We start from the raw sequence: 56,927 nt of genomic DNA on the forward strand, positions 1-56,927 counted from the left end.
TCCGTCTGTCGCAAGAAGGAATGATCGACCAAGGGCTTCACTCATGATCAACAGGGGTCTCCACCGACCACTCAGACGTTAAAACTCAAGCTAGCCCTCGTGATTCGCCGCCGCTTCCTGCTGACCGGCCAGGAAGTGCGCGATGTCGGCGGTCGCCGGGTACAGCGCGCGGTAGCGGGCGTAGAACTCGTCGTACAGGTCGGCGCGGGCCGGGTCCGGGCGCACGACCTCGGCCACCGGGTTCCAGGCGCCGGCGTCCGGTGCCAGTCCGACGGCGACCGCGGCCAGCAGCGCGTCGCCGAACGCCGCGCCGATCGTCTCGGTCGGCACGTGCTGCTCGGCGCGCGTCACGTCGCTGACGATCTCCGTCCACACGCGACCTTGCGTGCCGCCGCCGACCGCGACGAGGCGGCGGCCTCCGGCCGGGCCCATCGTCTCGAGGTTGTGGCGCACGCCGTAAGCCGTGCCTTCGAGCGCCGCCCGGTAGAGGTCGGCCTTGCCGTGCGAGATCGTCAGCCCGGCGAGCACCCCGCGCGCGGCCGGGTCCGGCACGGGCGTGCGCTCGCCCGCGAAGTACGGCAGCATCAGCAGCCCGCGGCTCCCGGCCGGCACGTCGCGCGCCGCGGCCACGAGGTCGGCGAACTCGCCGCCGACGAGCTCGCGCAGCCAGTCGGTGATCGCGCCCGACGTCGCCATGCCCGCCGCCAGCGAGTACGTGCCCGGGAACGCGCCGTTGGTGGCCCACAGGCCCGGCACCGGCCGCGGGCGGTCCGCGGTCTGGATCAGGAACATCGTGGTGCCGTACATGAGCATCGTGTCGCCGGGCGCGCGCACGCCCGCGCTCGCGGCTTCGGCCCACGCGTCGACCGTGCCGCACGTGACGGGAAGCCCTTGCGGCAGCCCGGTTTCCGCGGCCGCGGCGGCGGTCACGGTGCCGGCGACCTCCGTCGGCCACGCGAGCCGAGGCAGCGTAATGCCCGGGGCGACGAGCTGTGCCCAATCCTGCGCCCACGTCCCGGCGCGCAGGTCGTACATCGGGTCGCACTGGCTCGCCGAGTGGTGGTCGAGCACGTACTCACCGGTCAGCCGCAGCACGAGGTACGAGCTCGCCATGAGGAACAGTTCGGCGCGCTCCGCGACCTCCGGTTCGTGGCGGGCCAACCAGCGCCACTTGGGCCCGACGGCCTGGCTGGACAGCGCGCTGCCGGATCGTTCCACAATGGACTCTTCGCCGAGTTCCGCGGTCAGCTCGGCGATTTCCGCGCTCGCGCGCGTGTCGACGCCGTAGAGGATCGCGGGCCGCAGGGGCCGGCCGTCGGCGTCGGCGGGCAGCAGCACGGGCCCGATGCCGCTCACGGCGAGCCCGGCGAGCGGCCGGTCGCCCGCCGCCGCGGTGAGCTCGCGGACCAGCGCGGTGAAGTCGGCCCACCACACGCGTTCGGCGTCGTGCTCGAACCAGCCGGGCCGCGGACGGGAGGTGGTGTGCGCGCGGCCGGCGCGCGCCAGTATCGTGCCGTCCGCACCGACGAGCACGCCCTTGGAACTCGAGGTGCCGATGTCGATGCCGACCAGCAGTCCCGGATGCACGAGTCTCCCCCGGTAAGCGGACGGTAAACGATTACTCGGGACGCTATTCTTCGGGTACGAAGGTGTCAAGCAAGCCTGGACGAGGAGGTCACGGTGGCCACCATCAGCGACGTCGCCGCGCGCGCCGGCGTCTCCACCGCGACGGTCTCCCGGGCCCTCAACGGCAAGTCCACTGTGGACCCGGAGCTCGCGGCGCGGGTGCTGGTGGCCGCCGAGGAGCTCGGCTACCACCCCAACGGCCTGGCCCGGAACCTGCGCCGCCAGGAAACGGCGGTGCTGGCCCTGATCATCTCCGACGTCGAGAACCCGTTCTTCACCGCGATCGCGCGCGGGGTCGAGGACCTCGCGCAGGTTTCGGGGTACTCGGTGGTGCTGTGCAACTCCGACGAGAACGAGGACAAGGAGCGCCGCTACATCGACGTCGCGCTCCAGGAACGCGTCGCCGGCGTGGTGCTCTCGCCCACGGGCCGCTCCACGAACGTCGACCGCCTGCGCCGCCAGGGCACGCCCGTCGTCGCGGTCGACCGGCCGCTCACCGGGCCGGACGGCGACCAGGTCCTCGTGGACACCCGCCGCGCCGCCCGCGGCGCGACCCGCCACCTCGTCGCCGGCGGCTACCGGCGCATCGGCTGCCTGTCCGGCCCCGCCGGCGTCCGCACCGCCGACGACCGGCTCGCGGGGTACCTCGACGCCGTCGGCCAGGAGAACGCCGTGTTCCGCCGCACCGAATACCGCGCCGAGGGGGCGCGCGTGGCCGCCACGGAACTGCTCGACCTGCCGGAACCGCCCGACGCGCTGCTGGTCGCCAACAGCACCATGACCATCGGCGTCCTCGAAGCCCTGTCATCCCGCCACCTGCGCCCCGGCCGCGACATCGGCATCGTCTCCTTCGACGACGCCCCCTGGACGACCCTGATCGACCCGCCCCTGACGGTCGTCGCGCAGCCCGCGTACGAAGTCGGCCGCGTCGCCGCGCAGCTGCTGCTCGCCCGCATCGCCGACAGCACGCGCCACCCCACGACGACGACCCTCGAAGCGCGGTTGATCGAACGGCAGAGTTCACGCCGGTAGCGGTCCCGCCGAATGGCACGGCGGGCGCTGCGAAACTGCGGCTGCCTGAATTCCGCCGCATCACCGGCGCGGAAAAACGTCCCGATAGGACGACGTGCCTGGTGGACCGGCAGTACCGGCCCACCAGGCACGTCCCACCCCCTGTCCCCCCAGCACCGGTGGCCCGGAGGCCGCCGGAGCCCGCGACAAGCCCGAGGCGGGAAATCGATTACCAAACCGAAAGTAAGGGGCGCAACGGGCAGGTGTCAAGGGCACGAAAGCCTGGACAACCCCGCCCCGAGCCGGGCACACTGTGGCGAAATCGCCTACGCATCGTGTCGGGTTCTGTGCGGTGCGTGTCGATCTCTGGTGAATTCACCCGCAGATGCGGTGACGAACCGCACGAACCCGCACACACGAGCTACTCTGAGCGCATGTCAGTCGCGCTGGAAAACGTCCTCGCCAAAGCGGGGCTCAAGGCCGACGCCACCGAGTTCCTCACCCTCGTCGAGGACGCGGCGCGCAGGCTGTCTCCGCCGAACCCGGACCCCTCGCACTACTTCTCGCCCGACCAGCAGGCGGCGCTCGGTGACGTGGGGCTCGACCTCACCCCGCGCGGGGAGGACGAGCCGGACTTCCGCGCGCGCACCGTCGCGGCCCACGCCGTGCTCGCGGATTCCGCGCTCACCGTCACGCAGGCCGCCAAGGCGCTGAACGTCGACGACAGCCGGATCCGCCACCGCCTCAAGGAAGGCCGGCTCACGGGCTGGAAGGACCAGGGCTGGCGGCTGCCGTCCTGGCAGTTCGCCGGGTCCGGTGTGCTGCCCGGTCTCGAAGTGGTGCTGCGCGCGGTCCCCGACGACCAGCCCGCGCTCGTCGTCGCGGCGTTCATGAACACCCAGCAGGACGATCTGCTGATCGGTGACCAGCCCGCGACCCCGCGCCAGTGGCTGCTCGCCGGCGGCGATCCGGACCACGTGGCGCGCCTCGTCGCCACGCTGGGCTCGCCGTTCTAAGCTGAGCGGCCCACGGAAGATCACCGACACAGGACGGACGACCCCCGACGCATGGCCCGGCTCCCCCTGCCGCCCGCGCGATCCGTGCTGGTCAACGAGCTCGACCGCGCCCACGACGTGGTGGCGGTGCAGCCCGAGACCAGACTGGTCCGCATCTTCACCGCGCACGGAAACCACCCGCAGCAGTGGAACTCGTTCCGCTACACGGGACCGTTGCCCCACGGGCGCTTCGACCAGCAGCCGCCCGGGCGCGGCGGCCAGCCGGTGACCGATCCGGCCAACGGCGTGCTCTACTTCGGGCTGACCGTGCGCACGAGCGTCGCCGAGGTCTTCCAGACCAGCTCCACCGTCGACCGCAAGACACGCGGGCCGCGACTCGTCGTCGTGCGCCCGATGCGCACGCTGCGGCTGCTGGACCTCACCGGCCTGTGGCCGACGCGGGTCGGCGCGTCGCAGGAGATCTCCAGCGGGCCGAAGAAGATCACGCAGGCGTGGGCGCGGGCCATCCGCACGGCCTTGCCCGACCTCGACGGCCTCTGGTACCGCTCGTCGATGGACTCCGGGTTTCCCGCCGTGTGCCTGTGGGACCCGCCGGCGGGCACCGCGCTGCCGATCGCCCCGGATGTCCTGCTTCCGCTGGATCACCCGGGGCTCGACGTCCCGCTCGGCCGGGTCTGCGAGGAGCTGAACTACACGCTCCTGAACTGACCCGCGTCAGGCCAGGTGCCGCGACCACCAGTCCAGCACGGCGTCGAAGCGCTGGACCCGGTGGCGCGGCCGGCCCGAGCGCGACAGTTCGTGGCCCTCGCCCGGGAACAGCAGGAACTCCGCGTCGGCACCGGCGCGGCGCAGCGCCACGAACATCCGCTGCGCCTGCTCCAGCGGGCACCGCCAGTCCTGTTCGGAGTGGACGACGGCGAACGGGATGGTGATGTCCGCGGCGTAGGTCAGCGGGCTGCGGTCGCGCAGCACCTCGGGGTCCGTGCCGATGTAGGCGTCCACGAAGAAGTAGCCGATGTCGGAGCTGCCGACCATCGAATCCCACGCGTTCACGGCCCGCTCGCTCCACGCAGCCTTGAACCGCTCCGGGTGGTGCGAAGCGACCCAGCTCGTCATGAAGCCGCCGTAGGAGCCACCCATGATGCCGACGCGCGACGAGTCGAGGTCGGGCCGCTCGAGCGCGTTGTCGAGCAGGGCGAGCACGTCGTCGACGTCGACCGTGCCGAAGCCGAACGTGATCGCGCGGCCGTGGCCCTGCCCGTACCCCGCCGACCCGCGCGGGTTGCCGAGCACCACGGCGTAGCCGGCCGCCGCGTACACCTGCGCTTCGTCGAACACCGCCCAGTCCTGCTGGGCGAACGGCCCGCCGTGCACCACCCGCAGCACCGGGTGCGGGCCCTCGCCCTCGGGCAGCACGAGCCAGCCGTGCACGGGGTAGCCGTCCGGCGCGGTCGTCGTGAGCTCCTCGACCGGCCGCAACCCCTTGTCGCGCAACGTCTTCGAGTAGTCGGTGAGCACGCGCGGGCCGCCCGCGCCGAACACCACCACGTCGCCGGCCGTCTCGGGCGTCGCGACCACCGCGACGACCGTGTCGCCGTCGGCGGCGAACCCGCGGACCACGACGTGGCCGTCGTGCAGCACCCGCAGGTCCGAGAGCGCGGCAGCGTCGGCCGCAGCCGGCACCGCGCGCAGCTCCACGGCGCCGCGGTTGCGGACGGCCACGAGCACCTCGCCGTCCACGGGCACGGCGCGGCCGGAGCCGCTCTCGACGTCGACGGTCTCGATGTCGGTGAGCCGGCGCGCCTTCACCGGGCCGCCGGCCTCGATCGTGGCGGCGTACAGGCCCGTGTTGCAGGCTTCGCGGTGTCCGTCCTCGTAGGACGAGCCGTAGAAGAACAGCGTGCCGTCCGGGCCGAACACGGGCTGCTCGGCGCTGCCGTGGCACACCACGAGCAGCTCGGGCTCACCACCGCCGGCCGGGAACGCCGCCAAGTCGTTGTAGTCGGTCTCCACGCGGTCCCAGTCCTGGGGCACGGTGACGACCACGCGCTCGCCGTCGGGTGTCCACACGGGATCGCCGACGTCGTACGCGTCCGGTGACAGGGGTTCGAGTTCGGGCAGCTCCGCCGCGTCGAGCGCGGCGACGGCGTCGAGGACGAACAGCCGCTTGTGCCGGTCGCGCAGGAAGCCGACGTCGTCGATGCGGTAGTCGAAGCGCGTGATCCGGCGCGGCGCCTCGGCCGCCGGCTCCGGCGTCTCGCCGTCGGCGTCCTCGGTGCCGTAGCGGCCGGCCTCGGGCACCCGCGCGGTGAACGCGAGCCGCCGCGAATCCGGTGCCCACACCGGCGCCGCGGCGCCCAGCTGCAGCTCCGTGAGCCGCTTCGCCTCGCCGCCCGCCGCGGCCATCACGTGGACCTGCGGTTTGCCGTCCGGTCCCTCGCCGTCTCCGGTCCGCAGGAACGCGACCCAGCGGCCGTCGGGCGAAATCGCCGGGGCCGCGTCGCGCGGGCCGTGCGTCCACGGCGTCCCGTCTCCCCCTCCCCCGAGCTCCACGCGGCGGATCGAACCGTGGTTGGCGTTGGCGCCGAGGTCGGGGTGGGTGACCGCGGTGAGCAGCAGATCGCCCCGGAGTGCGGGGTGACCGGGAACGACGAGGGCTTCGATGTCGGCAGGTCGCATGCCGACGACCGTACCGGATCATTAGCAACGCGAAAGACTTATTTCGCGGCCACTTCCGCGCGTTCGTCCCGCTTCGCCTTGACCAGGCTGGCGACGGTGGTGATCGCCAGGACCACGACGATCACGCCCAGGGACACCCAGTTGTTGATGTCCAGCCAGTCGGGCGCCACGTGGTACTCGTGCAGCGCGTGCACGAACAGCTTCGCCCCGATGAAGGCGAGGATCACCGCCAGGCCGTAGGACAGGTACACGAGCTTGTCCACCAGGCCACCCAGCAGGAAGTACAGTTGCCGCAGGCCCATCAGCGCGAACGCGTTGGCGGTGAACACGAGGAAGGCTTGCTGCGTGATGCCGAAGATCGCCGGGATGGAGTCGACGGCGAACAGCAGGTCGGCCGAGCCGATCGCGACGATGACGACCAGCATCGGCGTGATCATCCGCTTGCCGTTGACCTTCACCACGTACTTGTGGCCGTGGAAGTCGTCGGTGACCGGGGCGATCTTGCGGACCCAGCGGGTCACCGCGTTCTCGTGGTACTCCTCTTCCTCGTCCTTCTTGCGCAGCATGCTGATCGCGGTCCAGATCAGCACCGCGCCGAAGAGGAAGAACACCCACACGAACTGGGCGATGAGCGCGGCGCCGACGGCGATGAACACGCTGCGCATGGCGAGCGCGAGCAGGATTCCGACGAGCAGCACGCGGTGCTGGTGGATCGCCGGCACCTTGAACGACGCCATGATGATCATGAAGATGAACAGGTTGTCGACGCTCAGCGAGTACTCGGTGATGTAGCCGGTGAAAAATTGCACGCCCGGGTCGTGCCCGGCGAACACCCACACACCGATGCCGAACGCGATCGCGCAGGCGATGTAGAAGATCACCCAGCGCGCGGCTTCACCCGCTTTGATCGCGTGGGGCTTGTGGTCGACGATCACGAGGTCGAGGGCGATCAGCGCGAGCAGGCCGCCGACCGTGGCGATCCACAACCACAGGGGAACGGTCATCACAGCAGAACCTCCGGATAGTGCGCAGCAGCAACTAACCGGAGGTCTCTTCCGCCGGTTTCGCAACCGGCCGACGGTGCCGGGGGCCAGGCCACCGTGCTGACGACACCGCCGCGGAGGAATACTCCCCTCACAGCCCGTTCAGTGTGCCGGTTACGCGTCGCGAGCGCCAGCCGGGGTTGCCCGGATCACCGGACCGGCCGTGTTAACTGCGTCACCGCACGAGTCGATCACGCGGGTTCGCCTGAAAAAGATGTCTGATCCGTGTGAGCCGCGCGAGACGTTCTCAGGAAAGCTCCCATAACGTCAGCACGTGCCCCGCATCCCGTTCCCGCGCACGCGCGGTTCAAGGCTCACCGCGCTGGCCGCGGTCGTGGTGGTCGTCGCCGCGGTCGTGGCCGTCTGGACCACCCGCGGCTCGGACTCCGCGCCGGTCCGGACCCAGGACGCCTTCCTCGCCGTGCCGGCCGCGCCCGGGTCGGCCGACCAGGTCCGGATCGACACCACGACCTACTACCCCGAGAAGACGCCCGCCCCCGCGGTGCTGCTGGCCCACGGGTTCGGCGGCGACAAGTCCAGCGTGGACCCGCAGGCGCGGGAACTCGCCCAGCGCGGGTTCGTGGTGCTCACCTGGTCGGCACGCGGCTTCGGCCGCAGCGGCGGCAAGATCGGGCTCAACGACCCCGACGCCGAGGTCGCCGACGCGAGCCGGCTGATCGACCACCTGCTCGCGAGCCACGCCGTCGCCACGCGCGCCGACGGCGCCCCCGAGCTCGCCGTGACCGGCGCGTCCTACGGCGGCGCGCTTTCGCTGCTGCTCGCGGGCACCGACAAGCGCGTCGCCGCCGTCGCGCCGGTGATCACGTACAACGACCTGGCGCAGGGCCTGATCCCCAACGCCGCCGCGACCGCCCCACCCGCGGCGAAGACCCCGGCGGCGGGCGAGTTCGCACCCGACGGGGTGTTCAAGAAGAGCTGGGCGGGCATCTTCTTCTCCGCGGGTTCGGGTGCGTCCGCGGCCGGCTCGCCGTCGGCGGAGGCACCGGAGGCCGGGCAGGAAACCGGCGACAACGGCGCTTCGGTCGGCGGCACGGGCGCCGGCGCGGGCGGGGGCACCGAGACCCAGGCGACCGCGCCGCAGCAGCGCCCGGCGCAGCTGCCGGCGGCGGACCCGTGCGGCCGCTTCACGGCACAGGTCTGTCAGGCCTACACCGAGCTGGCCACCACCGGGAAGGTCAGCGCGCAGACCGTCGCGCTGCTGCACCGCGTCTCCCCCGCGTCGGTGACGAGCAAGATCACCGTGCCGACGCTGCTCGTGCAGGGCGAGAGCGACACGCTGTTCGGCCTCGACCAGTCCGACGCCACCGCGCGGCAGATCAGCGCGGCGGGCGGGAAGGTGCGCACGATCTGGTACACCGGCGGCCACGACGGCGGCACGCCGGGCCCGCAGCTGCGCACCAAGATCGGTGACTTCCTGTGGTCCGCGGTCACCGGCGACGGCGATCCGGGCACCGGCTTCAGCTACGACGTGCAGGGCACCCTGCGGGCCAACGGCGCCCCGTCCGTGCGCACGGTCAGCACCGACGCGTACCCGGGTCTTTCGGGCGCCGGGACCGAGCGGCGCGAGGTGGAGCTGCAGGGCCCGCCGCAGCCGGCGGTGCGGCCCGCGGGCGCCAACCCCGCGGCCGTGAGCGGCATCCCCGGGCTCAACGGGATCGCGGCCGGCTCGTCGCGGCTCGCGCCGCTGTTCAGCACCGACCCGCCGGGGCAGTCGGCGCAGTTCCGCACCGCGCCGTTCGACAGCCAGGTGCTGATCGCGGGCTCCAGCACCGTGCACCTGCAGGTCGCGGCCGATCCCGCGCACCCGCTGCCGGAGGCCGTGCTCTTCGCGAAGCTCTACGACGTGGGCCCCGACGGCACGCGTGTGCTGCCGGCCAACGCCGTCGCCCCGTTCCGCGTCGAAAACCTGCCGTCGAACGGCACGCCGGTCGACGTGACGGTGACGCTGCCGGGGATCGTGCGGCCGATCGAGGCGGGCCACTCGCTGCGGCTCGTCGTGGGCACCACGGACCAGTCCTTCTCGACGCCGACCGCGCCGGGCGTGTTCCGCATCGGCCTGGTGTCCGGTTCGGCGCTCGCCGTGCCGGTCGTGCCGGGGACGTCGGTCGGCACTCCGGCCCCGGTCGGCCAGCTGATCGGCATCGGCGTCACGTTGCTCGTCGGCCTCGCCGCGCTGGTCGTCGCTGCGATCCGCCGGCGCCGGGCGCACGACGTCGACCCCGAGCTGGCGGGCACCCCGCTCGTGATCAAGGGGCTGCGCAAGCAGTACTCGGGCGGGTTCGTCGCGGTGAAGGACCTGTCCTTCCGCGTGGAACCGGGCCAGGTGCTCGGCCTGCTCGGGCCCAACGGCGCGGGCAAGACGACCACGCTGCGCATGCTGATGGGCCTGATCACGCCGACCGCCGGCGAGATCCGCGTGTTCGGCCACCGGATCACGCCGGGCGCGCCCGTGCTGTCGCGCATCGGGTCGTTCGTCGAGGGGTCCGGGTTCCTGCCGCACCTGTCCGGCAAGGCGAACCTCGAGCTGTACTGGGCGTCCACCGGGCGGCCGGCCGAAAAGGCGCACTTCACGGAGGCGCTCGAGATCGCCGGGCTCGGCGACGCGGTGAACCGGCGCGTGAAGACCTACAGCCAGGGCATGCGCCAGCGGCTCGCCATCGCGCAGGCGATGCTCGGGCTGCCGGAGCTCATGGTGCTCGACGAACCGACCAACGGGCTCGACCCGCCCCAGATCCACCAGATGCGTGAGGTCCTGCAGCGCTACGCCGCCACCGGGCGCACCGTCGTCGTCTCGAGCCACCTGCTGGCCGAGGTCGAGCAGACCTGTTCGCACGTCGTGGTGATGCACCGCGGCACGCTCGTGGCCTCCGGTGAGGTCAGCGAGCTGGCGGCCTCGAGCGGCGAGGCCACGTTCCGCGTCGGCGACCCGGCGGCGGCCGCGGCGGCGCTCAAGGGCGTCGGCGGCGTCACCGACGTCGACGTGGAAGGCGACCTCGTGCACGCGAACCTCGACGGGCTGCCACGCGCCGAGGCGGTGGCGGCGCTCGTGCGCGCGGGCGTCTCGGTGGAGCAGGCCGGGCCGCGGCGCCGGCTCGAAGACGCGTTCCTGCAGCTGGTCGGAGAGGACTCATGAACGAGGCCAACGGTTCCGGCGGGGTCCACACCGACCCCGCGGCCCTGCGGGAGCTGAGCGAGCTGGCGACGGCCGAGCGAGCCGAGGTCGGCCCGGACGGTGCCGTCGCCGGCTACCGCGCCGAGCGCACGCTGCGCCTCGGCGTGGAGCTGAAGCGGCAGTTCAAGCGCCGCCGCACGCAGCTCGTGCTCGGGTTCGTGGCGATCCTGCCGTTCATCCTGGTGGTGGCGTTCGAGATCGGGCAGTCGAACCCCAACCGGCGCTCGGGCGGGTTCGTGGACCTGGCGACGGCGAGCGCGCCGAACTTCGTGGTGCTCGCGCTGTTCGTGTCCGGCACGTTCCTGCTGCCGATGATCGTGGCGCTGTTCTTCGGCGACACGATCGCCAGCGAATCGTCGTGGTCGAGCCTGAAGTACCTGCTGGCGATCCCGGTGCCGCGCCACCGGCTGCTGCGGCAGAAGGCGATCGTGTCGGGCCTGCTCTCGGCCGCGGCGCTGGTGCTGCTGCCGCTGGTGTCGCTGCTGGTGGGCGTGATCTGGTACGGCGCGGGCGACGCGATCAGCCCCACGGGTGACGCGGTTTCCTTCGGCAACAGCATGATCGCGCTCCTGCTGTCCACTGTGTACATCATCGTGCAGCTGGCGTGGGTGGCCGGGCTGGCGCTGCTGCTGAGCGTGTCGACCGACGCCCCGCTCGGCGCGGTCGGCGGCACGGTGTTGGTGGCGATCCTGTCGCAGATCCTCGACCAGATCACCGCGCTCGAAGGCCTGCGCAACTACCTGCCCACGCACTTCTCGTTCGCGTGGATCGACCTGATCTCCACCGACATCGACTGGGGGGACATGGCGAGCGGGGTGCTCTCGTCGCTCATCTACACCACGGTGTTCCTGCTGCTGGCCGGGCGCCGCTTCGCGACGAAGGACATCACGAGCTGACCCGCGCGTCCGGCCGTCCTCCCGCGAGGACGGCCGGACGGCGGTAACGTCTCGTCGCGTGACGACCCACCTCGCTTTCGACGGCGACGTCGCCGTGCTGACGCTCGAGCACGGCCGCGGCAACGCCCTCGACACCGCCACCTGCCGGGAGCTCGTGTACCAGCTCGAAGAGGCGGCCGACCGCGCGAAGGCCGCCGTGCTCACCGGCGCGGGCAGCTTGTTCTGCGCGGGCGTCGACCTGCTGAGCGTCGACGCCGGCGGCGCGGGTTACGTCAGCGAGTTCCTGCCCGCGCTGTCCGACGCGTTCCTCGCGCTCTTCGGCTTCCCCAAACCGCTCGTGGCCGCGGTCAACGGGCACGCGATCGCGGGCGGGCTGGTGCTCGCCGCGGCGTGCGACCACCGCGTCGCGGCCGCGGGCGGTGGCCGGATCGGCGTGCCGGAGCTGCTCGTCGGTGTCCCGTTCCCGCTGGCGGCGCTGGAGATCCTGCGCTGCGCGTACGGCACGACGCCGTTGCCCGCGCTGATCTACAGCGGCGCCACGCTGACCGTCGACGACGCGCTGGCCCGCGGGCTCGTCGACGAGGTGGCCGCGCCCGAGGAGGTGCTCGGGCGGGCCCGCGAGCTCACCGCGCGCCTCGGCGAACTGCCGGCGGAGGCGTTCGCGCACACGAAGGCGCAGCTGCGCCAGCCCTACCACGAGCGGATCGCGGAGAACCGCGCTTCCGACGACGGCCACGTCGAGCGGATGTGGCGCTCGGACGCGACGCTGGCCGCGGTCAAGTCCTATGTGGACCGGGTGCTGAAGTCCTGAGCCCTACGGAAGTCGGCGCCCGACCGGATGGTGCGCCTTGCCGAGCCCGGCCGGGTCTGTGAAGATCCGGAAGTTGATCTCGGGCCGTCGAGGGGAACCACGTGCGCAGGCTGCTCACCGTCTTGTCCGCTGCTGTCCTGACGGTCGTGAGCGGCGCGCCGGTCGCGAGCGCGGCCGGACCGGAGGACATCACCGGCGCGCTCGCGTCGATCCCGGGCCTGACGGTCGTGAAGGAGGACGCGGCGCCCGCGGGGTACCGGTTCTTCGAGCTGGCGTTCACGCAGCCGGTCGACCACCGCCACTCGGACGGGCGGACGTTCCAGCAGCGGTTCACCCTGCTGCACCGCGACTTCGCCGCGCCGACCGTCGCGTTCACCAGCGGCTACAACGTCTCGCTGTCGCCCAACCGCTCGGAACCGACGCGGATCGTCGACGGGAACCAGCTGTCGATGGAGTACCGGTACTTCACGCCGTCGCGGCCGGGGCCGGAGAACTGGGCGCGCGACCTCACGATCTGGCAGGCCGCGGCCGACGAGCACGACGCCGTGCAGGCGTTCAAGAAGATCTACCCCGGGAAGTGGCTCGCGACGGGCGCCAGCAAGGGCGGGATGACCGCGACGTACTTCCGGCGCTTCTTCCCGGACGACGTCGACGGCACGATCCCCTACGTCGCGCCGAACGACGTGATCGACCCGGTCGACCGGTACAACCGCTTCCTCGCGAACGTCGGCGACCCCGCGTGCCGGGCTTCGCTGAAGGCGTTGCAGCGCGACGCGTTGAAGCGGCGCGACGAGCTGGGCGCGCTGGCGGCGGACGACGCGAAGCGCAAGGGGTACACGTTCACCACGGTCGGCTCGATCGACGAGTCGCTGGAGATCGCGGTGACCGACTCGTACTTCGCGTTCTGGCAGTACCAGTCGTTGTCGGCGTGCGCGTCGATCCCGCGCGCAGGCGCGCCGGCGGCCGACGTGTGGGCGTGGTTCGAGCAGGTCGAGAGCCTGAACACCTACTCCGACCAGGAGCTCGAGGCGTTCGTGCCGTACTACTACCAGGCGGCCGCGCAGCTGGGTTCGCCCGAGGCGTACGACAGCTACCTGCGCGACCTGCTGCGCTACCCGGGCGCCGACGTGCCGCAGACGTTCGTGCCGGCGTCGGTGCGCATCCCGCGGTTCGACTTCCTCGCGATGCCGGACATCGACTTCTGGGTCCGCACGCAGGGCCGGCAGCTGCTGTTCGTCTACGGCTCCGACGACCCGTGGGGCGCGGAACCCTTCGAGCTCGGCTTCGGCTCGAAGGACTCCTACCGCTACTTCGTCCCGGGCGGCAACCACGGTTCGACCATCGCCCAGCTGCCGCCCGCGCAGGCGGCCGAAGCGACGGCGACCATCCGGCGGTGGGCGGGGCTGCCCGCTTCGTCGGCGCGGTCTCTCGCCGCCCCGGCCGCGCCGGCCGCCTTCCCGGACTTCGACGCGAACGCACTCCTGACGGACCGCCCGCGGCTCTAGGTCCTTTGTGGATCTTCGGCGGGCCGGTCGCCGTGATTCCGCGGCTGTGGGGCGCGCACGGTTGCCGCGCCGGGTGACGCCGCGGCGGCGGTGGGAGGCGTAGTCTCGGCTCAGTCTTGCCGGTCCGGTCTGAGGAGGCAGCCATGCCCCGGCCCGTCCACTTCGAGATCCACGCCGGCGACCCCGCGCGGGCCGTCGCGTTCTATACCGCCGTGTTCGGCTGGAAGATCGAGCAGTGGGGTGACATCCCCTACTGGGTCGTCGACACCGGCGACGGCGACGGCATCAACGGCGGCCTCCTCCCCCGCCGCGGCCCGGCCCCCGCCGAGGACGCCCCGGTGCACGGCTTCGTCAACACGATCGCCGTCGGGGACGTCGACGCCACCCTCGACGCCGTCGCCCAAGCCGGCGGCACCCTGGCGCTGCCGAAGAACCCCGTGCCGGGCGTCGGCTGGCTCGCCTACTGCAAGGACACCGAGGGCAACATCTTCGGCGTCCTCCAGCCGGACGAGAACGCCCCCGCCCCGAGCTGATCCGCCCGGTTCGGCCGGCTGCTCCGGGGCGACCGGCGCGCGGCCGGGTCAGGGGCGCCGGACGTGCGGGACTTTCGCGAGCACCGCGTCGTACGAAGCGTCGACCAGTTCGCGGAGTTCGGTCGCGGGCACGGCAGTGCTCACGGCCGCCCCGAGGTCGATGCGGTTCCAGCCGTAGCGGCCCGGGTAGTCCATGACTGCCACCGACTCCGGGTAGCGCCCGCGCAGCTCGGCGGCTCCCTCGCGCGTGCCGCCGCACTTGAGCCCCACCGAACCGGGCCGCTCCAGGCCCAGGAACGCGAACGCCTTCCCCGCGACCTTCGCGACGAGCACGTGCTCGCCGAACGGATAGGTCTCCACCGCCCCGGGCTTGCCGAGGCAGTGGGCGATCACGTCGTCCAACCGCGCCACCGTTCACCTCCGCTCGTGCTTTCAAGCGCACACCCCGCCGTCCACGCGAGTAACCCGGGTCCGGCCGCGCGGCCCCACCTCGTCACTCCCGCAGAGCGGCGAGGCGGGCGGGCGAGCGTCAGCGGATGCCGGCCGCGTCCATGCCGCGCAGTTCCTTCTTGAGGTCGGCCACCTCGTCGCGGAGGCGGGCCGCCAGTTCGAACTGCAGGTCGCGGGCGGCTTGCATCATCTGGTCGGTCATCTGCTGGATGAGGTCGGCCAGCTCGGCGCGTGGCATGGTCGACACGTCCTTGTCGACGAGCATGCCGGAGCTGCGGACGCGGTCGCCCTGTTCCGGCTTCTTGCCGCGGGACGAGTTGCGGCCCGAGCCGCCCACGGCGACGGACTCCGCGGAGTCGTCGGCTTCGCTGTAGACGCGGTCGAGGATGTCGGCGATCTTCTTGCGCAGCGGCTGCGGGTCGACGCCGCGCTCCTCGTTGTACGCGATCTGCTTGGCGCGGCGGCGATCCGTCTCCTCGATGGCGTGCTGCATCGAGTCGGTGATCTTGTCCGCGTACATGTGGACCTCGCCGGACACGTTGCGCGCCGCGCGGCCGATGGTCTGGATCAGCGAGGTGCCGCTGCGCAGGAACCCTTCCTTGTCCGCGTCGAGGATCGCCACCAGCGACACTTCGGGCAGGTCGAGACCCTCGCGCAGCAGGTTGATGCCGACCAGCACGTCGAAGTCGCCCGCCCGCAGCTGCCGCAGCAGCTCTACGCGGCGCAGGGTGTCGACCTCGGAGTGCAGGTACCGCACGCGGATGCCCAGCTCCAGCAGGTAGTCGGTGAGGTCCTCGGCCATCTTCTTGGTGAGCGTGGTGACCAGCACGCGCTCGTCCTTCTCGGCCCGCTCGCGGATCTCGTGCACCAGGTCGTCGATCTGGCCCTCGGTGGGCTTCACGACGACCTTCGGGTCGACCAGGCCGGTCGGGCGGATGACCTGCTCCACGAACTCGCCGCCGGTCTGCCCCATCTCGTACGGGCCCGGGGTCGCCGACAGGTACACCGTCTGCCCGATGCGGTCGGAGAACTCCTCCCACGTGAGCGGCCGGTTGTCGACCGCGCTCGGCAGGCGGAAGCCGTAGTCGACGAGGTTGCGCTTGCGCGACATGTCGCCCTCGAACATGCCGCCGATCTGCGGCACCGTCTGGTGCGATTCGTCGATGACGAGCAGGAAGTCGTCCGGGAAGTAGTCGATCAGCGTCGCCGGCGCGGACCCGGCCGCGCGGCCGTCGATGTGGCGCGAGTAGTTCTCGATGCCGGAACAGAACCCGACCTGGCGCATCATCTCGATGTCGTACGCGGTGCGCATGCGCAGCCGCTGCGCTTCGAGCAGCTTGCCCTGCTTCTCCAGGTCGGCGAGGCGCTCCTCGAGCTCCTCCTCGATGCCCTTGATCGCCTTCTCCATGCGCTCCGGCCCCGCGACGTAGTGCGTGGCCGGGAAGATCCGCACCTCGTCGACCTCGCGCACGATGTCGCCGGTGAGCGGGTGCAGGTAGTACAGCTTGTCGATCTCGTCGCCGAAGAACTCGACGCGGATCGCCAGCTCCTCGTACGCCGGGATGATCTCGACGGTGTCGCCGCGCACGCGGAACGTGCCGCGCGCGAACGCGATGTCGTTGCGCGTGTACTGCACGTCGACCAGCGCCCGCAGCAGCACGTCGCGGTCGACCGTGCCGCCGACCTCCAGCTTCGTGGAGCGGTCGAGGTAGGACTGCGGCGTGCCGAGGCCGTAGATGCAGGACACGCTGGCCACCACGATCACGTCGCGGCGCGAGAGCAGGTTCATCGTGGCCGAGTGGCGCAGCCGCTCGACGTCGTCGTTGATCGACGAGTCCTTCTCGATGTAGGTGTCCGTCTGCGCGATGTACGCCTCGGGCTGGTAGTAGTCGTAGTAGCTGACGAAGTACTCGACAGCGTTGTTCGGGAACAGCTCGCGCAGCTCGTTGGCCAGCTGCGCGGCCAGCGTCTTGTTCGGCGCCATGACCAGCGTGGGCCGCTGCACGCGCTCGATCAGCCACGCGGTGGTGGCCGACTTGCCCGTGCCCGTGGCGCCCAGCAGCACGACGTCCTTCTCGCCCGCCTTGATGCGGCGTTCGAGGTCGTCGATGGCCGTCGGCTGGTCACCGGCGGGCCGGTACTCGCTGACCACTTCGAACCGGCCGCCGGTGCGGGGCACTTCGGAGACGGGCCGGAAGTCGGACTGCGCGAGGACGGGGTGTTCGGTTGCGAAAGCCACGTCCTCCAGAGTAGGCCGACCCCCCGACAGTTTTCAGCCGCGTCCGGGCTGACCTGGGCGGGAGCGGTTCAGCAGCCGTCGCAGCACGCCCCGCACAGGTCGCACGGCGAGCAGTCGACGTGGTTCGCGCGCGCCTTGCCGCTCCACGGCCCCGGGAACGGGTCGCGGCAGCAGAACTGGCAGCTGCAGCACATGTACGTCGCGACGGCGCAGCCGGTGAAGAACCCGCGCGGGCGAGACGGCACGGCGAACTTCGGCGACCAGCACCCGCCGCCGTCGCCGTCCTCCGGGCCGTCGCCGGGCCGGCGCTTCTTCTTCGGCGGCTTCGGCGGCGGGGGCGGTGCGGGCGGTGAGCCCGGCGGCGGTCCACCCGGCAGCTGCCCGGACCCCGGCGGCAGCCCGGGCGGCACCGGTCCCGGCCCGAGCCAGCCCGGCGGCGGCTCCTGCCGGTGCCCGAACGCCCGCGTGACCGCCTGCCGCAACTCGTGCACCAGCAGCGCGTGGACCAGCGCGGGTTCGGCGAACTGCGCCTCGCGCAGCGCGAGTTCGACCCCGAGCACGGCGTCGCCGGCCAGCCGCCGCGCCTCGGCCGGCCCGGTCCCGGTGACCGTCAGCGGGTTCCACGCTCCGGCGGCGTCGTCGGCGGCCTGGTCCTCCACCGCGTCGAGCAGGTGCGCCGCCCGCCCGAACAACCGCCCGGCCTCCGCGAGCGGTGCGACGTTGCCGGGGCGGCCCGCCAGCACGGCCGTCTGCGCGAACGCCGCCGACGCCGCCAGCTCGGCCGGCTCGGTCACCACCAGCACGGAATCTTCGCGCCCGGCCGCCTGTTCCAGCGCGCCCTGCCGCGCGACCGCGTCCACCAGCACCGCGGTGTCGAAACCGACGCGCGCACCCGTCCGGGCGCCTTGCTGTGCCCAGCGCGCCGCGACGCGCCGGGCGGCCGAGGCGACGGGCTTCCGGCCGAACGCGCCGTCGCTGTCGGCCACGTGGTCGGTGACCTTCGCCGAAGCGAGCACCAGCGACACCGCCGCCGCGAGCTGAGCGCCTTCACCACGCGCCACCGACGCCGAACGCAACCCGCGCAACGCGCACGGACCCGCGGCCCGGCGCCGCCCAGGAGCCGGGGCCTGCGCCTCCACGAGCGCGGACACGACCAGCCCGTCGTAGTTCGTGACGGCCCGCGCGAGCTGCCCGTGCTCGTCGCGCAGCGCCAGGCACAGCCCGCACAGGTGCGCCAGCCAATCGGTGTGCAGCCGCGCGGACAGCCGGTGCCGGCACGGCCGGATGATCCCGAACATCGTTCCCCCCAGTACGGCTCGATCCCGGCGAACCGTAACGGGCAGTGCCGGCGCACGGGCGGCACGTGCCCAACCCGTGACCATTTCGGGCAACCGGGTGGATTTCACCGACACGGACCGCGAACGCCCTCCCCCGCCGCGGAGCGCCGGGCAGGATGGGCGGATGACCGACGTGCACCCGCCGAAGGTGGAGAGCTTCGACCCGGCCGCCGGCGTCAACGTGGACAACAAGGGCGTCGTGCGGCAGGTGGAGGAGTTCCGCCAGGAGCCGTTCGGCCTCTACCTCGCGCGGCCGACGCCCGGGCGCGAGCAGTTCCACTACCTCGAATCCTGGCTGCTGCCGGACCTCGGCCTGCGCATCACCGACTTCTGGTTCACCCCCGGCCACGAACGCGACCAGGACTTCTACCTCGACGTGGTCCGCGTGCGCCGCGAAGGCCCCCGCTGGTTCGCCACCGACCTCTACGTCGACCTCGTGCTCAAGGACAAGTCCTCCGTGCGCGTGATCGACATCGACGAGCTGCTGGCCGCTGTCGCGGCCGGGTTGCTGCCCGCCACCGAAGGCAAGTACGCGCTGGAAACCGCCTACGCCACCGTGGACGGCCTGTCCTCGAACGGCTACGACCTCGGTGCCTGGCTGTCCACAAAGGACATCGCCGTGACCTGGCGCCGCCACTAGCCATCCACCGATCGGTGGATGGCCGCCGCCTCGTGGTGGATGGCGGGTGTGGCCGTTCCGGCGATCCGCCGGACCCCCTGCGCGCGGGACTCTCGTTCACGACCGGAACGTGGTGAACGAGAGGGGACGGCGGACATGCCGGTGATCGAGGTCCAGCACCTCCACAAGGCCTACGGCGGGAAAGTGGCGGTGGACGACGTGTCGTTCACCGTCGAGCGGGGGGAGATCTTCGGGATCCTCGGCCCGAACGGCGCGGGCAAGACGACGACGGTCGAATGCCTCGAGGGCCTGCGGGCGCCCGACGGCGGCACGTGCACGGTGCTCGGGCTCGACTCGCGCCGCGACCGCGCCGAGCTGCGCCAGCGGGTGGGCGTGCAGCTGCAGGAGAGCCGGCTGCCCGACCGGCTGCGCGTGGCCGAGGCGCTGGAGCTGTACTCGTCCTTCTACCGCGAGCCCGCGGACCCCGGGCGGCTGCTCGGCCTGCTGGGGCTGACAGACCAGCGCTCGACCCAGTACAGGAAGCTTTCGGGTGGCCAGCAGCAGCGCCTGTCGATCGCGCTCGCGCTCGTCGGCAGCCCCGAGATCGCGGTGCTCGACGAGCTGACCACGGGCCTGGACCCGCAGGCCCGCCGCGACACCTGGGACCTCGTCGAGGCCGTGCGCGCGGAGGGCGTGACGGTCGTGCTGGTCACGCACTTCATGGAGGAAGCCGAGCGCCTCTGCGACCGGATCGCCGTGATCGACGCGGGCCGCGTCGCGGCCATCGACACCCCCGCCGGCCTGGTCCGCAGGGTCGGCGACGAGCAGCGCATCCGGTTCCGCCCGTCGGCGCCGGTCGACGTCGGCGAGCTCTCGGGGCTGCCCGACGTGTTCAAGGTCGAGCGCCACGGCGCGCAGCTCGTGGTCACGGGCCGCGGCGCCGCGCTGCAGACCGTCACGTCGTTCCTCGCCCGCCGCCAGGTCATCGCCGGGGACCTGCGCGTGGACCAAGCCAGCCTCGACGACGCGTTCGTCGCGCTGACCGGCAAGAAGATGGACTGAGGGGGCAAGGAAAATGCTGGGGAAGATGACCGCCGTCGAGGCGAAGCTGTTCCTGCGCGACCCGGGTGCGCCCATCACGGCGCTCGGCATCCCGCTCGCGCTCGTGCTCGTGTTCGGCCTCATGCCGGGCACGAACAAGCCGAGCGCCGAGCTCGGCGGGCACGCCGCGCTGCCCACGCTGATCGCGCCGATGGCCGTGGCGATCCTGATCGGGATGCTCGCCGTGATGCTGTTCCCGGCCGCCGTGGCCACCTACCGCGAGAAGGGTGTGCTCAAACGCCTGTCGGCGAGCCCGGTGCCGCCGGGCCGGCTGCTGGCCACGCAGCTGCTCGTGAACCTGGCCGCCGCCGCGGTCGCGATCCTGCTCGTCGTGGGGGTGGGCAGGATCGCGCTCGGCATGGCGCTGCCGGCGAACCTCGGCTGGTTCGCGGCCGTGGTGCTGCTCGGCGCGCTCGCGCTGTTCTCGGTCGGCGCGCTGATCGCGGCACTGGCGCCGACCAACCGCGCGGCCAGCGGCATCGGCGCCGCCGCGTTCTTCCCGATGCTCGCGCTCGGCGGGGTCTGGGTGCCGAAGGAGCAGCTGCCGCCGGTGCTGCAGCACGTGGCCGACGTCCTGCCGCTCGGCGCGACCATCAACGGCCTGCGCGAGGCAGCCGCCGGCCACGCGCCGGAGCTGCTGCAGGTCGGCTCTCTCGCCGCGTTCGCCCTGGTCTGCTCGGTCGTGGCGGCCCGGGCCTTCCGGTGGGAGTGACCGTGAGCGTGACGACCCGGGCGGCCGCCCCGCGCACGGCCGGCCCGTTCGCCCTCGTGCCGGTGGGCTCGATCGCCGCGCTGCTCGGCGTGGCGCTGCTGCTGACCGCGAACCGCTACGGCTACATGGGCGACGAGCTGTACTTCCTCGCCGCCGGAGGGCACCTGTCGTGGGGGTACGTCGACCAGCCGCCGGTGTTGCCGCTGCTGGCCCGCCTGATGGACTGGCTCGCGCCCGGATCCGTGTTCGCGGTGCGGATCCCGGCGATCCTGGCCACGGTCGCCGCGGTCGTGCTCGCGGCGCTCATCGCCCGCGAGTTCGGCGGCCGGGCGAAAGCCCAGGTGCTCACCGCGGCGACGTCCGCGGTGGCGACGCAGGTCGTCGCCGGCGGCCACTACCTGGCGACCTCGACGTTGGATCCGGTCCTGTGGGCCGGCGTGATCTGGCTGCTCGCCCGCTGGATCCGCACCCGCCGCGACGGCCTGCTGCTGTGGGCCGGCGTGGTCACCGCCGTGGCGTTGTACGTGAAATTCCTGATCGGCGGCTTCTGGCTGGTCGCCGGCGTCGCGTTGCTCGTCTTCGGACCGCGCGAGCTGCTGCGCCGCCCGAAGCTGTGGCTCGGCGCGGCCATCGCGGTCGCCGCCCTCGTGCCGACGCTGATCTGGCAGGCCGCGCACGGCTGGCCCCAGCTCGGGATGGGCGCGGCGATCGCGGCGGAGGTCGACCAGACGTGGGGCGGGCGGCTCCTGTGGCTGCCGTCCGCGCTGATCGTGGCCGGGCTCCCCGTCGGTGTGGTGCTGCTGTGCTACGGCCTCTGGCGCCTGCTGCGCGCGGAACACCTGCGCCCGTACCGCTTCCTGGCGTGGGCGACGCTCGGACTCGCGGTCGTGTTCGTCGCGGTCGACGGCCGGTCGTACTACATCGCCGGGATGTTCGCCCCGTGCTGGGCCGCCGCCGCGGTCGAGCTGGAGGGCGGGCGAGCCGCGCGGTGGTGGCGCTGGCTCGCGACCTGGCCCGTTTACGCGCTGGCGGCGGTGCTGGTCCTGCCCGTGTCCCTGCCGGTGTGGCCGCAGTCGTGGCTCGCCGAGCACCCGGGGCTGCCCTCGCCGTCGTTCGCGTTCGCCGAGATCGGCTGGCCCGAGGCCGCGCGGTCGGTGGCCGGGACGTTCGCGAAGCTGCCCGATCCGGCGCACACCGCGCTCGTCGGCGAGTCCTACTGGTCCGCGAGCGCGCTCGACCACTACGGCCGCCCGCTCGGGCTGCCCGAGCCGGCGAGCCCGAACCGCGGGTACGCGACGCTGGTCGTGCCGCCGGATTCCGACACCGACGCGCTGTGGGTCGGCGAGGATCCGCGCCCGCTGCTCGGCCACTTCGCCGACCTCCGGCCGGTCGGGCGGGTGGACACCGCGGGGGCGCTGCCCAGCGTCGCGAACGGGACCCCGCTGTGGCTCGCGAGCGGCCGCCTGCAGCCGTGGGCGCAGCTCTGGCCGACGCTGGTGAACACGCACAACTGAGCCGGTGTGCCCGGCGCCACACCCGACCTGGTGGCGCCCGGGCCGGCCCGTAGGGTGCCGCGGAGCGGGCCCGAACAGCGGACAGGGAGCACGATGGAAGCCGTGACCACGGCCGGACCAGCGACCAGCCGGCACGGCGCTGCCGGGGCCGTCGCGGAGTTCGCCCGGCGGCCCGTGGCGCTGCTCGCGGCCGGCACCGCGGCGGTGCTGCTGGCCACGGCCGGCCGCTACGGCTACTTCGGCGACGAGCTCTACTTCCTCGCCGCGGGCAAGCACCTGGCCTGGGGTTACGCCGACCAGCCGCCGGTACTGCCGCTGCTGGCCCGCCTCGCGGACACGATCGCCCCCGGTTCACTCGTCGCGTTCCGGGTCCCGGCGATCCTCGCGACGGCCGCCGCGGTCGTGGTGACCGCGTTGATCGCCCGCGAACTCGGCGGCGGCCGCAAGGCGCAGACGCGCGCGGCCGCCGCGTACGCGATCTGCGGGCAGTTCGTGGGCAGCGGCCACTACCTCGCGACGTCGACGATCGACCCCCTGTTCTGGACGCTCGTGCTGTGGCTGCTCGTGCGGTGGCTGCGCACGCGCGACGACAACCTGCTGCTGTGGCTCGGCGTCGTGACGGCCGTCGGGCTCAACGTCAAGTTCCTCATCGGCGCGTTCTGGGCGATCACCGCGGTCACCGCGCTCGTCTTCGGCCCGCGCGAACTGCTGCGCCGGCCGAAGCTGTGGGCGGGTGCGGGGATCGCGGCGCTCGCGTGCGTGCCGACGCTCGGGTGGCAGTCGTTCAACGGCTGGCCGCAGCTGGGCATGGGCGACGCGGTGGCGCGCGAGGTCACCGAAGCCGGTGGCCGCGCGGGGTTCCTGCCGGCCCTGCTCGCGGGCGCGGGTCTCGTGATCGGCGCGCTCGGGGTGCTCTACGGCCTCGGCGTGCTGCTGGGTGCTCCGGGGTTGCGGCCGTACCGGTTCCTGGGCTGGACGACGATCGGTGTCGTCGCGCTGTTCCTCGTGGCCAACGGCCGGTTCTACTACGCCGCCGGGATGTTCCCGATCCTGTGGGCCGCCGCGGCCGTGCACCTGGAGGGCCGGCGGCTCGCGCTGTGGTGGCGGTGGGTGCCGACGTGGCCGGTGTTCGTCCTGTCGGCGCTCTACAGCCTGCCGTACGCGCTGCCGGTGTGGCCGGTGCAGTGGCTGGTGGAACATCCCGAAGCGCCGCATCCGGCGTACGCCACCGAAGAGGTCGGCTGGCCGGACCTCGCCGAGTCCGTCGCCGGGGTCTACCGGCTGCTGCCGCCCGAGGAACGCTCGCACACCGCGCTCATCACGGCCGGCTACTGGGCCGGGGGCGCGCTCGACCGCTACGGCCCGGAGTTCGGCCTGCCGGAGGCCTACAGCGGCAGCCGCGGGCTCTGGTACTTCGGGCGGCCCGCCGATTCCGCCGACGCGGTGCTCTTCGTGGGTGCGGATCCGGCGAACCTGGCGCCGCACTTCCGTTCCGCGCGGATCATCGGCAGGGTGGAGAACCACCTGGGTGTGCCCAACGCGAGCGAGCACCTGCCGATCTGGCTGCTCACCGGCCGCACCGAAACCTGGTCGGTGCTCTGGCCGCAGCAGAAGGACCTGAAGGCATGAGACTCGGCGCCCCGCGGGACGTGAAGGTCGACTGGCGGGGCTCGCTGCTGCCGCCCGTGGCGAAGCGCCACGCCGATCCGCCCCCGCGGTGGCACTGGTGGTTCTCACGCGCGGAGACGACGGTCCCGTTCGTGCTGCTGGCCGTGCCGACGCTGCTGAGCGCGCTGCGCGGGGACCAGACGCCCGCGCACCGGCTCACCACCCTCGTCCTCGCGGCGGGCGCCGCGGTGTGGCTCGTGCTGACCACCCTCGTGCCGAGCGCGCGGGTGCGCGAGCACGGCGCGTTCGCCGCGCTCGCCTTCGCCGGCATCGTGAGCTTCGGCTCGGTGCTCGAGGCCAGGGAGACCTACTTCCTGATCTTCATGGTGCACGGGTTCTTCGCGGCCATGCGGATGCGGCCGATGGCGGCGGCGATCGTCGGCGTGGCCATCACGTCGCTGCTGATCAACACCGTCGCGAACGGCGGGCCGATCCACGCGCTCGCCACGGCCCCGGCGATCTGGGTGACGCTCGTGGTCGTGCAGACCGCCGGGATCGGTGGCGGCGGCGCGGTGTTCGCGGCCGTGGGGCGCCAGAGCGCCGAACGCAAGCGCATGCTCGACCAGCTCGCCGCCGCGGAGGCCGAAAACCGCGGCCTGCAGCGGCAGCTGCTCACCCAGGCGCGGGAAGCCGGGGTGCTCGACGAGCGCCAGCGGCTGAGCCAGGAGATCCACGACACGCTCGCGCAGGGCTTCACCGGCATCATCACGCAGCTCGAAGCGGCGGCGCAGGCCCAGGACGACCCGGCCGAGTGGCGGCGGCACGTCGACACCGCGACCGCGCTCGCGCGCGAGAACCTCACGGCGGCGCGGCGGTCCGTCCACGCGTTGCGCCCGGAACCGCTCGAAGCCGCGACGCTGCCCGACGCGCTCGCCGAGGTCGCGCGGCTGTGGAGCGAACGCACCGGCGTCCCGGCCGCGTTCTCGGCCACGGGCACGCCCGTGCCCCTGCACCCCGAGCTCGAGGCGACGCTGCTGCGGATCACGCAGGAAGCACTGTCCAATGTGGCCAAACACGCGCGGGCCGGGCGGGCCGGGCTCACGTTGTCGTACATGGGCGACGAGGTCACGCTCGACGTGCGCGACGACGGCGTCGGGTTCGACCCCGAGAACCCGCCGCCGAGCGAAGGCGGGTTCGGGCTGCCCGGCATGCGCAGCCGCGTGCAGCGGCTCGCGGGCACGCTGCACGTGGAGTCGGAACCCGGTGGCGGCACGGCGATCTCGGTGAACCTGCCCGCCGTGCCGGCTGCGACACTGGCCGGGATCGAGAACGAGGGGGCGTCCGCATGACCGTCACGCTGCTCATCGCCGACGACCACCCCATCGTCCGCGACGGCCTGCGCGGCATCTTCACCGGCGAACACGGCTTCGACGTGCTCGGCGAAGCCGCGAACGGCGCCGAGGCGGTCACCCTCGCCGAGTCGCTCAAACCCGACGTGGTGCTGATGGACCTGCGCATGCCGGGCTCCGACGGCGTCAGCGCCATCACCGAGCTCGCGCGCCTCGGCAACCCGGCCCGCGTGCTGGTGCTGACGACGTACGACACCGACTCCGACGTGCTTCCCGCGATCGAAGCCGGCGCCACCGGGTACCTGCTCAAGGACGCGCCGCGCGAAGAGCTGTTCCGCGCCGTACGGGCGGCGTCGCGTGGCGAGGCGGTGCTCTCCCCCGCCGTCGCGAGCCGGCTCATGGGGCAGGTGCGCGCGCCGGCGAAGGAACCGTTGTCGCAACGGGAGATCGAGGTGCTCACGCTAGTCGCGCGCGGCTCCACGAACAAGGACGCGGCGAAGAAGCTCTTCATCAGCGAGGCGACGGTGAAGACGCACCTGATCCACGCGTACGCGAAGCTCGGCGTGAAGGACCGCGCCGCCGCCGTAGCCGTGGCGTTCGAACGGGGACTGCTCGGTTCGTGACGGCTGTGATTGGCTGAGCGGCATGTTCCCCGAGACGCCTGCCGCCGCGGCGGCGCTGACCGTGGCCACACGCTATTGCTCGCCGGCGCTGCTCAACCACTCCGTCCGCGCGTACCTGTGGGGCACTCACTACGCCGCCGCCCACGGCATCGGGTTCGACGACGAGCTGTACTACGTGGCGGCCCTGCTGCACGACCTCGGGCTGACGCGCGAGTTCGACAACCACCGCCTGGCGTTCGAGGACGCGAGCGGCCACCTGGCGTGGGTCTTCGGCGTCGCGGCGGGCTGGCCCGCGGAACGGGCCGCGCGCGCCGAGGAGATCATCGTCCTGCACATGCGTCCCGACGTCGCGGCCGCCGCGGACGCCGAATCCCACCTGCTCCAGGTCGCCACGAGCTGGGACGTCTCCGGGCACCGGCCGGAGGAGTTCCCGGCCGAAACCCGGGCCGAGGTGCTGGCCCGCTACCCGCGCCTCGACTTCGGCGCGCAATTCCTGACGTGCTTCGAAGACCAGGCGGCTCGCAAACCGGACAGCGCGGCGGGACAGGCGGTGGCGAGCGGGATCGGGACGAGGCTCGCCGCCAACCCGCTCGGCTGAGCCGGCCCCGCACTCACCACAGCACCGCCCCGCGAGCCGCCACCCGGTCGGCCGCCGCGGCCACGAACTCCTTGGCCGGCAACGGATCCAGGTGCCGGCCGTCGCGCAGCCGGGGAGCGACGAGGTCCGACCCGGCTTCCCGCTCGCCGACGACGAGCTGGTACGGCACGAACCGCGCGTGGCGGATGCGCGCGCCGAGGCTGCCGTCCGCCGCCAGTTCGGCCCGCAACCCGGCTTCGGCACACCAGCGCAGCACGGCTTCGGCCGCCGGCAGTTCGGCGCCGGAGACCGGCAGCACCGCGACCTGCACCGGCGCGAGCCACGGCGGGAGCACACCGCCGTGCTCCTCGAGCAGCTGCGCCATCGCGCGTTCGACACTGCCGAGCAGGCTGCGGTGCACCAGCACCGGGCGGTGCCGGGCGCCGTCGGCGCCGACGTAGCGGAGGTCGAACCGCTCGGGCTGGTGGAAGTCGACCTGGACGGTGGACAGGCTCACCGAGCGCCCCGCGCTGTCGGCGACCTGGACGTCGATCTTCGGCCCGTAGAACGCTGCTTCGCCGGGCGCCACGTCGTAGTCGAACCCGTCGAGCGCCTCGACGAGCATTGCCTGCGCGAGGGCCCAGTGGTCGGCGGAGCCGGCGTAGTCGCCTTCGCCGGCCAGGGACAACCGGTAGCGCGCGGGCCGCAGGCCGAGGTCGGCGTGGACCCGGCGGATCAGCTCGAGCGCCGCCCGGACCTCGGCCGCGACCTGGTCGAGCCGGCAGAAAACGTGGGCGTCGTTGAGCTGGATCGCGCGCACGCGGCTCAGCCCGCCGAGCACACCTGACAGCTCGGCGCGGTACATCCCGCCCAGCTCGGCGATCCGCAGCGGCAGCTCGCGGTAGCTGTGCCCGCGGGAGCGGTAGATCAGCGCGTGGTGCGGGCAGAGGCTCGGCCGCAGCACGAACTGCTCGCCGCCGACGTCCATGGGCGGGAACATGTCGTCGCGGTAGTGGGCCCAGTGACCGGAGATCTCGTACAGCTCGCGTTTGCCGAGCACCGGTGAGCACACGTGCCGGTAGCCCGCGCGCCGCTCGACGGCGCGCACGTACTCCTCCAGCTCGTGGCGCACGACGGCGCCGTCGGGCAGCAGGTACGGCAGACCGGCACCCATCAGCGGGTCGCTGCCGAACAAGCCGAGTTCACGGCCGATCCTGCGGTGGTCGGGCACGGGTTCCTCCTCGGGACGGCGAGGCGGCGGCCCGGGAAACCCCGTCGTACGACGAAGCCCCGGGGTGGCCACCCCGGGGCTCTTCCGCTCAGTTCTCAGCGCGCCGGGACGGTGTCCGGCGTCGTCGTGCCGAGTGAGCGCTGCATGCCCGTGACGGTAACAGCGGGCACCGCAGACGGGCACGTGGTTTTACGGCCGCCAGGACGTGTCCGCGGCCCAGGCCTCCGCGCGCTTGAACGCGGCGTTGACCCAGCTCTGCTTGGCGTCGGCGTACTCCGCGACGGTCCCGTCGGCCTCGTGTTCGCGTGCCAGCTCCGTCTTCACCGCCGCGTACGCGTCGCGCTCGGCCGGGTGCGCGCGGATCCAGTCGCGGAACAGCAACGCGAGCCGCCACGCCGGCGTTTCGGTGGAGCGGACGTGCAGGTTCACCGCGCGCTTCGGGTCCGCGCCGACGTGGAAGCGCTTGGGCCACGGGGTGGCGGAGCCGTCCTGCGGATCGTCCCACCAGTCGCCGTCCAGGCGCGGGAACCCGGCGTCCGCGAGGGCTTCGGACAGCGCGTCGGCGTCGGCGAGCGTGGCAACGGTGAGCTGCAGGTCGAGGATGTCCTTGGCGGGCAGCCCGGGCACGGACGTCGAACCGATGTGATCGGCGCGCACCAGCCGCTCCCCCGCGACCTGCCGCACCCGCGCCAGGCGGCGTTCGGCCTGCAGCGGCCAGCTCCCGTCGTACGGCGCGATCACCGGCGACATCGGCGGGCGCGGTTTGCGCAGCCGCAGGTTCGCCTCGTACGGCACGAGCCGGTCGGCCCAGAGCGCGTCGACCTCGGCGAGCACGGCGTCCTGCGCGCCGCCGTTGTCGAGCCAGACGTCGGCGACCGCGCGGCGCTGCTCTTCGCTGGCCTGCGCGCGGATCCGCGAGCGCGCGTCGGCCTCCGCCATGCCGCGCACCTCGACGAGCCGCCGCACGCGCACCTCCACGGGCGCGTCGACGATCACCACGAGGTGGTAGGCGGGGGCGAGGTTGCCTTCGACGAGCAGCGGGATGTCGTGCACGATCACCGCGTCGTCGGCCGCCTCGGCCATCAGCTCGGCGGTGCGCTTGCCCACGAGCGGGTGGACGATCCCGTTGAGGCGCTTGCGCGACTCCTCGTCCGCGAACGCCTTCGCGGCGAGCTCCGGCCGGTCCAGCGAGCCGTCGGGCGCCAGCACGTCCTCACCGAACGCCTCGACGATCGCCGCCAGCCCCGGCGTGCCCGGCTCCACGACCTCACGCGCGATCCGGTCGGAGTCCACGAGCACGGCCCCGTGCTCGGCGAACCGGCTCGCCACCGTCGATTTCCCCGCGCCGATCCCGCCCGTCAAGCCCACTCGCAGCATGGGGCCACCCTAACCAGACCTCGCCGCCACCCGATCAGGGGACGTCACAGCCCTGCACGTGCACTCGCACGAGTACGCGCACACCCACCGTCGAAACGTCAAGGACTTTTCCCACTGATCCGGGTGACACGCCGTCCCGGCTACGCCGAATTGCCGAGTCGAGTGCGTACCGTGCGCGGCGGAAGGGTCGCCCACACGGAGGAACCATGGCGGAAAAGCACGTCGGTAAGCACCGGCTCGGAACGCCGGGCCTGGTGCACTGCGTTGCCTTCCGCCAGGTGGCGGACGCCCTCGCCGAATACCGGCGCACGTGGCTCAGCGCCCTGCTCGTACCCGCCCAGCACAGCTTCGCCGGCCTGCGCCGCCGCGCTCGCGCCGCGGCCCTCGAACGCATCTGGGTGCCGGCGGTGTCGGCTTCCTGAGGTTGCCGTCCTGGGCTGTGACCTCACTCCGGCGCGGAGCGGGCCCGCACCTCACGGCGGGCGACGCCGGCTAGCGACCCGCGCCGGCCAGTGCCGGGGCACTCGTGCGGAAGCGGGCGCGGTAGGCGCTCGGTGGGATGCCGATTTCGCGCGCGAAGACCCGTCGCAGCGTTTCCGCGGAGCCGAAACCCGTGCGGCGGGCGACCACGTCGAGCGGGTCCGAACCACTCTCCAGCAGCTGCCGGGCGGCTTCGAGGCGGGTGCTTTCGACGAAGCGCGCCACCGAGGTGCCGAGCTGTTCGCGGAACAGCCGCGTGAGGTGCCGGACGCTGACCCCCGCGTCGTCGGCCAGGAGGGAGAGGCTGTGGTCCGCAGCCGGATCGGCGGTGATGCGGTCCATGAGCCGGCGCAGCAGGTCGTTGCGCGACGGCTGCGCCGCGAGCCGCACGCTGAACTGCGACTGGCCGCCGGGGCGTTGCAGGAACACCACGAGGTGCTTGGCGACGAGCCGCGCGGCGGCAGAGCCGAGGTCCTCTTCGACGAGAGCCAGCGACAGGTCGATGCCCGAGGTGACGCCGGCCGAGGAGATCACCGAGCCGTCGCGCACGAAGATCGCTTCGCAGTCGACTTCGACCCCCGGGTAGCGGCGGGCGAGCTGGTCGGCGAGTTCCCAGTGCGTGGCCGCGCGGCGGCCCTCCAGCAGGCCCGCCGCCGCGAGGGTGAAGGCGCCCGCGCAGACCGACGCCGTGCGGCGGGCCTGGTGCGACAGGCGGCGGACCTGGGCGAGCAGGTGCTCGTCGGTCACCGTGCGCTGCCAGTCCGGGCCGCCGGGCACGATGAGCGTGCCGCCCTCGACGTCGACCTCTTCGAGTGCGACGTCGGCGCCGAGGCGGGTGCCGGTGGTGGTCCGGACGTCGGTGCCGCCGGGCGACGCGGTCAGCAGCTCGTAGCTCGCGCCGTGCTCGTTGGCCATGCCGAAGACCTCGAGCGGCCCGGTGACGTCGAGCAGCCGCACCGAGTCGTAGACCACGACCACGACCCGCTCGGACCGCACACCCTGACCCATCCGAAAGCTCCTTCAGACCAGTTTCGTCTGCACGTCGATCTGGTGCTCCAGCGTACGGTGCACCGGGCACTTGTCCGCGATCTCGAGCAGCTTCGCGCGCTGCTCGTCGTCGAGGTCACCCTCGAGTTCGATCTCGCGCGTGATGCGGCTGACCATGCCGACCTCGGTGTCGCAGCGCTCGCAGTCGCGGGCGTGGATGCGATCGTGCTTCAGCCGGATGTTCACGTTGGCCAGCGGGATGTTCTTGCGGTCGGCGTACATCCGCAGCGTGATCGCGGTGCACGAACCCAGCGCGCCGAGCAGGAAGTCGTACGGCGTGGGACCGCTGCCGTCACCGCCCACGGAGACGGGCTCGTCGACGGTGAACTCGAACCCGCCCGCGGTGACGTGCTGCGTGTAGCGGCCGGTGCCCGCCTCGCTGACGACGACGGTGCCCGGTTCCGGCTGGGTCATCCGGTTTGCCTCCTGCTCGCTTGCTCGGTGGTCGGTCTACTTGTGCGAACGTCGTTTGTGGACGAAGCCATGCCGAGCCGTGGTGAGGTCCACAAGACGAAGATCCCACAGATCCGGCCGCCTGGCGAAGTTCCCAAGCGCGCCCGAATATCGTATCTTCGGCAGGCGAGACGCGGACCTGTCCTGCGCGGCACGGGCGAAGGGGGTAAGGGACGTGGCCACCCGCCATCTGTCGACGCAGCCGGCCGAGCAGCACAACCGCGGACGGTTCCTCGACGCCGCACTGGCGGTGCTCACCGACCGGGGTGTCGGCGGCCTGACCGTGCGCGGCGTGGCCGAAGCGGCCGGGGCGTCGACCATCACCGTCTACACGCGCTTCGGCGGCCGCACCGGGTTGCTCGACGCGCTGTACGAGCGCGCGTTCGACCTGCTGCGCGAACAGCTCCTCGACGTCCCGCCCGAATCCGACGACGGTGTCGCCGACCTGCTCGAGGTCGCCCTCGCGTACCGCCGCTTCGCGCTCGAGAGCCCCGCGCGCTACGCGATGATGTTCGAGCGGTCGGTCCACGACTACGACCCCGACCCGGCTCTGCGCACAGCCGTCCTGCGGACCACGTTCGCCATGTTCGTCGGCAAGATCCGCCGCATCAGCAGTGACCCGGCCGCCGACGCGCGCCGGTACGGCTACCTGCTGTGGACGTCGATGCACGGGCTCGTCAGCGTCGAGCTCACGATCCGCTCGCAGACCCCGCTCGACGACTGGTTCATCGAACCGACCGACGAGGCCAACGAAGCGGTCTACCGCACGGGTGTGCTGTCGATGATCACCGGCCTCGGCCTCCACAACTGACCCCGGCCGGCGCGGTCTCGACCTCCGCGCGGCACAGCTGGCTGGCCGCAGCGCGAAACCCGCCGCCCCGAAACGAAAAACACCGCGGCCCCGGTCCGAACTGGACCGGGGCCGCGGTGTTCGCTCGACGTTCAGTGCTCAGTGATCAGCACCGGGAGCAGCGGAGCTCACGCACCACCGGAGAGCTTCTCGCGCAGAGCCGCGAGCTGCTCGTCGCTGGCCAGCGTGCCGCCGCTCTTGGCCTCGGCCGGAGCGGAGGTGTAGGTCTGGTCGCCACCCTCGACGCCGGTCGCGGCGTCGGCGGCGGCTTCCGCGTCGGCCTCGGCGGCCTTCTTGACCTGGGCCATGTGGGCCTCGTAGCGCGTGTGGGCCTCGGCGTACTGCCGCTCCCACTCCTCGCGCTGCTTGTCGAAGCCTTCCTGCCACTCCTGGGTGTCCGGGTCGAAGCCTTCGGGGTAGATGTAGTTGCCCTCGGCGTCGTACTCGGCGGCCATGCCGTACTGGGTCGGGTCGAACTCGGTGTCCGGCGTGACGCCCTCGTTGGCCTGCTTCAGCGACAGCGAGATGCGACGGCGCTCGAGGTCGATGTCGATGACCTTGACCATGACGTCGCCGTTGACCTGGACGACCTGCTCCGGGATCTCCACGTGGCGCTCGGCCAGCTCGGAGATGTGCACCAGGCCCTCGATGCCCTCCTCGACGCGCACGAACGCACCGAACGGGACGAGCTTGGTGACCTTGCCCGGCACGATCTGGCCGATCGCGTGGGTGCGGGCGAACTGGCGCCACGGGTCTTCCTGGGTCGCCTTCAGCGACAGCGAGACGCGCTCGCGGTCCATGTCGACGTCCAGGACCTCGACCGTGACCTCCTGGCCGACCTCGACGACCTCGGACGGGTGGTCGATGTGCTTCCAGGACAGCTCGGACACGTGCACGAGGCCGTCGACGCCACCCAGGTCCACGAAGGCACCGAAGTTGACGATGGACGAGACCACGCCCTTGCGGACCTGGCCCTTGGCGAGGTTGTTGAGGAACTCGCTGCGGACCTCGGACTGCGTCTGCTCGAGGTAGGCGCGGCGGGACAGGACCACGTTGTTGCGGTTCTTGTCCAGCTCGATGATCTTCGCCTCGAGCTCGCGGCCGACGTACGGCTGCAGGTCGCGCACGCGGCGCATCTCGACGAGCGAGGCGGGCAGGAAGCCGCGGAGGCCGATGTCGAGGATGAGGCCACCCTTGACGACCTCGATGACGGTGCCCTTGACGGGCTCGTCCTTCTCCTTGAGCTCTTCGATCGTGCCCCACGCGCGCTCGTACTGGGCGCGCTTCTTGGACAGGATCAGGCGGCCTTCCTTGTCCTCCTTCTGGAGAACGAGGGCTTCGACCTCATCGCCCACGGAGACAACCTCAGCCGGGTCGACATCGTGCTTGATGCTCAGCTCACGCGAGGGGATGACACCCTCGGTCTTGTACCCGATGTCGAGCAGGACCTCGTCGCGGTCGACCTTGACGATCGTGCCTTCGACGATGTCGCCATCGTTGAAGTACTTGATCGTCTTGTCGATCGCCGCGAGGAAGTCTTCCTCCGACCCGATATCGTTGATGGCGACCTGCTGCGGGCCGGCGGGGGCGGTCGGGGCGGTGGCGGTGTCGGTGGTCATTAGGCGGGTTGCTCCGGTGGATGGGATCGTAGGTGTGCAGTTGGCGACGCGGCAGGCTGCAAGACGAGACATGCGACGAACCCCACGAACCAACGTCGGGCAAACGTCCACCAGGGAACGACCGCGGCACGACCCGCAAACGGTGCGCGGCCCCGGCAGTGACGACCCGGGCAGCGCGAACCCACTGCGCTAACAGTCATCGTACGCGGGCTCCGGTAGGGCACACAATCAGGGTCCCCACGGCCCCCGGTACCCTTCTCGCAACGTTTCCACCGGTGCCCGCATTCCCGGGAGGCCCCGCATGTCCCAGCCCTCGGCCGCGCCCGAGGCGGACCGCCACGCGCGCGCCGAGCAGCGGCTCGGCACGTCCGGCGTCGCGTACCGCGCGGTAGGCGGCGAAGAAGCGGCGGCCGCCAACCTCGCGTGGTGGGACGCCGACGCCGACGACTACCAGGCCACCCACGGCGATTTCCTCGGCGACGCCGACTTCGTCTGGTGCCCGGAGGGCGTGCGGGAGGCCGACGCGCACCTGCTCGGCGACGTCCGCGGGCGGCGCGTGCTCGAGGTCGGCTGCGGCCAGGCGGCGTGCTCGCGCTGGCTCACCGCGGCCGGCGCCGACGCCGTCGCGACCGACCTTTCGGGCGGGATGCTGCGCCACGCGCGCGAGGGCAACGAGCGCACCGGTGTCGCCGTACCGCTCGTGCAGGCCAACGCCGAGCACCTGCCGTTCGCGCCGGGCAGCTTCGACGCCGCGTGCTCCGCGTTCGGCGCGCTGCCGTTCGTGCCGTCGGTCGCGACGGTGTTCGCCGAGGTGCACCGCGTGCTGCGGCCCGGTTCGCCGTGGGTGTTCTCGGTGACGCACCCGATGCGCTGGATCTTCCCCGACGACCCGGGCCCGCAGGGGCTCACGGTCACGCAGCCGTACTTCGACCGCACGCCCTACGTGGAGGTCGACGACGACGGCACGGCCACCTACGTCGAGTACCACCGCACGGTCGGCGACTACGTGCGCGCGCTCGCCGCGACCGGGTTCGCGCTGGAGGACCTGCTGGAGCCGGAGTGGCCGGAGGGGCACACCCGGACGTGGGGCCAGTGGAGCCCGTTGCGCGGCAAGCTCTTCCCCGGTACGGCGATCTTCCGCACCCGCCGCGCCTGAGCGGCTACGCTGCGGTTTCGTGGCCACGACCGAACCGGCGCGCTTCGCCGCGCTCGACCCGCTGCTGCCGCCGCCCGCGCCGGCCGCCGCCGGCGAGCGCGTGTCCGCGGTGACGACCGGCGGCGTGCGCGTGTCCGGCGTGGTGCAGCGCCACCGGCACGGCCCGGGTGACACTCCCCTGCTGTGGTCGGCCGCGCAGGTGTGGCAGCTCTTCCCCGCCGCGGACACCCCGGGCACCGAGGGCTTCGACCTCCTGCTCGGCGAACTGCGGTCCCTCGTGGACGGTGAGCCGCCCGGTGCCGACTCGGCGTGCGTGGTCAACTGGCCGAGCCGCGACGCCGAGGCGATCCGCGCGTTCCTCGACCACGGGCTCGCCCCGATGTCCGCGCTGGCGGTGCGCACCACGCCGCCATCCCCCGCGGAGCCGGACCGCGACGGCGTCACCGTGCGCCTCGCCGGCCCCGCCGACTTCGACGAGGTGCTGGCGCTCTGCGCGGCGACGTTCGACTACACGGGGCTGGTCGCGCACCGCCGCCGCGAGCAGACCGCCGAACTGCTGGCCCCGGCGCTGCGCCGCGCGCTCGACGAACCGGCCACGTGGCTGGCCGAGGCCGACGGCGAGACCGTGGCGCTCGCGCAGTGCGCCTGGGTGCACTCGGCACCGGACACCGACGCCGCGGAGCTGCTGCCACCGGGACTGTGGGCGTACGTGAACAACGTCGTGACCGCCCCCGGGCACCGCGGCAACGGGGTCGGCCGCGCACTCATGGCCCACGTGCACCGCGAACTGCTGCGCCCGGGTGTGGTCGGCGCGTACCTCTACTACAACCCGATGAACCCGCTCTCGTCGGTGTTCTGGCACCGGCAGGGCTATCGTCCACTGTGGACATCCTGGGAAGCGCACCCGGCGTCCGCGCTGCGCTGACCCGCACAAAGGGCAACCCGGTCGTGTGACGTGCGACCACCCGCCTTGCCCTCCGGTGATCAACTGCGCTAGTTTTTGCACTGACCGGTCAGTTCAAAAGTGCCGGGTTCAACCACGCTGGAGAGTTCGCCGTGCAGGTACGAGCCGACCGGGTGTCCCTGGAGGGGCCCCACGGCACACTGTTGCCACCCACCTCGCTCGCGGTCGAGGACGGCTGCGTGACGCTGGTCCACGGCGAGCCGGGCGTCGGGATCACCGCGCTCGCACTGGCGCTCGCCGGCCGCGTCAAGCCGTCCACCGGCACCGTGACCGCCGACGTGCCCGGCCTGCTGCGCGACCTCGTCGCCGTGGTCGACGCCCCCGGCGTCAGCGAGCCCGACGAGGCGCTCGCCCTGCGCGTGGTCGCGGGCGAGGAACTCGCGCTGGCGCACCGGCCCGCCGGCAAGGAGGACGTGCAGCGCTGGCTCACCGGGCACGACGCCGCACCCTTCGCCGGCACGCGGTTCGAGAACCTGGAGCCCGCGCTGCGGACGCGGCTGCTCGCCGAACTGGCCGCCGAGCGCACCGGCGTGCGCGTGCTCGTGCTCGACACCCCCGACCGGCACACGAGCCACGTCGAGACGTGGACGGCCGTCGCCGAAGACCACGCGAAGCGCGGACTGGCGATCGCGGTGCTGACCGCGACGACGCCGGCCGCCGCCCTGCCCCACCCGCCGGCCCGCATCGGGTCGACCGCGCAACCCGGACCGGTGCGCCTGCTCGCCGGCGTCGAAGAAAGCAGCGCGCTCAGTGCCGAAGGAGACCTGGCATGACCTCCCCCGACAAGCGCGCCGGCGGGCTCAACGCGTTCCGCATCGCGCGCAACGAGCTGCGCCGGCTCTCGGCCGGCACGCTGCCGAAGCTGGCACTCGGTGCGCTCGTGCTGGTGCCGCTGCTCTACGCGTCCTTCTACCTGTACGCGAACTACGACCCCTACGGCCGCCTCGACAAGCTGCCCGCCGCCGTGTTCACCTCCGACGCCGGCGCGAAGGACTCGACGGGGGCGACGCGCAACGTCGGCCGTGAGGTGACCGGCGAACTCGTGAAGTCGGGCACCTTCCAGTGGCACGAAGTGTCCGAAAAGGACGCTCGCGACGGCGTGCGCGACGACAAGTACTCCTTCGCCATCGGGATCCCGCGCGACTTCTCGGCCGCGCTGCTCTCGTCCGGCACCTTCACGCCGCAGCAGGCGACGATCACGCTGACCACCAACGACGCCAACAACTACCTCGCGGGCACGATCGCGAAGCAGGTGGCCGACCAGGTGCGCAAGACGATCGCCGAGAAGGTGGGCGGCGAGGCGGCCGACCGGTTCCTCGTCGGCTTCTCCACGATCTACGGCAAGGTGTCCGACGCGGCCAACGGCGCGAAACAGCTCGCCGACGGCGCCGCGCAGCTGCAGACCGGCCAGCACCAGCTCGCCGACGGCGCGAGTCAGCTGGCCACCGGATCGAGCTCGCTCGCCACCGGCCTCGACACCCTCGAATCGAGCACCGCGCAGCTGCCGAGCCAGACGCAACAGCTCGCGAGCGGCGCGGGCCAGGTCGCCGACGGGAACCAGAAAGTCGCCGACGCGGCCTCGCTCGCGGCGTCCGCCTCGTCGGACCTGCAAGGCCGCCTCGACGGTTACCGCACGCAGCTGAACACCGACCTGCACAACGCGGGGCTGTCCGACAGCCAGGTGAACGACCTGCTCGCGCGGCTCGACCAGCTGCGCTCCCCCGTCGACCAGGCGAACACGAAGATCCAATCGGCCAACGGCGACCTCGCGAAGCTGGCGAGCGGCGCGCGCCAGGTCTCGGACGGCGCGCACCAGCTGGCCGCGGCCGCGCCCCAGCTGTCGAGCGGGATCGCGCAGGCGTCCGACGGCGCCGGCCAGCTGCGCGACGGCGCGGCGAAGCTGAACGACGGCGAGAAGACCGCGGTCACGGGTACCGACCAGCTCGCGAGCGGCGCGGCCCAGCTGCGCGACGGGCTGGCGGCCGGGCTGTCGCAGATCCCCAACCCCGACGACCCGACCCGCACCGCCACGGCGAACACGATCGCCGACCCGGTCGCGGTGACGTCCAACGGCGTCGCGTCCGCCGGGACGTACGGCGCGGGCCTGGCCCCGTTCTTCATCTCGCTGGCGACGTGGATCGGCGCGTTCGTGCTGTTCCTGCTGATCCGGCCGCTGTCGACGCGGGCGCTCACCGCGGGCGCGGCCCCGCTGCGCGTGGCGCTCGGCGGCTGGCTCTCGTCGGCTGTGCTGGGCATCGCGCAGGTGATCGTGCTGTTCGCGGCGGTCACGTGGCTGGTGGGCATCCACATCGCGCACCCGCTGGGCGCGATCGGGTTCGCGGTCCTCGTGTCGCTGGCGTTCACGTCGGTCGTGCACGCGCTCAACGCGTTCTTCGGCGCGGTGGGCAAGTTCCTCGGGCTCGTGCTGCTGGTGCTGCAGCTGGTGAGCGCGGGCGGTACCTTCCCGTGGCAGACGATCCCCGACGCGCTCTACCCGCTGCACGTGGTGCTGCCGATGGGCTACGCGATCGACGGTTTCCGGCACCTGCTCTACAGCGGCGCGTCGCTGCAGATCCTCGGGGACGTCGGGGTGCTGCTGGCCTACCTCGCCGGCGGGATCGTGCTGTCGACCCTCGCCGCCCGCAAGCACCGCGTGTGGTCGGTGTCCGCGCTGAAGCCCGAGCTGAGCCTGTGAGGGAGACGACCAAGCGGAAGCTCTTCGAGGCGACCCTGCGGCTTTCGGCCAGCAGGGGCCTCGTGGGGCTGACGGTGGACGAGATCGCGACCGAGGCGGGCGTCGCCAAGGGCACGGTGTACTACAACTTCGGGTCCAAGGACGGGCTGGTCGACAGCCTGCTGCGCTTCGGCGTCGACCTGCTCGCCGGGCGCCTGCGCGCGGCCGTGACCGACGACGACCCGCTCGCCGTGATCGAGGCGCAGGTCGACACGACGCTCGAGTTCATCGCCGAGTACCCGGGGTTCTCGCAGATCGTGGTGAGCGAGCTGTGGCGCACACCGGGCCGGTGGCACGACACGCTGGCGCTGCTGCGCGAGGAGATCATCTCGATCGTGAAGGGCCAGCTGCACCGGCTGGCCGAGGCGGGCCGCCTGCCCGACGGCGTCGCCATCGAGACCGCTGCGGCCGGCCTGTTCGGCACGATGCTGGTCGTCGCGCTCGACTGGCAGGTCTTCCAGCCCACCCGCTCGCGGGCCGAAGTGCGTGATTCGGTGATGGTGCTGATCCGGGGCCTCGGCCGCGGCTGAGGCGACCGAGCCCCCGTTCCCGCGCTGCGGTCAGCCGCAGTTGGCGCAGCAGCCGCAGCCCTTGCCGGTGCACGCCGAGCAGCAGCCGTGGCGCATGACGAACTTGAAGAGCCGCTTGATCATCTCTCGGTCCTCCGCTATCGATCGACACCTGCCCTGTCACGCTAAGTGAGGCGGCGGTGACGCGGGTACCGCTGAGTGGGCGGGTGACCCGGGTGAATCACCGTCGACGGCCCACCACGGCCACAGCGCCGTACGCCCGTTCCGCTGCGGGGGACCCGCTAGGCTCGCTCGCATGAAACTCCACGTCGGCTGCGCGATGTGGACGCACGGCCCTTGGCAGGGGCGCTACCTGCCGCACCCCCTGGCCCCGCGCGAACGGCTCCGGGCGTACGCGACGTGGTGCAACGCGGTCGAGGGCAACACGACGTTCTACGCGACACCGTCCCGGGCCACGGTCGAGACCTGGGCCGAGCAGACGCCGGCGGACTTCCGCTTCGTGCTCAAGCTGCCGAAGACCATCACGCACGAGCGGGCTCTCGGCGACGTCGACGTGCCGCTCAAGGCCTTCCTGACGGCGGTGGAGCCGCTGGCGGAGCGCAGCCACACCCTCTGGATCCAGCTTCCGCCGTCGTTCTCGCCGGAGCACCTCGGCACGCTCGCGAGCTTCCTGCGGCGGTTGCCGCGCGAGCACCGGTACGCGATCGAGGTGCGGCACCGCGCGTTCTTCGAGAACGCGCGGGCGGTCCAGTGGCTAGAGCGCGTCCTCGGCGGCATCGGCGCCGAGTGGATCACGTTCGACACGACCGTGCTGTTCGCGACGCCGCCGCGCAGCGAGGCCGAACAGGAGGCGTGGGCGAAGAAACCACGCATGCCCCGCCGGCTCCACGCGCTGACCGCGAACCCCGTGGTCCGCTACATCGGCCGCGACGACGCCGAACAGACCGCCGAGGGCTGGCACCCGTGGGCCGACACCGTGGTCGGCTGGCTGCGCGAAGGCCGCTCCCCGACGGTGTTCATCCACACCCCGGACAACGCCGACGCGCTGGCACTCGCCCGCCGCTTCCACGACGACGTGCGGGCCCGCGTTCCGCAGGTCGAGCCGCTCACCGAGCCGATCCCGGCCGAACCACCGACGTTGTTCTGACCCGCTTCACAGTCCACATCGGACACCCGGGAGCTCGCCCGACGCCGATCCTGCGAGCGCACCGTTCCTGGCGGCGGGCATGACATCGGACTGCAGCTGCGCTACCGGACTGGAGAAATCCCGACCCGGCAGGGAAAAGGGCGCTTGCCGGCCCCGCTCCGCCACCCGTTCGGCAGCGCGCGGCCGCCGCCCGAGCGACACACAGCAGCCCCGGCTCAGCTCCGCCCCGAACCCGAACGAAGAAAAGCCCAGCCGACACCGAAACCGGCCCCACCGCCACCAGCGCGGTCACCCGCTCGACGCCGCCCGCACACCGGCCGCCCGGCGCGGCTCGCGGCCGAGATCAGCCTGCGCCGGGCCGAAGAAGGTGCTGTCGAGGGCGCGGCGATCGTCCTGGCGCGGCGCAGGCTGTGCCGTCCCGGTAGGTGCGATCTGGTGCATCGAGCTTCCCCAACCGGCGCGAACCGGACCCGACCCGGCCGCGCGCCGCGGCCACCAGTGGCGGCGGGCCGCGGCGCGCGGGCCGTCAGCGGGCGGCCAGCGGCAGCTCGAACCGGCCGAACACCCACGTGCCCGGCGCGGCCGCGTCGTCCCCCGCCCAGAACTCGACCCAGTGCTCGGTGAACTCGGCGGCGGACACGTAACCGTCGCCGTCGAGGTCCAGTACGGGGAACACCGTGTCGGTGTCGGTCGCCGTGCCGTTCCAGGTCTCGATCAGCCGGCGGTACTCCTCGCGGGAGATGCGCCCGTCGCCGTTCTCGTCGACGGCCTCGAACATCGCCGAGGCCGTCGCGCGCACCGCGCCGGGCATGTCCCCCAGCTGGTCCACCACGAGCAGGACCTCGTCCAGCGTCACCTTGTCGTCGCGGTCGATGTCGGACGCGGCGAGCAGCGTGGTCCACCAGCCCATCATGATCTCGGTGAGCCGCCGCGCCTCCGGCGAACCCGGGGCCAGGCCGCGGGTGTGGGTCCAGCGGTCGGTGAGGGCCTGGAAGTCGGACTCGGTGAGGAATCCGTCGCCGTCGACGTCCATCGCATCGAACACGGTGGTGATCTTGCGTCTCTGCAGTTCGCTCGCCATCGTTCGCCGTCCTTTCGCGGGTCCCCCTTGGCCGGGGACCACGTGGGCGAAGCTCAGCGTTGTCGCGCTTGAAGATCACCTGCACCGGCACCCGGGTCGGGCGCGGCCACGACCCGGTGATTTCCGCAGTGACGCGAAGTAGCCGCAACGGCTCCCTCCCGGCCGGGGAAGGAGCCGGTGCGGCGAACGCGATCCGTCAGTGCGCGGCTTCGTTCCACGAACGGCCGTACCCGACCGAAACCTCCAGCGGCACCGCGAGGTCGTGAGCCGAACCCATGCCCTCGCGCACGAGCTTCTCGACCTCCGCGCGCTCACCCTCGGCGACCTCGAGCACGAGTTCGTCGTGCACCTGCAGCAGCACGCGGCTGCGCAGCTTCGCCTCGACCAGCGCACGGTGCACGTTGAGCATCGCGACCTTGATGATGTCGGCCGCGCTGCCCTGGATCGGCGCGTTGAGCGCCATGCGCTCGGCCATCTCGCGGCGCTGCCGGTTGTCGCTGTTGAGGTCCGGCAGGTAACGGCGACGGCCGAAGATCGTTTCGGTGTACCCGGTCTTCGCGGCTTCGCCCACGACCGACTGGAGGTAGTCGCGCACCCCGCCGAAGCGGTTGAAGTACGCCTCCATCTGCGCCTTCGCGTCTTCGGTCGAAATGCGCAGCTGCTGCGAGAGCCCGTAGGCCGACAGCCCGTAGGCCAGGCCGTACGACATCGCCTTCACGCGGTAGCGCTGCTCCGGCGTGATCTCCTCACCCGGCACGGAAAACGCGCGCGAGGCGACGAACGTGTGCAGGTCCTCACCGCTGTTGAAGGCTTCGATCAGCCCGTCGTCCTGCGACAGGTGCGCCATGATCCGCATCTCGATCTGGCTGTAGTCCGCGGTCATCAGCTCGGCGTACCCCTCGCCGACCACGAACGCGTCGCGGATGCGCCGGCCTTCCTCCGTGCGCACCGGGATGTTCTGCAGGTTCGGGTCGACCGACGACAGGCGCCCCGTGGCCGCGATCGTCTGCTGCAGCGTGGTGTGGATGCGGCCGTCGTCGGCGACCGACTTGATGAGGCCCTCGACGGTGGTGCGCAGCCGGGTGGCGTCGCGGTGCTCCAGCATGTGCTGCAGGAACGGGTGCTCGGTCTTCTCGAACAGGCTCTGCAGCGCCTCGGCGTCGGTGGTGTAGCCGGTCTTGGTGCGCTTGGTCTTCGGCATGCCGAGCTCTTCGAACAGCACGACCTGCAGCTGCTTCGGCGAGCCCAGGTTGATCTGCTTGCCGATCACCTTGTACGCCTCTTCGGCCGCCTGCGTGACCCGGCTGAGGTAGTGCGCCTCCAGCTCGGTCAGCTGCTCGACGTCGACGGCGATGCCCGCCGCCTCCAGCTCCGTGATGACCTCGAGCAGTGGCAGTTCCAGCTCGGCGAGCAAGCGGGCGCCGCCCAGCTGCTCGAGCTCCTTGGCCAGCGCGTCGGCGAGTTCGAAGATCGCGCGCGCCTTGACCAGTTCCTGCTGCATCTCCTGCTGCTCGAGCCCCTCGGCTCCCCCGTCGAGCAGTGACAGCTGGCCGTCGCCCTCGCCGGCTTCCGAGCGCAGCTCGCGGTGCAGGTAGCGCAGCGCGAGGTCGTCGAGCTCGAACGTCCGCTGGCCCGGGCGCGCGAGGTAGGCCGCGAGCGCGGTGTCCATGACGAGGCCCGCGAGCGTCCAGCCGCGGGCGCGCACCGCGTGCAGCGCCACCTTGAGGTCGTGGCCGATCTTGCGCACCTTCTCGTCGGCGAGCCACGCGGCCAGCGCGGCGTCGTCGGCCTCGTCCATCGCCGTGACGTCGACGTACGCCCCTTCGCCGTCGGGCGCCGCGAACGCCAGCGCCCGCAGGTCCGAGCGGATCGACGCCCCGGTGGCGCGGAACGCCAGCGCCACCGGCGCGCCCTCGCCGGCGTGCGCGGTCAGCCACTCACCCAGCTTGCCCGGCTCGACCGCGCCGCCCGAGACGTCGAAGCCCTCCTCGGCCTCCGGCTCGGCGCTGCTCAGCGTGGCGAAGAGCCGGTCGCGCAGCACGCGGAACTCCAGCTCGTCGAACAGGTGGTGCACGGCCTCGCGGTCCCACGGCCGCAGCTCGAGCTGGTCGGGCACCGCGTCGAGCGGCACGTCGCGGACCAGTTCGGTGAGCTGCCGGTTGAGGGTGACCGCGGTGAGGTGCTCGCGCAGCGCGTCACCGACCTTGCCCTTGACCTCGTCGACGCGGTCGATGAGGTCCGCCAGCGTGCCGAACTGCCGGATCCACTTCGCGGCCGTCTTCTCGCCCACCCCCGGGATGCCCGGCAGGTTGTCCGACGGGTCGCCGCGCAGCGCCGCGAAGTCGGGGTACTGGCTCGGTGTGAGCCCGTACTTCTCCTCGACGGCCTCCGGGGTGAACCGCACCAGGTCGGACACGCCGCGCTTCGGGTAGAGCACCGTGACGTGGTCGTTGACCAGCTGCAGCGCGTCGCGGTCGCCGGTGCAGATGAGCACGTCGAAGTTCTCGCCCGCCTGCGTGGTGAGGGTGGCGATGATGTCGTCGGCCTCGAAGTTCTCCTTCGTGAGCGACGGGATGCCCAGCACGTCGAGCACCTCTTTGACCAGGTCGACCTGGCCGCGGAACTCGTCGGGCGTGGTGCTGCGGTTGGCCTTGTAGTCGGCGAAGGTCTCCGACCGGAAGGTCTTGCGCGAGAGGTCGAACGCCACCGCGAGGTGGGTGGGCTCCTCGTCGCGCAGCAGGTTGATGAGCATCGAGGTGAAGCCGAACACCGCGTTGGTGACCTGCCCGGTCTTCGTCTTGAAGTTCTCCGCGGGCAGCGCGAAGAAGGCGCGGTAGGCCATCGAATGGCCGTCGATGAGCAGCAGTTTCGGCCGCTCGGCCGTGGTGGTGGCGGCTGTGGTGTTCGCTACGGTTCGGTTCTCACTCGGGCTCACGGGGCCGAGTCTAAGGTGAGGGTCCGACACTCTTACGGGTCGCATAGGTTGAGGAGCGTTGCGTGACGGAGCAGGCCGGCGAAATCGAGCTGGGCACCTTCGTGGGAATCGACCCCGCGGCCGCCGACCAGCAGCTCAACGACAAGATCGGGCTGAAGATCATCGAGGCCTCGCCCGAGCGCGTCGTCGGCACGATCCCCGTCGAGGGCAACCTCCAGCCCTACGGCCTGCTGCACGGCGGCGCCAACGCGACGATCGCCGAAGCCCTCGGCTCCGTGGTCGCCGGGCTCAACGCGGGGCCGGACCGCGCCTCGATGGGTCTCGAGCTGTCGTGCACGCACCACCGCGCGGTGCGCTCGGGCACCGTCACCGCGGTCGCCACACCGCTGCACGTCGGGCGCGGCACGATCACCGCCGAGATCGTGCTGACCGACGACGAGGGCCGGCGCACCTGCACCGCCCGCCTGACCTGCGTCGTGCGGGACCGGCCCCCGGCCCGGTAGGCGACGTCGTACACGCGCTCGTTGCGCCCGATGACGAGCGCCAGCCGCACCACCGCGCCTGGCCTCGATCGGCACGTCTCCGCGCGCCGGCACTTCCAGCGCGACCGCCGAACCGGCGGAACCCCGAACACGCTCTCGACAGCTTCGGGCCCGGCGATCCGCATCGCGTCCTCCCCTGCGTGTGCGGTCCAGCAAACCCCCGCCGTCGCAGGGCTTTCGACGCGAACCGGCCCCGCACGCCACAGCGCGCGGGGCCGGTTCGCAGGAGCTCCCGCCGTCAGCCGACGCCGAGGTAGGCCTCCTTGATGCTGTTGTCCGCCAGCAGTTCCTTGCCCGTGCCGGACTTGGTGATCTGCCCGGTCTCGAGCACGTACGCCCGGTGGGCCCGCGACAGCGCCTGCTGCGCGTTCTGCTCCACCAGCAGCACGGTCGTGCCCTGCCGGTTGATCTCCGTGATGATCCGGAAGATCTGCTGGATGAACTGCGGCGCGAGCCCCATCGACGGCTCGTCGAGCAGCAGCAGCCGCGGCTTCGCCATCAGCGCGCGGCCGATCGCCAGCATCTGCTGCTCCCCACCGGACATCGTGCCGCCGACCTGGCTCTTGCGCTCCGCGAGCCGCGGGAACAGCTCGAAGACGCGCTCGAAGTCGGGCTGCAGGTTCTTCCGGTCCTTGCGCGCGTACGCGCCCATGTCCAGGTTCTCCAGCACCGTCATGCCGGGGAAGATCCCCCGGCCCTCGGGCGACTGGGAGATCCCGCGGACCACCCGCAGGTCACCGCGCAGGCGCGAGATGTCCTCGCCGTCGAAGCGGATCGTGCCGCCGGAGATCGGCCGGATCCCGGAGATGGCCCGCATCGTGGTGGACTTGCCCGCGCCGTTGGCGCCGATCAGCGTGACGACTTCGCCCTCGTTGACCGTGATGGACAGCCCCGACACGGCCTGGATCCGTCCGTAGTGGACGGACACGTTGTCGAGCTCAAGCAACGTCATCGTCGGGCACCCCCAGGTAGGCGGCGATCACCGCGGGGTTCTGCCGGATCTCGGCGGGCACACCCTCGGCGATCTTCTTGCCGAACTCCAGCACCACGATCCGGTCGGTCACGCCCATGACGAGCTTCATGTCGTGTTCGATCAGCAGGACGGTGAAGCCGTCGTCGCGGATCGTCCGGATCAGCCCCATGAGCTCTTCCTTCTCCGCCGGGTTGAACCCGGCGGCCGGCTCGTCGAGGCACAGCAGCTTCGGCTCGGTCGCGAGCGCCCGCGCGATCTCCAGGCGCCGCTGGTAACCGTAGGGCAGGTTCTTCGCGCGGTCGGCCGCCCGGTCGGCGATGCCGACGAACTCCAGCAGCGCCATGCCCTTCTCGATCGCCTGCTTCTCCTCGCGGTGGTGGCGAGGCGTGCGCAGCAGGGCGCCGACGAGGCTGGTCTTGTGGCGGGCGTCGGTGCCGACCACCACGTTCTCCAGCGCCGTCATCTCGGAGAAGAGCCGGATGTTCTGGAACGTGCGCGCGATGCCGAGCTGGGTGATGGCGTGGCGCGAGGCCTTGCCCAGCGGCTTGTCCTCCAGCAGCACCCGGCCCGACGTGGGCCGGTAGACGCCGGTCATCGCGTTGAAGCACGTCGTCTTACCGGCGCCGTTCGGGCCGATCAGGCCCAGGATTTCGCCGCGACGGATGTCGAACGACACCGAGTCGAGCGCGACGAGGCCACCGAAGCGCACGGTGACGTCGTCGACCTTCAGCAGCGTCTGGCCGACCGAAACCGCGATGTCACGGTCCGGTGCGACGACCTCGGCGACCTCCGCCTCGTGCTCGGCGAGTTCTTCCGCGCTCATCTGGGCGACCTCGGCCACGAGGCCGCCCTCGGCCGGGACCTCCGGTCCCGTGCCGTTGCCAGGGGCGGTCATGCCTTCTCTCCCGTGGTCTCAGGGGCCAGCGAACCGTCGCTCGAGATCTGCTCGCCCCTGCCGAGCAGGCGCTGGTACGCCTGCCTGCCGTAGGTGAGCAGCCGCTGCCGCGCACCCAGCAGGCCCTGCGGGCGAAAGATCATCAGGATGATCAGCGCCAGGCCGAAGATCAGGTACTTGTACTCGGCGATCGCCTGGAACCGCAGCGGCACGTACGCCACCACGATGGCACCCAGCAGCACGCCGACCTTGTTGCCCGCACCGCCGAGGATCACCGCGGCGAGGAACAGCATGGACGTGACGACGTCGAACTTCTGGTTGTTCACGAAGCCCAGCTGCCCGGCGTAGAGCGCACCGGAGAGACCGCCGACGGCCGCGCCCGACACGAACGCCCAGATCTTGAACTTGTACGTCGGCAGGCCCATGATCTCGGCCGCGTCCTCGTCGTCGCGGATCGCGACCCACGCGCGGCCGACCCGGCTGCGCTCCAGGTTCCCGACGAGGAACAGGACGATGATGATGACCGTGACGCAGAGCCAGTACCACGGTATGCCGTTCGTGTTGTTGAACAGCGCCGTGCCGTCGGCGTTCGTGCCCGGTGGGTGCCCGACACCCTGGAAACCGCGGTTGCCGCGTAGCGGGTCGACGTTGTCGGCCAGTAGCCGGACGATCTCGCCGAACCCCAGCGTCACGATCGCGAGGTAGTCACCGCGTAGTCGCAGCGTCGGTGTCCCGAGGATGACGCCGAAGATCATCGTGACCACCATCGCGATGGGGAGCACGACGAGGAACGGCAGCTTGTGAAGCGACGAGTCGGGACTCGTGAACAGCGCCATCACGTACGCGCCGACGGCGAAGAAGCCCACGTATCCGAGGTCCAGCAGTCCGGCCTGGCCGACGACGATGTTGAGGCCGATGGCGACCAGCGCGTAGCGGGACACCTCGAACATGGCGATCGGGAAGTCGTAACCCGGCTGCGTGGTGATGATCGGCGGGTTGAGCACGGGCAGCAGGTAGACGAGCGCCACCAGCGGCACGAGCACGAGCCACTGCTGCACGCGCGGCAGATTGTTCCACCAGTCCGAGATCGGCCGCTTGCGCTTGGCCGGAGCGGGTGCGGCCGGTGCTGTCGAGGTCACCGTCATACCCGTGCCTTTCCGAGCGATTCACCGAGGATACCCGTCGGGCGGACCATCAGGATCAGCACCAGGAGCACGAACGCGACGACGTCGCGCCACTCCCCGCCGAACAGCGTCTGGCCGTAGTTCTCGACGACCCCCAGGATCAGGCCGCCGAGCAGCGCACCGCGCAGGTTGCCGATACCGCCGAGCACCGCGGCGGTGAAGGCCTTGATGCCGAGGATGAAGCCACCCTGGTACGAAGCACCCTGCGGGATCTTCATCATGTAGAACAGCGCGGCCGCGCCGGCGAGCAGGCCACCGATGAGGAACGTGAGCGTGATGACCCGTTCCTTGTTCACGCCCATGAGCGTGGCGGTGTCCGGGTCCTGCGCGACCGCGCGGATGCCCCGGCCGAACTTGGTTCGGTTGACGAACTGGTCCGTGGCGATCATCAGCAGGATCGACGCGATGATGGTGATGATCGTGACGTTGGTGACGTCGGCGCCGAAGATCTTGAACACCGGTTCGTTGCGCAGCAGGCGGATGCCCTGCTCGGCGTTGCCGCCGCGCCAGATGAACAGGATCTGCTGCAGCACGAACGACGCGCCGATCGCGGTGATCAGGAAGACCAGTTTCGGTGCGCCGCGTTTCCTCAGTGGACGGTAGGCGACGCGTTCGAGCAGCACGGCCGTGCCGCCGGACACCGCCATCGAGGCCAGGAGGGCGATGAGCAGGAACCCGATCAGTTCGAACACCGGGAGCTCGGGGGTGCTACCGGGCCGGAAGCCGAGGCCGAAGAAGGTGAACCACGTCGCGTAGGCGCCGTAGATGAACACCTCGGAGTGGGCGAAGTTGATGAGCTTGAGCACGCCGTAGACGAGGGTGTAGCCCAGCGCCACGAGCGCGTAGATGCTGCCGTAAGCAAGACCGTCGATCGTGTTGGCCCAGAACTGGTCCAGGAATCCGCTCACGTCGAAGGTGATCCAGCTGTCGCCCTGTGCCAGGACGAGCGAGCTCAGGTCATGGGTCATCGACACACTAGTTCTCCATGTGGGTCCGGGGTGCGGGTCCGGCGGGATCGAGCCGCCGGACACGCACCCCGGTTACCGGAAGGGATTCTTGGCTACTTGATCTCGGTGTTGCGGACGATCTTTCCGTTCTCGACCTTGTAGGTCCACACGGTGGTCGACGCGAGCTCACCCTGGGCGTTCCACTTGAAGTGCTTCGTGAGGCCCTGGCCGTCGTAGTTCTTCACGAAGTCGAGCAGCGCCGGGCGCGTGGTCTTGCCGGAGTCGATGCCCTTCAGCAGGATCGTGGCCAGGTCGTAGGCCTCGGGCGAGTAGGTGCCCGGGTCCTTGCCGGTCGCGGTCTTGTACGCGTCGGTGAACTTGGTGAACTGGTCCGCCGGCACGCACGGGCAGGTGAAGTACGCGTTGGCGGCGGCGTCGCCGGCGCCCTTCACGAACTCGTCGTCCTTCACGCCGTCCGGGCCCACGAACTTCGCGGTGACGCCGGCGTCGTTCAGCTGCTGCGCGAACGGAGCGGCTTCCTGGTAGTAACCGGAGTAGAACACCGCGTCGGGCGCCGCGGCCTTGACCTTGTTGACCACGGCCGAGAAGTCGGTCTGCTTCGTCTTGACCTTGTCCTCGCACGCCAGGGCGCTGCCGAGGCCCTGCTTGGTCGTCGCGGCGAGACCGGTGCCGTACTCGGAGTCGTCCTCGATGACGCAGACCTTCTTGGCGCCGAGCTCACCCGTCATGAACTTCGCGGCGGCGGGGCCCTGGCTGTTGTCGTTGCCGAGGCCGCGGAAGAAGGTCTTCCAGCCGTTGGTGCTCAGCGCGGGAGCGGTGGCCGACGGGGTGACGGTCACGAGGCCGGCACCGTTGAAGATGTTGCCCGCCGCCTTGGACTCACCCGAGAACGGGAGGCCCACCACGCCGATGATCGACGGCGTGTTGACGATCTGGGTCACGATGCCGGGCGCCTTGTCGGGCGTGCCCTCCGTGTCGAACTGCTCCAGCTTGACCTGGCAGTTCGGGTTCGCCTTGTTGTGCTGGTCGACCGCGAGCTTCGCACCGTTGAGGATGTTGATGCCCAGGGCCGCGTTCGCGCCGTTGATCGTGCCGGCGTACGCGATGGAGGTCGGCGAACACTGCGCCTTGCCGTCGCCCGCCGGGTCGGCGGCGTTCGCGGCAGCCGACGGGGCGGCCGCCTGCGGCGCGCTGGCGTTGCCGCCGCTCGAACCACTGTCGTTCCGCGCCGCGCACGCGCTCAGGGAGATGGCCCCCGCAGCCGCCAGCACGAAGATCTTCGTGAGTCGTGCTCTCTGCACTCGTTCCTCCAAATGCCAACCAACCGCTCGCATGAGCGGTTCGTCCCTGCGTGGGACCTGATCTGGCCGCTGAAAGTAGCCGCCCCGTGAGGTGTTGCACAGAGTTACTCAGCGTCTTGTATCCACATCGTGACGGTCGTCACCGGCAGTAATGGACGGTTTCCACCCGATTGTCGTAATTTGACAACCGGGTGATTACACTGAGTGTGCGAGTAAGCCTCGATCGGAGCACTTGACTTACGGCCTGACTTCTGGTGGCAGTCTTCTGGACTCCGCTCGTTCGGTGAAGAGGTAACGAGGCATGATCAGACTCGAAGGTAGCAAACGTGCCCTTTGAGACCGCGCAGAGCGACGGCACACCACACCAAAACGGGCGCGACCCCCTGGTCACGCCCGCTTTGTCACCCGTTCGAGTGAGGTACTAGCCGATGCTCTCCACCACGGCTTCGGCGACGGCCTTCATCGTGGTGCGGCGGTCCATCGCCGTGCGCTGTATCCAGCGGAACGCGTCCGGTTCGGACAGGCCTTGCCGGCTCATCAGCAGGCCCTTGGCGCGGTCGATGACCTTGCGCGTCTCGAGGCGGTCGGTGAGGCCGGCGACCTCGGCCTCGAGCGCCTGCAGTTCGGAGAAGCGGCTCACGGCCAGCTCGATCGCCGGCACGAGGTCGCGCTTCGCGAACGGTTTGACGAGGTAGGCCATGGTGCCCGCGTCGCGGGCCCGCTCGACGAGGTCGCGCTGGCTGAAGGCGGTCAGGATGACGACCGGCGCGATCCGGTCGCTCGTGATCTTGGCCGCGGCCTCGATGCCGTCGAGCTTCGGCATCTTGACGTCGAGGATGACGAGGTCGGGCTTGAGGTCGGTGGCCAGGCTGACGGCTTCCTCGCCGTCACCCGCCTCGCCGACCACTTCGTAGCCCTCTTCACGCAGCATCTCGACCAGGTCGAGCCTGATGAGCGCCTCGTCCTCGGCGACGAGCACCCGACGCTGCGGCACGGTGGCGGCACCGTTGGCCTCGGTAGCCTGTTCGGTCACCGGGGTCCTCCTGAAGGCTCGGCGGGACGGTTGACTCGCGGTAACCCGCGAAAGGTCAGACTACCGGGAACGATCCAGATCCCAAGATGGCGTTCACCACGAAGTGGCGCCCGCGACACCCCCTCCCCGGTCCACCTCGTGCGCGACTGATCCCGTAGAGTTCGTCCGGCTACGCCCCCGTAGCCCAACTGGCAGAGGCAACGGATTCAAAACCCGTCCAGTGAGAGTTCGAATCTCTCCGGGGGCACCACGGCCCACCTGCACAAATCGGCCCCTGACCAGGCGCAACCCGGTCAGGGGCCGATCTTGTGTCGACCGGTGGCGCGCGACGGCGACCGGCAAAGTACGGCTACGCGCGGTCTATTCGCGGTCCACGTTCGTGGCGGCGGAGGCGGCCGGCGCCTACTCGTCCTCGGCCAAACCGAGGATCGTGGCGATCTTCGCCAGCGATACCTCTTCCAGCCCTGCCAGCACCTTCGCGTACACCTCGTGCAGTACAGCAACTGAGTGCCCGGCCCAGGCAGCCACCTGGGCGGACTGGACGCCGGCAGCCAGCCACGTCGACACACACGCGTGCCGCAGGTCGTACGGTCGACGCGCCAGCGGCGATCGGTACTCCTCCCCGGACAGCGCCGCTTGGCGAGCCTTGTCCCAGACCCGCGCCAGCGTCGACTCCGCGACGTCGCCACCGTCGAGGCCCCGGAACAGCCGACCGTCCTCCGCGACGCCGTACTGCTCGACGTGGCGGCGCAGCATTGCGGTCAGCGGCGGCGGGCACGGCACCGGCCGCACCTCGCCCTTGGCGCGCTGCTTGAGCTGACGGCGGTCGCGCCGCTCGCCGCTGTCCGTCCATGCCGCACCCGCGATCGGCGCAGTCTCCGACAGCAGCAGCTCGCCCCAGCCCTTCCGCGGCAGCTTGAGGTCGACGTCTCGGAGCATGACCGCCTCCTCCGGCCGAAGCGCCGAGTAGTACATCGCCCCGAAGCACCCAACCAGTCGCGGCCCCGACGAGCGGCGCGCCACGATCACCGGCTCGGATGAGCCTGCCGGCACGCGCATCACCTTTTGCTCGGCCACCGCCGCCAGCAGCTGCGGCCCTTGCCGGGTGTTGACGACCACACGCGTATCGATCGCCCGCACCCGCTTCGGCGCAGTCCACTTCACCTCAGGCAACCGGTTCTTCAGGAGCAGCGTCTTCTCCACCGCGAACTCCAGTGCGTTGAACACGACAGCACGCTTCCGGTAGACGGTTTTCGCCGCGGCGGCCGTGCCGTCCATCTTCAGCGCAAGACGGTCGAGCACGCCCCGGAGCATCGTGAGGTCGTCGAGCCGTGACACTTTGACTGTGTTCGAGCCCAGCCACTCCAGCGCGGCCTCAACATCGGCCGGCTTGCTCGTTTCCCGTCTGCGGGAGTTGTACGCCCAGCCGGTCATCGCCCGGCGCAGCACCTTGTCCTCCGGCTTGCCGCGGGAGCTCGCGAGAAGGGCCAACGTCGCCGTCGCGAGCGCATCAGCATTGCCCGCACGGGACTTCGCAGCGGCGCGGGACCACTTCATGTCCACGTACTCTTGCGCGAACGTGAACCACGACTGGTCGTTCTCGGCTCGTGCCATCGAGACGGGAAGTCCATCGATGACGCGGAACGCCTCTCCGTTGCGCTGAGCCACGACCAGCTTTGAGCGGAAGCTCTCCGCCAGCGCTGAAGTCGCGTACGTCTTCGGGAACTCTTGGCTGGCGACAACCCAGCGCACGACGTACGACTTCTTTCCCGGCTTCCCGTCCTTGCGCGGGCGTCCTGTCTTCACTCGCACGTCCCAGATACGTACATCGAACGTTGCTTCCATCACGCAGTCACCTCCGAGCATGAGCGCAGCCAGCGATCCAGCTCGGATCGCCGGAACCGCAGCTTCCCGTTGGGCAATTTCAAGCATGGCGGTGCGCACTTCTTTGCACGCCAATCGTTGAATGTTGATCGGTTGATTCGCAGCTCGGCGCACACTTCTTCAAGTGTCAGCATCGCGCCGGACCCGTCATTCGTAGGCATAGAAAAAGGACCTTTCGAGTCATTTTTGGTCAGTAAAGTTCCCCGGACGTGTTCGTTTTCGTCCGCGGCAAATTCGGATTCAGCGTGAAGCCCGGCTACTCTCGCTCAATTTCATCAGCGCCGAGCGTGGTTTTTTGACCACCTACAAGTGGGGGCCTCTTCGTCCATCCCGTCGACCTGGCGCCAGCCCGATCAGGTCTGTCAAGGGGGCGCCGTCCTGCTGTGGTGAGCGTGCCTGCGGTCTGCCCCCTTGACAGGCCTGATAGCCCTTGTGGAGGTCGACGGGATGGACGACAGGCACGCACGAACGCAACCGTTCTGCTCTTCTCGACCATCCTGGAGACCTGCCCGTCCGGCGAGGACATATCTTTTTCTTTTCGCCTCTCAGGCCCGTAGGGCATCACCCTTTCGGTCCACATCTCTCGTGCTCGGTGGCAGTTCTTGTCGGTGCTGGGTGCCACCATCGGCGGTATGGAGTTGACGGGAAGCGATTTCGACAAGATCCCGCCTGGGAACGTGCGCGGGGTGTCGAAGGTGGAGTTCGCGCGGCTGTGGCTCGCTGCCGAGCAGCTGTACGAGCGTGAGCCGCTGTCGTGGGCGCACTTCGGTGTGGTGCAGACGTGCCGGTGGTTGGCTACGGCGACGGTGCGGCCGGCCAACGGTAAGTGGCATATGGCGGACGCCCCGGTGACGCAGCGGTTCGGGTCAGCGATCGAGGAAACGATCCTGGAGGAGTCGCTGGCGGCGGCGAAGCTGCTGCAGCGTCGCCCAGTGCCGTACTGGCTGACGAAGCGGCCCGGCTGGTTGGAGCAGGTGTACTGGACGTTCGAGTGGGCGTGGTGGGGCAACGAGAAGCCTCCGATCAAGGTCCCCGCCCCACCATGGCCAAGCATCGCGAGCTGACCGGTCACGACGCCACCGCCGCGTCGTCGTCGACCGCCGCCGATTCGGCGGTGTCCACGGTGTGGCGCCGGTACATCTCGTTCGCTTGGGCTTCCTCGGCGGCCCGCTGTGCGTCGGCGGCCTCGCGGGCCTGGACCTCCCGCAACGCCCGCTGAGCGTGTTCGATCGTGTCGGCGGTCTCCGGCGCTGAGGGCACACGCACCTCATCCGAGTCGACTACCGCCGGTTCCTCGGCCGCGACCTCTCGAAGGTCGGCCACCTCGGTCTCGGTGTCCTCGCTTCCGATCTCGTCACGCTGGTGCAGTGCCGCGAGGTCTGCGGCCTGCTGCTCGGTCACGTCGGTGAGGTCGTGCTCGTCGGTGACGTCGCGGTGAGCATCCTCGACGGCCATGTGCTCGTTGTGGGCGTCGAGCCACCCATCGGCGGTGACCTTCTCCTCCGGCCCACGCTCGACTGCGCGAGCGTTCAACTGGGCTCGGGCCCGGTCTGCGGTTGCGCGGGTTTCGGCGGTGTGCGCCAGCCACATCGCCCGCGCCTCGTCCGCAATCTCCAACTCGGCCGCCCGCTGGCTGAGCACCTCGGCCAGCGCCTCGGCCTCAATGGCCTCCTGCAGGAGCCGCGCGCGCTCCGTCTCGTCGGTGGCCGCGTCGGCTTCGGCGCGGCGCATCGTCGCGTCCTGGCTGTGCCGCTGCTGGGCCTGGCGGGTGCCGGCCAGTTCGTTGCCGACGAACTCCGGTCCCCACGCCTTCTCCCGTTCCCACGCCCGCACGCGGACCAGCAGTCGGCCATCTGTCATCTCTTCCTCGTCGGCTCCTTCCTCCGGGCGGCCCAGAGCCCGCCACGCGGCTCGCCACGACGCGTACTCCTGCACCTGCCCGGCCTTCGGCGCCGAACCCAACGCGGCCGCGTCGTCGTCGTGGCTGGTCAGCTCGCGGTGCGCGGCCACCACCGCGGCCCGCCGGATCCACTCGTCGCGGGCCTCGGTCTCCTCGGGCACGGGCCCGAAGGCCTCCAGCGCCCACTGTTGCGGGTCGTCGGCCAACTGCTGGCCCAGTTCCCGGCGCCGCTGGTCAGCGGTGACTGCCAGCGACTGCAGGTAGGCCGACCACTGCGCGTCGTCGACCTTGGGGAGCCAATCGGTGTAGGAGTCACCGACCGGTTCCAGTCGCACCGACCTCGTGATCCGCCGGTGGATCACGTTCGACAGCTCGCGTGCCCCGGCGAAGTCCCGGGCGGCCACTGCGTCGTCGAGGACCTGCCGCGGGTCGTGGCCGGCCAGCTCGGCCCGGCGCAGTAACCGCGCCAGCGTCGGCGCCCCGTCCTCGGCGGCGATCCGCGCCCGCTGGTTCTCCGTGAGCTTCCCCTCCTCCACCAGGTCGTCCAGCCACCGGGCCGTGCGACCTGCTGTCGCCAGCTCCGTCGCGTCCGCGAGCAGCTCGGCCGGGGTGCGGATCGCCTCGGCTTCGGCGGCGGCCTCGGTCGCCTCCTGCAGCGCCGATCGCTGCGGCGCGCTGCCGTCGAACGTCCCGGCGAGCACCGCAGTGGGCTTGCGGCGGACGGCTTCCAGGGTGACGCCGTCGGGTGCGTCCTTCGGCACGGCCACGGTGGTGACGTGGGCGGTGTTGCCGTGCCTGCCGCGGGTCAGCCCGACGTAGAGGGCTTCCTGTCCGGTCGACTCGGTCACTACCGCGTGGCTGGTGTCGACCGTGAGCCCCTGGGCACTGTGGACGGTCGAGGCGTAGCCGAGCGCGACGTGCTCGCCGACGTAGGAGCCGGGCAGCGTGATCCGCTCTCCCAGCACCTCGCCCACACCGTCCTCACGGCCCAGGACGCGGGCCACGACCAGCCCGCCGTCTTCGCGGGTGTCGAGCACGCGATAGCGCTTGCGGTTGATCGGCACTTCGCCGTTGCCGTCGAACCCCGCGAGGTCCCAGCCGTTTTTGCGGGCCTGGACCAGGTCCCCGACGCCGGCGTAGGTGCCCTGCTTGCCCAGCGGCACCCCGGACTCCGCCACCTTGCCGAGCCGGACGAGGTCGTTGCGCAGCTCGGCGCACAGCTGCGCGGCCTGCTCGTTGGTGTCCACGATCAGGATCGAGTGCTTCCCAGCGAGGGTGTCGGCCAGCCACGCCTTGCCCGCGGCCGTCTCGGCCTGTTCCCGAGTTCCGGCGTCCACGATCCGGCCCTGCTTGTGGTAGTCCGCCAGCACCGACTCATCACCGTCGCGCAGCCGCAACGACGCCGCACGCTCCCAGTCGGCCGCGAACCGACGGACCTCGGTCAGCTCGTAGGCCGCGCCCGCATCGGCCATCAATTCCATGCCACCGCCCGCACCGACCGCGGCCAGCTGCCGGTGATCACCGGTCAGCAGCAGCTTCGCCCCGGCCTGCTCGACGTAGCGGTGGATCTTCGCCAAGTCCGCCGTGTTGGCCATAGCCGACTCGTCGACCACCACCAGATCCCCAGCGGTCAGCCGCCATGGCTCGTGCTCCGGGTGTGTCGACCCTTCGGCAAGCTTGGCCTGGGCGTTGAGCCACCGTGCGATGTTCCTCGCCGTGAGCCCTTCGTCGGCGAGCACGTCCGTGGCGACCTGGCTGGACGCCAGGCCGACAACCTTGCGCTCCTGTCCGTTCCACAGGTCGGTGTCCTGCCACGCCTTGGCTACCGCGCCGACCACAAAGGACTTCCCCGTGCCGGCCGGGCCGACCAGCGACTCCACCGCCGCGCCGGAGGACAGGACTCCCCGCACGGCGGCGGCCTGGTCGGCGCCGAGGACGACGTTCTGCTCAGCCAGCGCCGACACGAAGCCGTCCACTGCGGACACATCGAGCGCTGGGGCGCCGCCACGGGCCGTCGAGGCCAGCAGCGCACGTTCGGTGTGCACATGATCCGGTGTCGCGTACAGCTGCCCGGCCGGCGCCTCGTAGGCTGAGCGGCCGTCAGCGAGCTTCAGCTCATCCGGCAACACCGCAACCCCCGGCCGGGCTGTCGTGAGCGGCGTCGCCAGCTTCACCCCTTCCGCGGTGAGGGTGTCGAGCAG

The 56,927-nt window shown here is 71.3% G+C and carries 49 protein-coding genes and 1 tRNA gene (1 of these 50 running past the window's edge); 27 read left to right on the plus strand and 23 right to left on the minus strand.

Annotation, left to right across the window (positions count from 1 at the left end; all coding sequences use genetic code 11):
- Positions 1 to 90: 90 nt before the first annotated feature.
- A complete protein-coding gene (locus ACIA77_RS45640; protein WP_395892442.1) occupies positions 91 to 1,587 on the minus strand; it encodes an FGGY-family carbohydrate kinase in 1,497 nt (498 codons plus the stop codon).
- 93 nt (positions 1,588 to 1,680) lie between these two features.
- Here ACIA77_RS45640 and ACIA77_RS45645 point away from each other — a divergent pair, with 93 nt between their 5' ends.
- The 3 genes from ACIA77_RS45645 (at position 1,681) to ACIA77_RS45655 (ending at position 4,361) form a co-directional block, all read left to right on the plus strand.
- Positions 1,681 to 2,658, plus strand: coding sequence for a LacI family DNA-binding transcriptional regulator (locus ACIA77_RS45645; RefSeq protein ID WP_395892443.1), 978 nt, complete (start codon positions 1,681 to 1,683; stop codon positions 2,656 to 2,658).
- Between the two features lie 413 nt (positions 2,659 to 3,071).
- On the plus strand, positions 3,072 to 3,653 hold the full coding sequence (locus ACIA77_RS45650; RefSeq protein WP_395892444.1) for a DNA-binding protein: 582 nt from the start codon (positions 3,072 to 3,074) through the stop codon (positions 3,651 to 3,653).
- Positions 3,654 to 3,704: 51 nt separating this feature from the next.
- A complete protein-coding gene (locus ACIA77_RS45655; protein WP_395892445.1) occupies positions 3,705 to 4,361 on the plus strand; it encodes an RES family NAD+ phosphorylase in 657 nt (218 codons plus the stop codon).
- A 6-nt stretch (positions 4,362 to 4,367) separates the two neighbouring features.
- On the opposite strand, the gene ACIA77_RS45660 is transcribed toward ACIA77_RS45655, so the two are convergent.
- Together ACIA77_RS45660 and ACIA77_RS45665 are read right to left on the minus strand one after the other, a co-directional pair.
- Positions 4,368 to 6,332 (minus strand): S9 family peptidase, encoded by a 1,965-nt coding sequence (locus tag ACIA77_RS45660; RefSeq protein ID WP_395892446.1) that lies wholly within the window; start codon positions 6,330 to 6,332, stop codon positions 4,368 to 4,370.
- A 38-nt stretch (positions 6,333 to 6,370) separates the two neighbouring features.
- Positions 6,371 to 7,336 carry a TerC family protein gene (locus tag ACIA77_RS45665; RefSeq protein WP_395892447.1) on the minus strand — a complete coding sequence of 322 codons (966 nt, stop codon included), beginning with the start codon at positions 7,334 to 7,336 and terminating at the stop codon, positions 6,371 to 6,373.
- 313 nt (positions 7,337 to 7,649) lie between these two features.
- Between ACIA77_RS45665 and ACIA77_RS45670 the strand changes: the two genes are divergently transcribed.
- The 5 genes from ACIA77_RS45670 (at position 7,650) to ACIA77_RS45690 (ending at position 14,313) form a co-directional block, all read left to right on the plus strand.
- Positions 7,650 to 10,529: an alpha/beta fold hydrolase gene (locus ACIA77_RS45670; protein WP_395892448.1), complete on the plus strand. Its 2,880-nt coding sequence runs from the start codon at positions 7,650 to 7,652 to the stop codon at positions 10,527 to 10,529.
- The gene (locus tag ACIA77_RS45675; protein ID WP_395892449.1) at positions 10,526 to 11,464 is read left to right on the plus strand and encodes an ABC transporter permease; all 939 of its coding nucleotides are present in this window, start codon (positions 10,526 to 10,528) and stop codon (positions 11,462 to 11,464) included. The genes ACIA77_RS45670 and ACIA77_RS45675 overlap by 4 nt, the downstream gene beginning before the upstream one ends.
- Positions 11,465 to 11,522: 58 nt before the next feature.
- Positions 11,523 to 12,275, plus strand: a complete 753-nt coding sequence (locus ACIA77_RS45680) for an enoyl-CoA hydratase/isomerase family protein (RefSeq protein WP_395892450.1) — start codon at positions 11,523 to 11,525, stop codon at positions 12,273 to 12,275.
- A gap of 101 nt (positions 12,276 to 12,376) precedes the next feature.
- Positions 12,377 to 13,780, plus strand: coding sequence for a S28 family serine protease (locus ACIA77_RS45685; RefSeq protein ID WP_395892451.1), 1,404 nt, complete (start codon positions 12,377 to 12,379; stop codon positions 13,778 to 13,780).
- A gap of 143 nt (positions 13,781 to 13,923) precedes the next feature.
- Positions 13,924 to 14,313 (plus strand): VOC family protein, encoded by a 390-nt coding sequence (locus ACIA77_RS45690; RefSeq protein WP_395892452.1) that lies wholly within the window; start codon positions 13,924 to 13,926, stop codon positions 14,311 to 14,313.
- Between the two features lie 48 nt (positions 14,314 to 14,361).
- On the opposite strand, the gene ACIA77_RS45695 is transcribed toward ACIA77_RS45690, so the two are convergent.
- The 3 genes from ACIA77_RS45695 to ACIA77_RS45705 form a co-directional block, all read right to left on the minus strand.
- Positions 14,362 to 14,724: an MmcQ/YjbR family DNA-binding protein gene (locus tag ACIA77_RS45695; RefSeq protein ID WP_395892453.1), complete on the minus strand. Its 363-nt coding sequence runs from the start codon at positions 14,722 to 14,724 to the stop codon at positions 14,362 to 14,364.
- A 118-nt stretch (positions 14,725 to 14,842) separates the two neighbouring features.
- Entirely contained in the window at positions 14,843 to 17,002 is a 2,160-nt protein-coding gene (gene uvrB / locus ACIA77_RS45700; RefSeq protein ID WP_395892454.1) for an excinuclease ABC subunit UvrB, read from the minus strand.
- Between the two features lie 68 nt (positions 17,003 to 17,070).
- A complete protein-coding gene (locus ACIA77_RS45705) occupies positions 17,071 to 18,300 on the minus strand; it encodes a DUF5685 family protein (RefSeq protein ID WP_395892455.1) in 1,230 nt (409 codons plus the stop codon).
- Positions 18,301 to 18,463: 163 nt separating this feature from the next.
- Here ACIA77_RS45705 and ACIA77_RS45710 point away from each other — a divergent pair, with 163 nt between their 5' ends.
- From ACIA77_RS45710 to ACIA77_RS45745, 8 genes are all read left to right on the plus strand, one after another.
- A complete protein-coding gene (locus ACIA77_RS45710) occupies positions 18,464 to 18,979 on the plus strand; it encodes a DUF402 domain-containing protein (RefSeq protein WP_395892456.1) in 516 nt (171 codons plus the stop codon).
- A 135-nt stretch (positions 18,980 to 19,114) separates the two neighbouring features.
- Positions 19,115 to 20,020: an ABC transporter ATP-binding protein gene (locus ACIA77_RS45715; protein WP_395892457.1), complete on the plus strand. Its 906-nt coding sequence runs from the start codon at positions 19,115 to 19,117 to the stop codon at positions 20,018 to 20,020.
- 25 nt (positions 20,021 to 20,045) lie between these two features.
- Complete coding sequence (locus tag ACIA77_RS45720) at positions 20,046 to 20,771, plus strand: ABC transporter permease (protein ID WP_395892458.1); 726 nt, start codon at positions 20,046 to 20,048, stop codon at positions 20,769 to 20,771.
- 8 nt (positions 20,772 to 20,779) lie between these two features.
- Positions 20,780 to 22,285, plus strand: coding sequence for a glycosyltransferase family 39 protein (locus tag ACIA77_RS45725; protein ID WP_395892505.1), 1,506 nt, complete (start codon positions 20,780 to 20,782; stop codon positions 22,283 to 22,285).
- 93 nt (positions 22,286 to 22,378) lie between these two features.
- Positions 22,379 to 23,914: a glycosyltransferase family 39 protein gene (locus tag ACIA77_RS45730; RefSeq protein ID WP_395892459.1), complete on the plus strand. Its 1,536-nt coding sequence runs from the start codon at positions 22,379 to 22,381 to the stop codon at positions 23,912 to 23,914.
- A complete protein-coding gene (locus ACIA77_RS45735) occupies positions 23,911 to 25,242 on the plus strand; it encodes a sensor histidine kinase (protein WP_395892460.1) in 1,332 nt (443 codons plus the stop codon). The genes ACIA77_RS45730 and ACIA77_RS45735 overlap by 4 nt, the downstream gene beginning before the upstream one ends.
- Positions 25,239 to 25,865: a response regulator gene (locus ACIA77_RS45740; protein WP_395892461.1), complete on the plus strand. Its 627-nt coding sequence runs from the start codon at positions 25,239 to 25,241 to the stop codon at positions 25,863 to 25,865. The genes ACIA77_RS45735 and ACIA77_RS45740 overlap by 4 nt, the downstream gene beginning before the upstream one ends.
- Before the next feature lie 22 nt (positions 25,866 to 25,887).
- On the plus strand, positions 25,888 to 26,463 hold the full coding sequence (locus ACIA77_RS45745) for an HD domain-containing protein (protein ID WP_395892462.1): 576 nt from the start codon (positions 25,888 to 25,890) through the stop codon (positions 26,461 to 26,463).
- Positions 26,464 to 26,476: 13 nt separating this feature from the next.
- Here ACIA77_RS45745 and thrS read toward each other — a convergent pair whose 3' ends face one another.
- Both thrS and coaE read right to left on the minus strand, forming a co-directional pair.
- A complete protein-coding gene (gene thrS / locus ACIA77_RS45750; protein WP_395892463.1) occupies positions 26,477 to 27,673 on the minus strand; it encodes a threonine--tRNA ligase in 1,197 nt (398 codons plus the stop codon).
- 189 nt (positions 27,674 to 27,862) lie between these two features.
- The gene (gene coaE, locus ACIA77_RS45755; protein WP_395892464.1) at positions 27,863 to 29,050 is read right to left on the minus strand and encodes a dephospho-CoA kinase; all 1,188 of its coding nucleotides are present in this window, start codon (positions 29,048 to 29,050) and stop codon (positions 27,863 to 27,865) included.
- A 206-nt stretch (positions 29,051 to 29,256) separates the two neighbouring features.
- Between coaE and ACIA77_RS45760 the strand changes: the two genes are divergently transcribed.
- Positions 29,257 to 29,472, plus strand: a complete 216-nt coding sequence (locus ACIA77_RS45760) for a hypothetical protein (RefSeq protein WP_395892465.1) — start codon at positions 29,257 to 29,259, stop codon at positions 29,470 to 29,472.
- A 70-nt stretch (positions 29,473 to 29,542) separates the two neighbouring features.
- On the opposite strand, the gene ACIA77_RS45765 is transcribed toward ACIA77_RS45760, so the two are convergent.
- Both ACIA77_RS45765 and ACIA77_RS45770 read right to left on the minus strand, forming a co-directional pair.
- Positions 29,543 to 30,538, minus strand: coding sequence for a GlxA family transcriptional regulator (locus ACIA77_RS45765; protein WP_395892466.1), 996 nt, complete (start codon positions 30,536 to 30,538; stop codon positions 29,543 to 29,545).
- A gap of 12 nt (positions 30,539 to 30,550) precedes the next feature.
- Positions 30,551 to 30,991 carry an OsmC family protein gene (locus ACIA77_RS45770; protein WP_395892467.1) on the minus strand — a complete coding sequence of 147 codons (441 nt, stop codon included), beginning with the start codon at positions 30,989 to 30,991 and terminating at the stop codon, positions 30,551 to 30,553.
- Positions 30,992 to 31,205: 214 nt separating this feature from the next.
- Here ACIA77_RS45770 and ACIA77_RS45775 point away from each other — a divergent pair, with 214 nt between their 5' ends.
- A complete protein-coding gene (locus ACIA77_RS45775) occupies positions 31,206 to 31,841 on the plus strand; it encodes a TetR/AcrR family transcriptional regulator (protein ID WP_395892468.1) in 636 nt (211 codons plus the stop codon).
- A gap of 167 nt (positions 31,842 to 32,008) precedes the next feature.
- Here ACIA77_RS45775 and rpsA read toward each other — a convergent pair whose 3' ends face one another.
- Positions 32,009 to 33,499 carry a 30S ribosomal protein S1 gene (rpsA, locus tag ACIA77_RS45780; protein ID WP_395892469.1) on the minus strand — a complete coding sequence of 497 codons (1,491 nt, stop codon included), beginning with the start codon at positions 33,497 to 33,499 and terminating at the stop codon, positions 32,009 to 32,011.
- A gap of 301 nt (positions 33,500 to 33,800) precedes the next feature.
- Here rpsA and ACIA77_RS45785 point away from each other — a divergent pair, with 301 nt between their 5' ends.
- The 6 genes from ACIA77_RS45785 to ACIA77_RS45810 all read left to right on the plus strand — a co-directional run bounded on the left by ACIA77_RS45785 (position 33,801) and on the right by ACIA77_RS45810 (position 40,030).
- Positions 33,801 to 34,655 carry a class I SAM-dependent methyltransferase gene (locus tag ACIA77_RS45785; RefSeq protein WP_395892470.1) on the plus strand — a complete coding sequence of 285 codons (855 nt, stop codon included), beginning with the start codon at positions 33,801 to 33,803 and terminating at the stop codon, positions 34,653 to 34,655.
- Between the two features lie 19 nt (positions 34,656 to 34,674).
- Positions 34,675 to 35,580 carry a GNAT family N-acetyltransferase gene (locus ACIA77_RS45790; protein WP_395892471.1) on the plus strand — a complete coding sequence of 302 codons (906 nt, stop codon included), beginning with the start codon at positions 34,675 to 34,677 and terminating at the stop codon, positions 35,578 to 35,580.
- Between the two features lie 131 nt (positions 35,581 to 35,711).
- The gene (locus ACIA77_RS45795) at positions 35,712 to 36,392 is read left to right on the plus strand and encodes an ABC transporter ATP-binding protein (RefSeq protein ID WP_395892472.1); all 681 of its coding nucleotides are present in this window, start codon (positions 35,712 to 35,714) and stop codon (positions 36,390 to 36,392) included.
- Entirely contained in the window at positions 36,389 to 38,314 is a 1,926-nt protein-coding gene (locus ACIA77_RS45800) for a YhgE/Pip family protein (protein ID WP_395892473.1), read from the plus strand. The genes ACIA77_RS45795 and ACIA77_RS45800 overlap by 4 nt, the downstream gene beginning before the upstream one ends.
- Positions 38,311 to 38,883 carry a TetR/AcrR family transcriptional regulator gene (locus ACIA77_RS45805; RefSeq protein WP_395892474.1) on the plus strand — a complete coding sequence of 191 codons (573 nt, stop codon included), beginning with the start codon at positions 38,311 to 38,313 and terminating at the stop codon, positions 38,881 to 38,883. Before ACIA77_RS45800 ends, ACIA77_RS45805 begins: the two co-directional genes overlap by 4 nt.
- Positions 38,884 to 39,202: 319 nt before the next feature.
- Positions 39,203 to 40,030 carry a DUF72 domain-containing protein gene (locus tag ACIA77_RS45810; protein WP_395892506.1) on the plus strand — a complete coding sequence of 276 codons (828 nt, stop codon included), beginning with the start codon at positions 39,203 to 39,205 and terminating at the stop codon, positions 40,028 to 40,030.
- A 288-nt stretch (positions 40,031 to 40,318) separates the two neighbouring features.
- On the opposite strand, the gene ACIA77_RS45815 is transcribed toward ACIA77_RS45810, so the two are convergent.
- From ACIA77_RS45815 to polA, 3 genes are all read right to left on the minus strand, one after another.
- Positions 40,319 to 40,471: a hypothetical protein gene (locus ACIA77_RS45815; RefSeq protein ID WP_395892475.1), complete on the minus strand. Its 153-nt coding sequence runs from the start codon at positions 40,469 to 40,471 to the stop codon at positions 40,319 to 40,321.
- 85 nt (positions 40,472 to 40,556) lie between these two features.
- On the minus strand, positions 40,557 to 41,111 hold the full coding sequence (locus ACIA77_RS45820; RefSeq protein ID WP_395892476.1) for an EF-hand domain-containing protein: 555 nt from the start codon (positions 41,109 to 41,111) through the stop codon (positions 40,557 to 40,559).
- Positions 41,112 to 41,307: 196 nt separating this feature from the next.
- A complete protein-coding gene (gene polA / locus ACIA77_RS45825) occupies positions 41,308 to 44,046 on the minus strand; it encodes a DNA polymerase I (protein WP_395892477.1) in 2,739 nt (912 codons plus the stop codon).
- A 62-nt stretch (positions 44,047 to 44,108) separates the two neighbouring features.
- Between polA and ACIA77_RS45830 the strand changes: the two genes are divergently transcribed.
- A complete protein-coding gene (locus ACIA77_RS45830) occupies positions 44,109 to 44,549 on the plus strand; it encodes a PaaI family thioesterase (protein ID WP_395892478.1) in 441 nt (146 codons plus the stop codon).
- Positions 44,550 to 44,826: 277 nt separating this feature from the next.
- On the opposite strand, the gene ACIA77_RS45835 is transcribed toward ACIA77_RS45830, so the two are convergent.
- The 6 genes from ACIA77_RS45835 to ACIA77_RS45860 form a co-directional block, all read right to left on the minus strand.
- Positions 44,827 to 45,540 (minus strand): ABC transporter ATP-binding protein, encoded by a 714-nt coding sequence (locus ACIA77_RS45835; RefSeq protein WP_395892479.1) that lies wholly within the window; start codon positions 45,538 to 45,540, stop codon positions 44,827 to 44,829.
- Positions 45,527 to 46,456, minus strand: coding sequence for an ABC transporter ATP-binding protein (locus ACIA77_RS45840; RefSeq protein ID WP_204095162.1), 930 nt, complete (start codon positions 46,454 to 46,456; stop codon positions 45,527 to 45,529). The genes ACIA77_RS45835 and ACIA77_RS45840 overlap by 14 nt, the downstream gene beginning before the upstream one ends.
- Positions 46,453 to 47,601, minus strand: coding sequence for a branched-chain amino acid ABC transporter permease (locus ACIA77_RS45845; RefSeq protein WP_395892480.1), 1,149 nt, complete (start codon positions 47,599 to 47,601; stop codon positions 46,453 to 46,455). The genes ACIA77_RS45840 and ACIA77_RS45845 overlap by 4 nt, the downstream gene beginning before the upstream one ends.
- Positions 47,598 to 48,608, minus strand: a complete 1,011-nt coding sequence (locus tag ACIA77_RS45850; RefSeq protein ID WP_395892481.1) for a branched-chain amino acid ABC transporter permease — start codon at positions 48,606 to 48,608, stop codon at positions 47,598 to 47,600. The genes ACIA77_RS45845 and ACIA77_RS45850 overlap by 4 nt, the downstream gene beginning before the upstream one ends.
- A gap of 92 nt (positions 48,609 to 48,700) precedes the next feature.
- Complete coding sequence (locus tag ACIA77_RS45855) at positions 48,701 to 49,879, minus strand: branched-chain amino acid ABC transporter substrate-binding protein (RefSeq protein ID WP_395892507.1); 1,179 nt, start codon at positions 49,877 to 49,879, stop codon at positions 48,701 to 48,703.
- A gap of 451 nt (positions 49,880 to 50,330) precedes the next feature.
- Positions 50,331 to 50,942 (minus strand): ANTAR domain-containing response regulator, encoded by a 612-nt coding sequence (locus ACIA77_RS45860; protein WP_204095159.1) that lies wholly within the window; start codon positions 50,940 to 50,942, stop codon positions 50,331 to 50,333.
- Positions 50,943 to 51,115: 173 nt separating this feature from the next.
- On the opposite strand from ACIA77_RS45860, the gene ACIA77_RS45865 reads away from it, so the two are divergent.
- Positions 51,116 to 51,192 (plus strand) — tRNA-Leu (locus tag ACIA77_RS45865).
- 152 nt (positions 51,193 to 51,344) lie between these two features.
- Here ACIA77_RS45865 and ACIA77_RS45870 read toward each other — a convergent pair.
- Positions 51,345 to 52,787, minus strand: a complete 1,443-nt coding sequence (locus ACIA77_RS45870; RefSeq protein ID WP_395892508.1) for an integrase — start codon at positions 52,785 to 52,787, stop codon at positions 51,345 to 51,347.
- Positions 52,787 to 52,987 (minus strand): helix-turn-helix transcriptional regulator, encoded by a 201-nt coding sequence (locus tag ACIA77_RS45875; RefSeq protein ID WP_395892482.1) that lies wholly within the window; start codon positions 52,985 to 52,987, stop codon positions 52,787 to 52,789. Before ACIA77_RS45875 ends, ACIA77_RS45870 begins: the two co-directional genes overlap by 1 nt.
- Positions 52,988 to 53,428: 441 nt before the next feature.
- On the opposite strand from ACIA77_RS45875, the gene ACIA77_RS45880 reads away from it, so the two are divergent.
- Complete coding sequence (locus ACIA77_RS45880; protein WP_395892484.1) at positions 53,429 to 53,890, plus strand: hypothetical protein; 462 nt, start codon at positions 53,429 to 53,431, stop codon at positions 53,888 to 53,890.
- Positions 53,891 to 53,894: 4 nt separating this feature from the next.
- On the opposite strand, the gene mobF is transcribed toward ACIA77_RS45880, so the two are convergent.
- On the minus strand, positions 53,895 to 56,927 hold the 3' portion of the coding sequence (gene mobF, locus ACIA77_RS45885) for a MobF family relaxase (protein ID WP_395892485.1). Its footprint extends 1,419 nt past the window's final position; only the last 3,033 of its 4,452 coding nucleotides appear in the window; the start codon falls outside the window, past its right edge; the stop codon is at positions 53,895 to 53,897.

It is taken from the genome of Amycolatopsis sp. NPDC051903 (assembly GCF_044452505.1).
Lineage (GTDB): Bacteria > Actinomycetota > Actinomycetes > Mycobacteriales > Pseudonocardiaceae > Amycolatopsis.

What these genes read in the sequence shown, in the direction of transcription:
- ACIA77_RS45650 (WP_395892444.1), top strand. Translation starts at nt 3,072, where the DNA reads ATGTCAGTCGCGCTGGAAAACGTCCTCGCCAAAGCGGGGCTCAAGGCC.
- ACIA77_RS45655 (WP_395892445.1), top strand. Translation starts at nt 3,705, where the DNA reads ATGGCCCGGCTCCCCCTGCCGCCCGCGCGATCCGTGCTGGTCAACGAG.
- ACIA77_RS45660 (WP_395892446.1), bottom strand. Translation starts at nt 6,332, where the DNA reads ATGCGACCTGCCGACATCGAAGCCCTCGTCGTTCCCGGTCACCCCGCA.
- ACIA77_RS45665 (WP_395892447.1), bottom strand. Translation starts at nt 7,336, where the DNA reads ATGACCGTTCCCCTGTGGTTGTGGATCGCCACGGTCGGCGGCCTGCTC.
- ACIA77_RS45675 (WP_395892449.1), top strand. Translation starts at nt 10,526, where the DNA reads ATGAACGAGGCCAACGGTTCCGGCGGGGTCCACACCGACCCCGCGGCC.
- ACIA77_RS45690 (WP_395892452.1), top strand. Translation starts at nt 13,924, where the DNA reads ATGCCCCGGCCCGTCCACTTCGAGATCCACGCCGGCGACCCCGCGCGG.
- ACIA77_RS45705 (WP_395892455.1), bottom strand. Translation starts at nt 18,300, where the DNA reads ATGTTCGGGATCATCCGGCCGTGCCGGCACCGGCTGTCCGCGCGGCTG.
- ACIA77_RS45710 (WP_395892456.1), top strand. Translation starts at nt 18,464, where the DNA reads ATGACCGACGTGCACCCGCCGAAGGTGGAGAGCTTCGACCCGGCCGCC.
- ACIA77_RS45715 (WP_395892457.1), top strand. Translation starts at nt 19,115, where the DNA reads ATGCCGGTGATCGAGGTCCAGCACCTCCACAAGGCCTACGGCGGGAAA.
- ACIA77_RS45720 (WP_395892458.1), top strand. Translation starts at nt 20,046, where the DNA reads ATGACCGCCGTCGAGGCGAAGCTGTTCCTGCGCGACCCGGGTGCGCCC.
- ACIA77_RS45730 (WP_395892459.1), top strand. Translation starts at nt 22,379, where the DNA reads ATGGAAGCCGTGACCACGGCCGGACCAGCGACCAGCCGGCACGGCGCT.
- ACIA77_RS45735 (WP_395892460.1), top strand. Translation starts at nt 23,911, where the DNA reads ATGAGACTCGGCGCCCCGCGGGACGTGAAGGTCGACTGGCGGGGCTCG.
- ACIA77_RS45740 (WP_395892461.1), top strand. Translation starts at nt 25,239, where the DNA reads ATGACCGTCACGCTGCTCATCGCCGACGACCACCCCATCGTCCGCGAC.
- ACIA77_RS45745 (WP_395892462.1), top strand. Translation starts at nt 25,888, where the DNA reads ATGTTCCCCGAGACGCCTGCCGCCGCGGCGGCGCTGACCGTGGCCACA.
- coaE (WP_395892464.1), bottom strand. Translation starts at nt 29,050, where the DNA reads ATGCTGCGAGTGGGCTTGACGGGCGGGATCGGCGCGGGGAAATCGACG.
- ACIA77_RS45760 (WP_395892465.1), top strand. Translation starts at nt 29,257, where the DNA reads ATGGCGGAAAAGCACGTCGGTAAGCACCGGCTCGGAACGCCGGGCCTG.
- ACIA77_RS45765 (WP_395892466.1), bottom strand. Translation starts at nt 30,538, where the DNA reads ATGGGTCAGGGTGTGCGGTCCGAGCGGGTCGTGGTCGTGGTCTACGAC.
- ACIA77_RS45770 (WP_395892467.1), bottom strand. Translation starts at nt 30,991, where the DNA reads ATGACCCAGCCGGAACCGGGCACCGTCGTCGTCAGCGAGGCGGGCACC.
- rpsA (WP_395892469.1), bottom strand. Translation starts at nt 33,499, where the DNA reads ATGACCACCGACACCGCCACCGCCCCGACCGCCCCCGCCGGCCCGCAG.
- ACIA77_RS45785 (WP_395892470.1), top strand. Translation starts at nt 33,801, where the DNA reads ATGTCCCAGCCCTCGGCCGCGCCCGAGGCGGACCGCCACGCGCGCGCC.
- ACIA77_RS45800 (WP_395892473.1), top strand. Translation starts at nt 36,389, where the DNA reads ATGACCTCCCCCGACAAGCGCGCCGGCGGGCTCAACGCGTTCCGCATC.
- ACIA77_RS45810 (WP_395892506.1), top strand. Translation starts at nt 39,203, where the DNA reads ATGTGGACGCACGGCCCTTGGCAGGGGCGCTACCTGCCGCACCCCCTG.
- ACIA77_RS45815 (WP_395892475.1), bottom strand. Translation starts at nt 40,471, where the DNA reads ATGCACCAGATCGCACCTACCGGGACGGCACAGCCTGCGCCGCGCCAG.
- ACIA77_RS45820 (WP_395892476.1), bottom strand. Translation starts at nt 41,111, where the DNA reads ATGGCGAGCGAACTGCAGAGACGCAAGATCACCACCGTGTTCGATGCG.
- ACIA77_RS45835 (WP_395892479.1), bottom strand. Translation starts at nt 45,540, where the DNA reads ATGACGTTGCTTGAGCTCGACAACGTGTCCGTCCACTACGGACGGATC.
- ACIA77_RS45840 (WP_204095162.1), bottom strand. Translation starts at nt 46,456, where the DNA reads ATGACCGCCCCTGGCAACGGCACGGGACCGGAGGTCCCGGCCGAGGGC.
- ACIA77_RS45845 (WP_395892480.1), bottom strand. Translation starts at nt 47,601, where the DNA reads ATGACGGTGACCTCGACAGCACCGGCCGCACCCGCTCCGGCCAAGCGC.
- ACIA77_RS45850 (WP_395892481.1), bottom strand. Translation starts at nt 48,608, where the DNA reads ATGACCCATGACCTGAGCTCGCTCGTCCTGGCACAGGGCGACAGCTGG.
- ACIA77_RS45870 (WP_395892508.1), bottom strand. Translation starts at nt 52,787, where the DNA reads ATGGAAGCAACGTTCGATGTACGTATCTGGGACGTGCGAGTGAAGACA.
- ACIA77_RS45875 (WP_395892482.1), bottom strand. Translation starts at nt 52,987, where the DNA reads ATGCCTACGAATGACGGGTCCGGCGCGATGCTGACACTTGAAGAAGTG.